Genomic DNA, 56,216 nt, shown 5'->3' with positions numbered 1-56,216 from the left:
CGAGGAGACCCTGGTCAACCCGTACGTCGCCGCCGAGCGTGGACTGATCGACGCCGTCATCCCCCCGTCGGAGACCCGCGGCCAGATCATCGAGGGTCTGCGTCTGCTCGACCGCAAGGTCGTCAACGTGCCCGCCAAGAAGCATGGGAACATTCCGCTGTGACAGACAAGACCGATTCCACCGACTCCTCCACTGACGCCGCTGAGGCAAAGCCGTTCCTCACGGTCATCAACGGCTCCCCCACACCGGAGGAGACCGCCGCACTGGCGACTCTCTTCGCCAGCATGGCTTCTGCCGCCGAAGCTGCTGCCAAGGGACCGCGCAATGAGTGGGGCCGCTTCGAGGATAAGTTCCAGAACACCTCGAGCTTCAACCCGTCGAGCTTCCAGAACGTCCGCTACTACTAGCGCACTTCTACACCGGCCCTGAACCCGCGTTTACGCAGGTTCAGGGCCTTCGCGTGCCGGGAACCGGTACCAGAATTAGGGGCATGACAGTTCGCGTTCGGCGGCAGATGATTGGCGGGATGATGTCTGCCTATCGACGGGATGTGGGTTCATGGCGTGGGGTTCTCGGACCAAGATGTTCCTGGCGATGTTCGGGGTGGCCGCGCTGCTCGCAGGCTGTTCAGTGTTCGAGTCGACCACCTCAGGTGAAGCCCTCGAACCGGAGGCCAGCGACATCCCTACTGCGCTAGTCGTCGATGGCTCAGCATCGATGAATATCGACGACGCACCAGGGCCTCGCATCGACGCCGCTAAGACCGCCGCCCGCGCCTACATCGACGCTCTGCCTGACAAGACCTCGTTCAGCCTTTGGACCTACGGCACCGGCACCGGCAATACCGATGAAGAGCAGGAGGCAGGCTGCCGGGATACCTCAAATCTGATTCCTTCGGCTGCGGTTGACCACGACGCCGCACGAGAGTCCGTCGACGGCATCACACCCAGCGGCTGGTCCCCCATCGCCGCAACCATGCAGGAGGCAGGGTCCGCACTGCCGTCAGATGAACCGGCCAACCTTGTCGTTGTCACAGACGGTGAGGACACCTGCGGTGAGCCCACCATCTGCCAGGTCGCCCAGGATCTCCACCAGTCCCATCCCCAGCTGCGTATCGACGCCGTGGGCTTTATGGTGAACGACCCCGAACTCAACTGCGCCGCTACGACTACAGGTGGCCTCTACGTCACTGCAGATAACACTGAGCAGCTCACCCGTCGCCTGGCTGTCAGCCGCGATACCGAGATGTCCAAGACCACTCTGACCGGCCGCAGTTTCCAAGGCATCGAGATCGGGGCGAGCCATGAAGCGATCTCGGAGGCCTACAAAGACTTCCCCTCGCTTAACGACGGCGAGGTAACCCAATGCACCTCCGGCGACTGCGGCTCAAACACCATCATCGTGATCCACTGGATGGACTGCGACTGGCACTTCACCGAAGGAGGCATCCTCCAACTGATTGATCCTGGCGAAGACGCCCGCACCATCGATGGCTTCAGCGTCGGAGACAGCGCCGCCGAACTCGAGACGTTCTACGGCACACCAGTAAATGAGTCACAGGGAATGATCGGCAGCGATGAGGTCAAGGTCCGTTGGTACGAGTCGGATGGCGACCTCGGTCTAGCCTGGCGCGTGGTCATCGACGCCAACGACACCATCAGGACCATCGTGCTTTGCAAGTGCCTGCCGGGTTCCACTCCGTCTCCCGGCGAGTCGTCCGGATCCTCTGGAGGTTCATCAGATCAGACAACGTCTGCCGCGCCAGCCTCACCGAGAACCACCGAAACGCAGGCATCCGGAGGAGGTGCCGCCAGCGGCACTGTCGATCACACAGAGATCGTGATTTACGACGTCTTCGAGGACGACGGATCAGTGCGCGAGCCCTTCAAGTCCATTGTTGTAGACAGCCCCGGAGGGCCGATAGAAGTCGACTGCAATCCAAACCCAGAGGTCCCTGGGACGAACCTGCGCTTGTGCGGGCAACCTGGAACAGACTGGATCATCGACGGATGTTCCGTTGACGGCACCTATGCTTACTGCCCCACTGTCGATGACACGGAAACCATTGCTATCAACAGAATTCCGTTTCGTGGGTATTCCGAAACTCCCAAGCCATCGGAAGTCAAAGAGGTAAGGCCAGCAGCAGTGGTTCTCACCGATGGGGGACTCTATGCCGTAGGCAGCGTCCCGGGATTGGGCAGCTACGCATATCTCAAATATGGCAATCGCAGTGACTCAACCGAAGGCCTTCGCGGCAGTTCCGATTCCTTCCCTTTCGACCGGTCCAACGATTTGTGGACCGCTCAGTACGCAACCGGGTACGACTCGGAACGAGACCGTAAGACGGTCCCGATCAAACGTGTCTACTTCTTCGAGTGAGTAGCAAGCGATGACGAGCGCGATAAGGCGTAGTGGTCTCGGCGCGATGCTGGCTATGGGCCTCTTCCTCACCGCCTGCTCCGGCAGTGGCGGCGGCGATCTGGTGACTACGGACCTTAGTCTGGCGAAAATCAACGGAGCGACCACAACCATCGTTGCGCCTCCTGGATGGGAAGAGCCGGCGCACGACAACGGAAGCAACGGTGGAGGCGCGAACCTAGCCGACCTCACCGTGGAGTCGGCAGGGAACTTCTGTACTAGTAGCACGTGCGATGTCGACTCCAGGGAGATCAACCACCCGTCGTGGGGGCCGGTCAAGATCTTCGCCATGAGGCAGCACCGCGGAGCTCAAATGCAGCAGTTAGCAGCAGTTGATGCGAAGGGCGTCGTGAAGTGGACGTACAACCCCGGCGCGGCATTGGACGGATGGGAGGGTTTCGTGACGGATTCCCCGGACGAGTCTGGGGCCCTATTCGTCACCTACATGCCCGGCAGGTATTTCATGACGATCGTGCTCCGGCCGGACTCGACGGGATTTGAAGGTCTGCCGAATGGAGGCGATTCCACCTCGGACGAGAGGGTGTTTCTCAATAGCGGAGTCGTCGAGGGTCTCGACAGTGATGGCAACTACGAGATCAAAGAGGTCGGTGCCACGCCGTCGGTCTTGAAATGGACGGGCTCTGGATACCAGCGGACTGGCCCTCCTCTGGCACCGCGCGATAATAGGGCTCCCCATCCGAGCCGCACGACGTCCACGACAACTCGCACCACCGGGGAAAGAACCACAACACCGCGGCCGACCCACGACACTGGCGCATGCCAGGCCGCAGGCGCCGCCTTCTACTGCTGACGGGCCGCGCCTTTGTCTCGGTCCGATCGCCGCTTCGCTACGGTCATCCCCATGAACCGTTTCGTCCTCGCCTCCAGTTCCCCGTCCCGTCTGTCCGTGCTCCGCAGCGCGGGCATCGAGCCGGAGATCATCCCGCCGGACACCGACGAGGATGCCATCATCGACCGTCTTGGCGATGCTGCGCCCGCCGAGGTCGTCGCTGCCTTGGCTGAAGCGAAGGCCGGCGACGTGGTGGTCCCGGTCTCCGAGGACCTCGCCGTGGTCGTCGCGTGCGACTCCATGTTGCTTCTCGACGGCTCCCTCTCCGGCAAACCCCACACCGTCGACGAATGCATTCGTCGCTGGGAAAAGCAGCGCGGCCGTGAGGCGCGGTTGATTACCGGGCATGCGGTGAGGGTTGTGGAAGGGGGCGTCGTAAAGCATGAAGTAACCGAAACCATCTCGACGACAGTCCATTTCGGCATGCCGTCCGACGCGGACATCCACGCGTATGCGGAAACCGGTGAACCGCTCGGCTGTGCAGGAGCGTTCACGCTGGAGGCTCTCGGCGGTTGGTTCATCGACGGAATCGACGGCGATCCGTCATCGGTGCTGGGGTTGTCTCTTCCGCTGATTCGGCGCACTCTCTCGGACTGGGGTCTGGACGTTTCGTCGTTCTGGAACCGCACCCAGAAATGAGGGCATGACCTCGGCACCTGTTCGGTAGACGATGGACATACAGTCGTCGTCTGATTCCGGGGCATGGGCATCCGCTCCCCCGGCCGAACTAGGGATGTGTGCTCATGCACCGTGGATCACTTATCCAGATGCCGCGGTCGGGCGGGGCTCTGACCGCTCTGCTTTGTGCAGCGTTCCTTGTTGGTTGTTCAGGGGACGGAGAGGTCTTGGGGTTCGACTTCGGGGGCGGATCCGACACGGTAGATACTGAGCTCGGTGCCGCTGTCATCAATGGCGCCACGACAACAGTTCTCTCCCCTCCCGGTTGGGTCGACCCGCACGCTGACGGCGCGAGTAATCCAGGTGCAGACATGGTGGCCGGCCGCTCTGCACCGCAGGTCCCAGAGAATCTGCCCGAGCCATGTGGCTCGGTAACCGAGTCGCGGGACATCGAGCACCCAGATCTGGGGACGGTCCAACTGCAGTTGAATCGGCCGGGTGGCATGCAGGAAGCGTGTCTTGCGGCTGTGGATATGACTGGCAGGACTCTCTTGACTCAGAGTGTCCCTGCCTATGGGGACTCATTCCAGTTCGCAGATCCGGTCACCGACGCTACGGGCAACAGCTTCATCTTCTACAACCCGGGACGATACGACGGTGTAATCACCCTCATTCCCACGTCGAACGGTTACCGAGACATCGGGTGGGGCGACGAACGCGAATACGAGACGACGACGAACTCCTACTACTACGCAGAACTATCCGGCCCCGGTTCCGACGGGCGATATTCGATCCTCTCGCACGCGAACGACTGCAATCCCTCGTGTGCACAGGGAACCACAACTGAACTGACCTGGGACGGGAACGGTTACTCATGAGTGTCCTACCGTCGAGGACGAGGATCGGCTCACGGATCAGAGTTCTCATTGCAATGCTCGGGATCACCGCGCTGATCGCGGGATGTGCTCCGTTTGAATCCACGATGGCCAGCGGGGCATTCGGGGCTGGTACCAGTGATATCCCCACTGCTCTCGTCCTCGACGGTTCAGGCTCGATGGAAGAAAGCGATGTCTCGGGCGGATCCCGGATCGACGCCGCCAAAACCGCTGCCAATGGCTACATTGATGCGCTGCCGGCCGGAACCGATTTCAGTCTCTGGTCGTACGGTCTGTCCGGTGGCGGCTCTGGATGCGGCAGCTCTACGAACCTCATTCCCACATCCGCGGTGGATCATGCCGCAGCAAAGAGCATCGTCGATGGCCTCGACCCGTCAGGGTCTTCTCCAATAGCGATGACGATGCAGATGGCTGGTGAATCGCTGCCAACCGACAGGCCGGCGAGTCTTGTTGTTGTCTCTGACGGCGAAGACACGTGCAGTCCACCCACCATTGGTGACGTTGCGCGTGGATTCCAACAAACCCATCCCCAGCTGCGTATCGACGCCGTCGGCTTCATGATCGACGACCCTGAGCTCAACTGCGCTGCCACCACTACCGGTGGCCTGTACGTCACTGCGGACAGCAAAGAGAAGTTGTCTCGTCGCCTGGCCGTCAGCCGTGACTCGGAGCTGGCGATGAACTCGCTGACCGGGCGTAGCTTCCAGGGCATCGAGGTGGGAGCAGTCCACGAAACCATCATCTCCTCAGTCGATAACTTCCCTGACTTGAGCAGCGGCACCAGCATCGAGTGCACTTCCTCCGACTGCGGCTCAGACACGGTCATCATCGTCCGCTGGATGAACTGCGACTGGCACTTCACCGAGGAGGGCAATCTGATCCTGATCGACCCCGGCGAGGAATCCCGGACTATTGATGGATTCGGCGTCGGCGACGATGCCGGCGAATTGTCTACCGTCTACGGCGCAGCGAAAAACGAAGCCAAAGGCGAATACGACGGTGACGTCGTCCACGTCCGGTGGTACGAGGCTGATGACGATCTAGGCCTGATGTGGCGCGTCGTCGTCGATAGCGCTGAGAGCATCCGGAACATCGTGCTGTGCAAATGTCTCCCCGGAGCATCCAAGGGATCAGTCTCCGCTACAGCCGGGGAGCCTGCGGAGGACACAGCCGGGGTAGACGGCAGTGATGTGGCCGCTGCGGAGGCTCCCGTGGTCGATGCCAATGGAGAGCGCACGGAGATCGAGATTCTCGACGTCTTCGAGGATGACGGCACAGTCCGCTCGCCGTACCAATCAGCGGTGGTGAAGGAGAACAATCCTTCGGACGTCGTGTGTACGTCCGAGCCCGAGTCGGGGACGAACCTCCATCAGTGCGGGCAATTATCCTCTGGCTGGTACCTGGGCAAGTGCTCTGTCGGTAGCGGCAGCGTGTATTGCCCTGAGGTGCTCCCGTCCGGGGATGTACGGATCTTGGAATATGACTTCGACAAGAAAATCGAAAATTCCACCTTCTATCAGTCGATCATGGATACCGAGCCACTGATGTTTAGTGAGCGTCTCCCAGCGGCCATCGTCGACATGGATGGGGCGATGTACCACCAAGGCACGCTCCCGCAGGGTTTGAGCGATGCATATCGATATTTCTCCGTGACTTTGGACGGAGACACCTTGCGCTTCTACCAGCCGCCGGCCGGGCTCTTGGCCCCGAACGGAGATTTCCCGCTCGACACCTCGGCGCCGCTGTGGACAGCCGAGTTCGCTACTGACTACAACGCCGACAAGGACCGGCGGACGATTCCGATCAACCGCGTCTACTACATCGAGTAGTCAGCACTGGCCGGTAAATGCTGCATCGGACTTCGGGTTCTGTCCGAATCATTGAGTCCCTGGAGTTGTTTGGACGGCTATCCCCGTTGATCTTGACCTCCATGATTGTGGACGTGTCCTCATCCTGAAACAGTTTGGGCCCCTACCCTCTACGATGAGGTGACGATTTCCCGGCTGACAGGAGCACGTGACCGACCATGGCCGCACCCCACGATCCGCACCCGCACTTCCAGCAGTACGCCCACCCAGAGCGGCTGGTGTCGAGCAGCTGGTTGGCTGCGCGAATCGGAAGCCCGGGTCTACGCATCGTGGAGTCCGATGAAGACGCCTTGCTCTACGACATCGGCCATATCCCCGGGGCTGTCCGTATCGACTGGCATGAGGACCTCAATGACCCTGTGATTCGCGACTACGTCGATGCAGAGGCGTTCGCAGAACTGATGCGCAAGAAGGGCATTTCTCGCGATGACACAGTGGTCATCTACGGGGACCGTTCCAATTGGTGGGCCGCGTACACGCTGTGGGTCTTCGAACTCTTTGGGCATCCCGACGTTCGCCTACTCAACGGCGGGCGCGACGCTTGGATGACCGAGGAGCGAGACACCAGCTACGAGGTTCCTGACTACCCACGTGGCGATTACCCGGTAGTAGAGCGCGATGACCGGAAGTATCGGGCATTCGCCGAGGATGTCCGAGAAACCATCGGGAGTGGAACGTTGCTGGATGTGCGGACGCCGGAGGAGTACGTCGGGAGGCGCACTCACATGGCCAATTACCCGCAGGAGGGCGTACTGCGCGGCGGCCACATTCCCACCGCCATCAATTCGCCGTGGAACAACACGGTGTATCCGAACTCGCGTTTCCGCTCGCGCGAGGAACTTGAGGCAGTGTTCGCGGGAGTCCGAGACGATGACGAGATCTTCACCTACTGCAGGATCGGAGAGCGTTCCGCGCACACCTGGTTCGTCCTGCACCACCTCTTGGGCAAGGACAACGTGCGCAATTACGACGGCTCCTGGGTCGAATGGGGGAACCTGATGCGAGCCCCGATTGCCACTGGAGACGCACCTGGAAAGCCCTGATTCCACCCCTGTGGTGAGACCCTGATTACAGTTCCCACCTGCATTGAACACTGCTCAATTGTTCATTGGCGGAACCTTCAGGGTGCATTGCATTGTCAACAAAAGTTCAGTACCGGGGGCGGTTATGTAAGAATGGAGCGGTCAGGTCCACGAAGCTGAGCCACGGCCACACCCAAAGGGCAACACCGTTACCCCGCTAGTTTGCCTGGTCACGGCAGTGGACCTCTGTCGCACAACCGAAGACACTTTAGTCTCGATAAATTTAAGGCCGGTCCAGTACCGGCGTACACGAAAACAGGAGGGTTTCGTGCCAACTCAGACCAACGAGAAGATCACGAAGGTTCTCGTCGCTAACCGCGGTGAGATTGCTGTGCGCGTCATTCGCGCCGCAAAGGACGCCGGCATCCCGTCGGTCGCCGTTTACGCGGAGCCGGACGCGAACGCACCGTTCGTGAGCATGGCTGACGAGGCATTCGCCCTCGGTGGCCAGACTTCTGCCGAGTCCTACCTGGTCTTCGACAAGATCCTCGACGCAGCAGAGAAGTCCGGCGCCAACGCGATCCACCCGGGTTATGGCTTCCTCTCAGAGAACGGCGACTTCGCCGAAGCCGTGGAAAATGCCGGCCTGATCTGGATCGGACCTTCCCCGGACTCCATCCGCTCCCTTGGTGACAAGGTCACCGCCCGCCACATCGCCCTCCAGGCCAATGCGCCGATGGCACCGGGCACCAAGGAGCCGGTCAAGGACGCCAGCGAGGTTGTCGCTTTCGCTGAAGAGCACGGTCTGCCGATCGCTATCAAGGCTGCCTTCGGTGGCGGCGGACGCGGCATGAAGGTCGCCTACGAGATGGACGAGGTCGCTGACCTCTACGAGTCCGCTACCCGTGAGGCTGTCGCTGCCTTCGGTCGCGGCGAGTGCTTCGTCGAGCGCTACCTCGACAAGGCCCGCCACGTTGAGTGCCAGGTCCTGGCTGACAAGCACGGCAACGTCATCGTCGGTTCGACCCGTGACTGCTCCCTGCAGCGTCGTTTCCAGAAGCTCGTCGAAGAGGCACCGGCCCCGTTCCTCACCGAGGAGCAGGACCGCAGCCTGCGCGAGTCTGCAAAGGCCATCTGTAAGGAAGCCGGTTACTACGGCGCCGGTACCGTCGAGTACCTGGTTGGCTCGGACGGACTGATCTCCTTCCTTGAGGTCAACACCCGCCTGCAGGTCGAGCACCCGGTCACCGAAGAGGTCACCGGCATCGACCTGGTCCGCGAGCAGTTCAAGATCGCCGAAGGCGAAGAGCTCACCTTCAAGGAGGACCCCGAGATCCGCGGCCACTCCTTCGAGTTCCGCATCAACGGCGAGGATGCCGGCGCCAACTTCATGCCGGCACCGGGCACCGTTACCCGCTACGTCGAGCCGTCCGGCCCGGGCGTCCGCATGGACTCCGGCATCAACGAGGGCGACACCATCGGTGGTCAGTTCGACTCGATGCTCGCCAAGCTCATCGTCTGGGCCCCCACCCGCGAAGAGGCACTGCGCCGCTCCGCTCGCGCCCTGGACGAGTACGTGGTTGAGGGTCTCGCGACGGTCATCCCGTTCCACCGCCACATCGTGGAGAACCCGGCATTCGTCGGTGACGGCGAGAAGTTCGACGTCTACACCAAGTGGATCGAAGAGGAGTGGGACAACCCGATCGCTCCGTACTCCGGCGATTCCGATGTCGCTGACGACGAGGACGCACTGCCGTCCCAGAAGGTCGTCGTCGAGATCAACGGCCGTCGCGTCGAGGTTGCTCTGCCGGGCGACCTGGCTCTCGGTGGCGGCGGGGCCGCTGGCGGAGCACGCAAGAAGGCCAAGAAGCGTCGCTCCGGCGGTTCGAAGAATGCCGCTTCCGGTGACGCAGTCGTGGCTCCGATGCAGGGCACCGTCATCAAGATCTCCGTCGAGGAGGGCCAGGAGGTCAACGAAGGTGACACCGTCGTCGTCCTGGAGGCCATGAAGATGGAGAACCCGGTCAAGGCTCACAAGTCCGGTACCGTCACCGGTCTGGCCACCGACGCCGGTGCAGGCGTCACCAAGGGCGATGTCCTGATGGAGATCAAGTAGTCTCCCGCTGACGTCACCGACGTCACTGTCACGTCACCCGCTCCACCACAGAAGGTGGGGCGGGTTTTGTGCATGCCGGACGCGGGGCTTCCATCAGGGGCAGGTCACCCCGTTCGGTGACTGATGTCGACGTTTCCCCAGTTCGCCACGACGGATTCTCACCAAACGGGGTCACCGGCGGTGGTGGCGATACTCTTATATGTGGCGAACATCGGACCGAAGACCTGGCACCCCGCACCTGAACAGAATCGCGCCTTGGAACGACTCCACGGCGAGGAAGGGTAGAGAATTTCCCATGCACCCAATGGAACTTAATGCTGGCCGATTCCACCTGCGCCCGCTGCGCCATGACGGCAGAGTTTCCGACCTGCCGGCTCTCGCAGCGGTTCATGGCGCCGACGTGGGCGAGGCCTACATCGCCGACGCGGCTGATGCCTGGGAGACTGACCGTGCGTACCACTGGGCTATCGCGGAGCAGACCTGCATTGATCTGGTGGCTGAGATCGTCGTGACGCCTCACGGCGAGGACGAAGCCTCCGTGGAGGTACGCCCCGCCGGACCAGCCGACACACTCATCGAAGTACAGGATGAGACGCTTGTGCCCGTGACGATTGGGGATGCGTGTGTGTCGGCTGAGGGCGTCGTGAAGCGATGGACCGAAGGCGCGCTGCGCCGCACGGTGCGGGTCTAAATTGCACCGATTCTAGGCTGCGGCCTGCGGATTAATCTCCCTTCTGCCTGGCCCGACGTAGTTGCTCAGGGGTCGGATCAGCGAGTTGTCGGCGTACTGCTCGGCGATGTGGGCGGTCCAGCCGACAGTCCGCGCGAGCACGAAAATCGGTGTGAAGAAGGGGATGTCGATCCCGAGCATGTGGTACAGCGGCCCGGCTGGGAAATCGAGGTTCGGCAAGATGCCGGTGCGCTCTTCCATGGCCTCGGCCATCGCGTCATACATCTGGACCCAGGTCTCACCGCCGTGAGAGGCTGCGATGCGACGCATCGACTCCTCCATCGTTGGTACCCGCGAATCACCAGTGCGATACACGCGGTGGCCGAAGCCCATGATCTTGTTACCGGCGTCGACTTGGGCGCGCACCCAGTCCGCAGCTCGGTCTGGGTCGCCGATCTCCAACATCGCTTCCATCACCGCTTCATTGGCACCACCGTGCAGAGGTCCCTTCAGCGCGCCGACTGCTCCGGTGATCGCAGAGTAGACGTCCGACAAAGTGGAAGAAATGACTCGTGCCGTGAATGTGGAGGCGTTGAAACTGTGCTCGGCGTACAGGGTCAGCGAGCGGTCGAAAGCCTCCACGTCATAGAAGTTCGTCGCTGGCGATTCGGGGCCGTCGCCGAAGCACATGTACAAGAAATTGGACGCGACGCCACGATCGCGTGATGGCGCAATGACATCGGCGCCACGGCGTCTACGCAGGTCATAGGCAACCACCGTCGGCAACTTCGCCAGCAGCGACAGACCGGACTGATGGACATCGTGGTTCTGGTCTCGGGCTCCCAGCCAACTGACGGCGGTGCGCAGCACGTCCATCGGATGGCAGTTCTCCGGCATGGAGAAAATGAGGTCTTGCAGCCTCGGGTCGATGCTCCTCGAGGTCCGCTCACGCTGCGAAAACAGGGACAACTCTCCGGGGTCCGGCAGTTCACCGTTCCACAGCAAGTAGGCCACCTCCTCGAAGGAGCATTCGGTAGCGAGTTCCTGCACGGGGTAGCCGCGGTAGGTCAGGGAAGTGATGGTCGGGTCAACGTCGGAGATCGACGTACTGTCGACGACGACTCCGTTGAGTCCTTTATGGATGACGGGCCGGTTGGTGTTCGGGATAGTCATGACACACCTCCTGGGTGTTGAGGATGAACGAGCCAGCGATCAGGTGAGACAGTCAGAACACCCCCTCAGGAATCGTCGGTCCGAGGTTGTCTACTCGGATGTTGAGCTCGGTCAGGTCGTCTAGGTCGGCGGCGTTCTCTGCCGCTTGTAGGAACCGCTCGTGTTCTTGCTTCTCGACGTTCCCCTCTGCCAACTCCCGGAACTTCTCCACATACTGACCTCGGGCGAAAGGTCGGGCACCCTGCGGATGAGCGTCGGCAACGGAGAGCTCGTCGGTGATGACGGAGCCGTCGTAAAGCAAGATCTCTGCATGGCACCCGAATGCCTGGTCAGATGGGTCGTGATAGCGACGCGTCCACTCTGAGTCCTCGACGGTGGAGATCTTCTGCCAGAGCTCAACAGTCTCCGGGCGTTGGGCGCGCTCTGGGGCATAACTGCGCTCGTGGTGCCAGGTGCCGTCTTCCAGGGCCACGGCGAAGATGTACATCACCGAGTGGTCGAGAGTCTCCCTGGAGGCAGTCGGGTCGAACTTTTGCGGGTCGTTGGATCCGGTGCCGATCACATGATGAGTGTGGTGGCTGGTGTGCAGAACGATCGACTCGATCTGAGTGGTGTCGGGGATGCTCTCGCGCATGCGACGGGCCAGGTCAATCGGGGCTTGGGATTGGTACTCCGCGGAATGCTCCTTGGTGTAGCTCTCCAAGATTGCGCGTTTGGGCTCGCCCGGCGCGGGAAGCGGAACGTGGTATTCGGCCTCCGGTCCACCGAGGAGCCAAGCGATTATGCCGTCTTCGCCTTCCCAGATCGGTCCCGGTGAGCCCTCCCCGCGCATCGCCCGGTCGACGGCCTCGACGGCCATCTTTCCCGCGAATGCTGGGGCAAACGCTTTCCAGGAGGAGATTGCGCCCTTGCGGGACTGGCGAGTCGCGGTTGTGGTGTGCAGCGCTTGGCCAATAGCCTGGTAAATCGTTTCTTCGTCCAGATTCAGTAGCGTGCCCAGGCCTGCAGCCGCGGCCGGCCCAAGGTGTGCGACATGGTCAATCTTGTGCTCATGCAGACAGATGCCTTTCACGAGGTCGACGTGGATCTCGTATGCGGTAGCCAGAGCCCGGATGAGCTGAGAGCCACTGAGCCCCTTGTGCTGAGCAACCGCCAGGACCGGCGGGATGTTGTCTCCCGGGTGAGAGTAATCCGCGGCCAGGAACGTGTCATGAAAGTCCAGCTCTCGCACCGCCACGCCATTGGCCCACGCCGCCCACTCTGGAGAGACACGATCCGCCACTCCGACGACTGCTGCCCCTGGTTGATACGGGTGTGCCAGTGCTTGAGAACGAGCGACGGCCACTGGTCGCCGAGCCGCCGACGCCACTGCCACTGCGGCATTGTCGATGATCCGGTTGATGATCATCTCCCCCACGTCCGGCTCCACCGGCACAGGATCAGCCGCCACCTGCGCGATCTTCCACGCCAAGTGTTCGTGCCGTTCGAACTCCTCCGCAGAGCGACGGGTTCGTACCGTGTGCATCTCCATGGCAGCTCACTCTCCTCGACTTGATGCCTGGAGCCTCGTGGGTTCTCTCCATCTTCCTCCGCAAATAGTAATTTTGCTAGCGATATTTTACGTAGTCGTGTATCCGGGGCGTAACGCGGGAAATAGAATACGAAGAATGAGAATCCCAGGGCAGCTCCAGACTGAGTTAGAGACCCAGGCGCGGGCACTCTTTACCGGCCGCGGCGCAGTGGTGGCGGCGATCGACCAGGGAACCACCTCCACTAGGTGCATCCTTTTCGACAAAGAGGGTCGAAAGGTCAGCACCAGTCAGTTGGAGCACCGACAGATCATGGAGCGGCCCGGTTGGGTTGAGCATTGCCCTCGAGAGTTGTGGGCAAACACCCGGCGCGTCATTGCCGATGCCGCTGCGGGCTCGAACTTTTCGGCAGAACAGATCGCGGCCTTGGGCATCACCAATCAGCGGGAAACCACCATTGTGTGGGATCGCCACACCGGTGAGCCGGTTTACAACGCCATCGTCTGGCAGGACACTCGGACGAAGGACATCTGCGCAGCCCTAGAGAATGAGGTCGGCGCGGAGAAGGTCAAGCGCGTAACCGGGCTACCGATCTCTACGTACTTCTCTGGGCCGAAGATTTCATGGATCTTGGACAACGTCGACGGCGCCCGCGAGCGCGCTGAGGCCGGCGACCTCATCTTCGGCACGGTCGACACCTGGCTAACGTGGAACCTCACTCGCCGTGATGGCAAGGCTCTGCACGTCACTGACGTCACCAATGCCTCCCGCACCATGCTGATGAATCTGGAGACCTTGGAATGGGACACCTCCCTCTGCGAAGCAATGGGGGTTCCGACCTCGATGCTGCCGAAAATCGTCAGTTCCTCGCAGTACTTGGGCAAAGTCCGCTGGCCGGGCCCGGTGCATGGCGTTCCGCTGGCCGGCATCCTCGGTGACCAACAGGCGGCGACCTTCGGTCAGGCCTGCCTGGAGCCTGGCGAGGCGAAGAACACCTACGGCACTGGTAACTTCCTGCTGCTAAACACCGGCACGGTGCCGCAGACCTCAGATCATGGGCTCATCACCACCGTCGCCTATCGCATCGGTGACGAGATGCCGGTGTATGCACTGGAGGGATCCATCGCTGTGACCGGGTCACTTATCCAGTGGCTTCGCGACAATATGGGATTGCTCTCCAGCGCCCCTGAGGTTGAGTCTGTCGCCGAGACTGTCGAGGACAACGGCGGCTGCTACATCGTTCCGGCTTTCTCTGGATTGTTGGCCCCGCACTGGAAGCCCGACGCCCGCGGCGTCATCGTCGGACTGACCCGATTCGTCAATCGAGGCCATATTGCCCGCGCTGCGCTAGAGGCCACGGCCTATCAGACCCGAGAGGTCGTCGAAGCCATGAACGCCGACTCCGGGGTGACCATGACTGAGCTCCGTGTCGATGGCGGCATGACAGTCAACAACCTGCTCATGCAGTTCCAGGCAGACATCCTCGGAGTGCCGGTAACTCGCCCGGTCATCACCGAAACGACGGCACTGGGCGCTGCCTACGCTGCCGGGCTGACCGTTGGGTTCTGGGAATCCACCGATCAGATCCGCGACATGTGGAAAGAAGACCGAACCTTCACCCCAAACATGAGCGAAGAGACTCGGGATGATCTCTATAGCGGCTGGAACAAGGCCGTGACACGCACTCTGGGTTGGGTCGACGAAGACTAGACTTCCACAACCGGAAGTTCTTATCCGCCCTGGGTGTGCTCCTGCAGCAGCGGGACGAGCTGCTCCAGCGCATACCGAGTCGACTGCGGCGTCCCGAGCGCAAACGCACTGGAGATCTCCCGCGGCATCACGAAGGAGTGGCCGTCGCGAGTCGCCTGCAGACGCTGCCATGCTGCGCTGTCTTCCATCTCATCAGGCTCGATGCCCACGGCGAATCCAACCACCAGGTCGGACTCTGCCATCGACAGCGTTTCCTCGGTCAGCCGCACCGAGAAGCCAGTTTCACTGGTCTCCTGCTCCGCTAGCACCGGGTTCTCCTGGAATCCGAGATCAAGAAGGGTATCGACCCGGTTCGACCCCTTGATGTACGCGCCCCAGGTCTCTGCGGTAGCCGAGACGGCCGCGACGGCCATCTCCAGCCACTCAGGGTTTTCCTCACGAATTTGAGCGACCTGCTCCCGATACTCGGCATTGACCTCGTCGCCACGCTCTTGCTGCCCCAGAGCGGTAGAGATCATGCTGACCTGCTGCTCTCGATTGGTGAGGTAACTGTCGCCGCCCGCAGGCACACCGACGGTCGTGGCGATCATCGACAACTTGTCGTATCGCTCCTGATCTCCCGAGCTCCGCACGTCCAGAATCAGATCTGGCTCCAGAGCAGCGATCTTCTCGTACTCCGGCTCATTGGTGGAGATGATCTCCGGGGACTCTGAGTACCCCTCGCCTGCGTCCTCGATCCGGGGCCCAAGGCCATCGTCGCCGAACGCGAGCTAGTCAGACGCGCCAACGGGCTGCACACCAAACTCCATCGCAGTCTCGGCATCTCCCCAACCGAGAGCAATGATTCGCTGCGGAGCCTCGTCGATAGTGACATCCCCAAACTTGGCCTCAATCGACACCGGGTACTCACCGTTTGCAGATTCGACAACCTCAGTCGTGGAGTTACCGGAGCTCTCGGCCTCACCATCAGAGGAACATCCCACCACACCGGCGAACATGCCGGCCGCAGCCAACGCCCCTACCGACGACCTGAACAGTTTCACGCGATCCATCTTCATACGGCCTCTCCCTCATCAACGTCACTCAGACCCAACGAGGAATTACCCTACGCTAACCTAACTATCTTCAATAAGGCCTAGCGATCCCTGCGTCGCAGCAGGTAGATATCCATGATCCAGCCGTGCTCCGCGCGAAGCGCCTTTTTCAGCTCGGCGATCTCTTTTCCAACCTCACCGACCGCGCCTCGACGCAGCACCTCCTTGTCCGTGCCGAGGTACGCGCCCCACAGAATTTCCTCGTCAGCGCCAGCGTGCTCTAGCCACGCGGCACCAGCATCGAGCATCACCACAGCGTCGACGCCACCGCGCTCCCCTAGCCTCCGGCCCGTCGTCACCAGCACTGGCTGGCCGATTCGATTAAGCGTCGCCCCATGCGCTGCCGTGAGCGCCTGCACCGCAGTGATTCCGGGGATCACTCGCGAATCGATCTCCTGCCCCAGGTCGCGGACGCGGTCGAGAACCCGCAGCGTTGAGTCATAAAGCATTGGATCGCCCCACACGAGAAAGGCTCCGCGGCGGTTGTGGGTGAGGTGGGTAAGGAAAGCGTCGTGAAGCGAGTTCGCTCTTTGCTGATGCCAATCCACGACCTCACCGCCGTAATCGGCCGGAGTGCGATCCCGCGGTGGGTCCGGCACCGCGACAAGTTCTGCGTGCGGCGCGTGCGTGCGGAGGATATCCCGACGAACCTCCATCAAGTCCTCGGCAGAGGCCCCTTTGTCCATCGCGAAGACCACGTCAACCTGGGCTAATACATCAATCGCTTCCAGCGTCAGGTGCCCGGGGCTACCCGCCCCAATCCCAATGACATCCACATTCAAGACCATCCGAGCACTTCCTTCTCGCTTCACGACGCCTCCATCCACACCCACAGCCGGCCCCTATGACCTCCGCTGAATCTACCTGGGCAGGGGCACATGCAGTTCTCCGACCCGATGCGGTAATCTGTCCGGGTGTTTAGGCGTTCGCGCCTGACCCCGCCCCAGTAGCTCAGGGGATAGAGCACTTCTCTCCTAAAGAAGGTGTCGCAGGTTCGAATCCTGCCTGGGGCACACAATTATCCGCCATCTGCGATTGCACAGGTGGCGGATTCTCATTTGTAGTGGAGGTTCAACGTTGCCAGGCTACGTCCACCACAAGCGTGCGGGTTGCGCGAACAAACGAGCGATCACGCAACGTCTTCTCATATGCCTCCCTGAAGGAGTAGCCCTCGGTATACCGACTGGGGTCCACTCCTACCCGGAACTCCCGTTCCGACAGCGGAATCGGACTCACATCCGCCTCTAGTCGAAGGCCGGCAGAGTACGTATCCATACTTCGTCCGGCCCTGCCTGATTTTCAGAGTCAATGACTTCAGCCAGAGCTCCGGCTACTGGACCGGCGCGAACCACTGCTTCGTGCTGGGCAGCAGGATCAGCGCGGTGCTGGCCCCCGCTGCGAAGAGCACAGCAATGCTGCCGAGGAACCCCAAAACCGAGAAACCCGTGGAAAGGCTACCGGTCATCCACAGGAAGTTGGAGACAACGTTCCACAGTGCATAAAGGGCCAAGCCGAGCGACAGAGCACCAACAAAAAGCGAAGACGTCACCCGATTAGCCCGCGACACAGCATTCAGGCAGATGCCCACGACGAGGAGGTAGAAGAACCAAGAATCAGGTCGACGCGAAACGATATCTACGCCCATCGTCTCAAGGAACAATCCGATGATGTTTCCGAAAATAGCCACGAGACTAAAGGCGCCGATGCCAAACATCGTCCAGAAGTAACCTCGGACGACACCTGGTGCGCCGACAAGGATGGCGCCGATCTTTGAAGGTCCTGCAGGTGTCTGCTGTGGAGCCTGCTGATGCTGAGGAGCCTGCTGAGTGATCGGCCCGGACGGAGGAAAGTGGGACTGCGCGGGGGCGGGCGGAGGCATCGGGCTAGCCGAAGCCGAGAGTTTCGACGGGCCTGGGCTCGCCATCGCCGGGACCTCATCAGGGAAACGACGCTCTGCTGCCAGAACCCGCAGATCGCCAGCGCCCATTGCCGGGGCATATTCATCAGCCAAGCGGTCGTCGTAGCGGCTGCGGAGTTCTTCGTCGCTGAGGATCTTCGCGGCGATGAGCAGCTGCTGAACTTCAGCGCTCGCCTCTGGAGCACCATCAGCACTCAATCGGTTGAGGCGGCCCTGAATTTCCTCATTGAGAGAATTCGACGATAGCGCTGAGTCAAGCTCCAGGCTGGAATAGAAATCAAAATGATTGGCCACGTCAGTCTCCTCGACACTCCGGCACCGGCTAGATCTACAAAATACTATCGGCATTCTCGACAAATAAGGGGCGCCATTTCGGGACGGGGTTAATTCAGACCTATGCGGAGCCCGCCAGCAATGAACGAAGAGCCTTTTACCGACTCTGACAGATCACCTGAACTGCCCTTTTAGCCGCCCGAATACTCATCAAATGTCCGTGGCACAACTAATTCCAAATATCGTGACGGGGTAACCCGAAATTCACCACCCAAACTACCCCACTAAACAAGCCCCCAAATTTCGGGACAACCCCAAACTATCCACATTCAGTTTATATTGAGGTAACCCGAAGGGGTAGTCAAGAACTTTTCCTGGAATTCGTACACTACCATTCGCGCGGTAACTAATTCGAGAGGATCGCGATAATGACCTACCCCTACGGCAATGGCGACGGGCAACAGAACGGGTGGAACCAGGGGAACAACGGCGGGTGGCAGCAGCACGGCTATGGCGGCCAACAACCCAGCTACGACGAGCAGCAGTACCAGAGCTACTACGGGGCCCAGCCGCCACACATGGGTGGGTACAACCACGGGGGCCAGATGCCTCCGAAGCCCGATACAAATCTGGTGTGGGGAATTCTCGCGACAATCCTATGTTGCAACCCCCTCGGAATTGTCTCGATCGTTTACGCAACCCAGGTCGACAAATCCTGGAACGAAGGCAACTATCCGGCCGCAGTTGACTCTTCCCGCAAAGCAAAGACCTGGGCCATTGTCGTTGCCATCTTAGGATTGCTTGTCTGGGGCCCTCTGGGAATCTTCTGGCTCTACTTCTGGATCGCGGCAGCAGGAACTGTCAGTGGGATTTACTACTAGCACCCCTTATTATGGGCCTGACCATGTGCACTGACCGCCAAACCCATTCGCCATATTCCGCAGATGACCAGAACAGCGGCCAGCCCCGGCTAGCTAGTCTCGCTGTCTCTCTTGCGGGCCCCATCGGTGTGGCGATTGTGGCAGCAATTGGCTGCCTTCTTCTCGTGGCTGCAGATCCCACCACACCTGGTGGCCCCACTCCCCCGTGCCCAACCGAGTTGATCTTCGGAATCAATTGCCCAGGCTGCGGAGCCTCGCGGATGATCTACTCCTTGCTTCATCTCGACATCGTCAGTGCGATTCAGTTCAATGCCGTGGGGGTCGTGGCCGTCGGGCTGCTGATGTGGTCGTGGTTCGCGTGGTTGATGCGAACTGTCGGGAAGCGAATGCCCGTCTGGACAGACAAATCGGGCGTGGCCAAGTGGGTTCTTGTCATCGTCATCGCATGGACGATCATCCGATTACTTCCTTTTGAACCGTTCAGATCTCTGCAGGTGTAGCACTGGCCAGACCACTCCAACCCAAGACGCTTCTAGATGCTCCGGATGAGGATGCCCGCAGATGCACGAATTATTGATTCGGCACCCCCTCGAGAGAAATACCGCTACAGGGTAACGACGGTAGCCGGTAGGCTTGGGGGTGAAAATAACAGCAATTCCCGTCGAGCGACCTGCACTCAGGCCGACAGAAGGAGATGGCCATGTCGAGGACCAGTAAACCCACTTTCACCGATGTCAACGGCGTCGAGGTCTACGCCAGCCTCATCGAACTGGACGGTCGGCTGCGCCTGCGCCTGGATGACCAGGACGGCCAGGAGATCCTGTTGCTCAACTTCTATGACGCCAAGCAGATGGAGGCATCCGTCAAGCTCTTCCTGAACCAGCGCTACGGCGAGCACCTGTCCGAGATGCGCTCGGAGCTCTCTGACCTAGAGAGGGCTCAGATGTTCGGCGACGAACTCGATGGAATTACCGACAGGCTCAAGGAAGAGGCGGCGAAAGACAAGCAGAAGCACCCGAATTCCTGGTGACAGGACCGCCTAAAGACTGAACCCGCCACCGGAATCCGGTGGCGGCTTCACCCATTTCTGGCCGCTCTAGCCGTTGAACGAATCCGGGTCAGGGCCGGTTCGGCCATCGCGCTCGAGGGCATCGATAGCGCTGATGTCAGCGGCAGTCAGCTCAAATCCGAAGAGATCGAAGTTCGAAGCGATGCGAGCGGGAGTCACCGACTTCGGGATGACGATGTTGCCCTTCTGCAGGTGCCACCGCAGGACAATCTTGGCCGGGCCAACATCGTACTTCCGTGCCAACTCCACGATCACGTCTTCGCCGAGCACCGCACCCTGTGCGAGCGGGCTCCATGCCTCGGTCTTAATTCCGAGTCGTTCGTTCGCCGCAACCGTCTCCACGTTCTGCAGGTACGGGTGGAGCTCAATCTGGTTGACCGCAGGCACAGTTCCGCCTAGATCCGCGATCCGGTCGAGGTGCTCCGGCTGGAAGTTCGACACACCGATGGAATGGGCCAACTTATCGCCCTTGAGCTCCTCCATCTCCTGCCAGGACTCCAGGTACTTGTCCGTGCCGGGTGCCGGCCAGTGGATCAGGTACAGATCGACAGAGCCGAGTCCAAGCTTTGTGAGGCTCTCCTCGAGCGCCGAGCGGGTCGAGGTGCGTCCGAGGTCGCTAATCCAGAGCTTGGTGGTGATGAAGACGTCGTCACGGGACAGACCGGAGGCTGCCAATGCCCTACCGACACCCTCTTCATTGCCATATACCGCTGCGGTGTCGATGCTTCGATAACCGACGGCCAGAGCTTCCTCCACTGCAGCCTGAGTATCTGAGTTCGGAACCTGGAACACACCGAAACCCAGTTGCGGCATTTCGACACCACTATTGAGGGTCACGTTCGGGACTGCGGAAGCCATAATTCTCCTATTTATTGAATGGTCGGTGCCCCGAACGGTACGCCCGTCGCTGATTCACCGCTACAAACCTTTGGCTGGAAAACGACCCCTCTCGAGGGCCTGGAGATATCCAGGTCCTCGGGAGGAGGAAGTGTCCGCGTTAGCGGCTAGATCTAGCGCTTCTTGCGGTTATAGAACGGGGTCGGCACGATCTTGGCGGTCTTGGAATCACCGTCGACATCGACGGAGAACTCAGTACCACGGCTGCAGTTCCAGCGATCGACGTAAGCGAAGGCGATAACCTGCTTCAACGTCGGGGAGAGCACAGCAGAAGTGATGGTGCCGGCGTAGTTGCCGGAGGCGTCGTGAAGCTCAGCGCCTTCAGCCGGAACCTTCTTGCCTGAGATGGAGAGTCCTACCAGAACCTGGGTGGGCTCGGGCTGGTTGATCAGGGCATTGCGCCCGATGAACCGGCCCTTGGCCGGGCTAATCAGCGAGTGGTAGCCGGCCTCCAGCGGGGTGCGGGAGCGAGTGAGCTCCTTGCCGTACAGCGGCATGGCTGCTTCCAGGCGGAGCGTGTCACGACAAGCGATGCCACACGGGCGGACACCGAGGTCCTCCCCCTCTTCCAGCAGTGCGTTCCACACCGGCTCTGCCTTCTCTGAAGGCACAAACAATTCGAATCCGTCTTCACCGGTATAACCGGTTCGGGCGACGATTGCCTCCACACCAGCGACCTCCAAGGAGGTGCAAGAGTAGTAGCGCAGATCCTTGACCGTCTGACGAGCCTCTTCCGGAACGAGACGGCTAATCAGCTTCTTGGCCTTGGGGCCCTGAACTGCCAGCAGCGCGGTCTCGATGGAGTGGTCAGTAATCTCGACGTCATAGCCGCCGACGCGCTCCTCAAGAACAGCGAAGACGTCGTCGAGGTTTCCAGCATTCTGCACGAGCATGTACTCATCGACGCCCAGGCGGTACGCAATCAGATCGTCGATGATGCCGCCGTCCTCCTGGACGATCATCGTGTACTTCGCCTTACCAAGGGCGATCGGCTTCATCGCAGAGATCAGCGAATGCGCCAGGAACGACGGTGCATCCGGGCCGGACACGCGGATCTCGCCCATCTGGGTGAGGTCGAAGATGCCGACGGTCGAACGAACGGCCTCGTGCTCCTCCGCCTCAGAGGAGTAGAACTCGGGCACATCCCAGCCGCCGACTGAGGCCATCGTCGCACCGAGCTCCAGGTGTCGGTCATACAGATAGCTACGGCGATTGTTCACTGCAGAGTCGGACATGTCGGGTTGCCTCCTGGATAATTCACGGACCCCGGGGTGCAGGTTTCCGCATGCGTACGCTGTTTTCTCATCTACTCTATCGCCTGACGACAAACCGCACCCCGCCAGCAGCCCGGTGTAACGGGTGTTGGCGGGGTGCGGTGCACACGAATGTCAGGCGTGTCGGGGAGCCGATCTAGTGATCGACGGCTGCCTCGGTGCCGACGCCGGAGAGGGAACGAACTTCCATCTCGGCCTGGAGGTCGTCCAGGTTGTCGGGCTTGCCCAGGAAGGTGCAGATAATACCGGCGAGAACTGCCAGCGGGATGGAGACCAAGCCCGGGTTCGCCAGCGGGAAGATCGCGAAGTCTGCGCCGGCGATCATCGAGGTCTCGCGACCGGAAACGGTCGGAGAGAACGTGATGAGCACCAGGGCGGAGATCACACCGGTGTACATGGAGCCCAGGGCACCTGCGGTGTTGAAGCGCTTCCAGAAGAGGGAGAACAGAATCGTCGGAACGTTCGCAGAGGCTGCCACGGCGAAGGCCAGGGCGACCAGGAAGGCGACGTTCTGGCTCATGGCCAGGATGCCCAAGATGATGGAGATGATGCCCAGGACAACCACGGTGATACGGGAGACGCGGACCTGCTGCTCCTCCGTCGCGGTGCCCTTCTTGATGACTGCCTGGTAGATGTCCTGGCCGACAGATGCGGAGGCCGCGATGGCCAGACCGGCAACGACGGCGAGGACGGTGGCGAATGCCACGGCGGAGATCAGTGCCATGAAGATGTTGCCACCAACCTCAAGTGCCAGCAGCGGCACTGCGGAGTTCGTTCCGCCCGGCGCTCCGGTGATGCGCTCCGGACCGACCAGCGCTGCTGCGCCATAGCCGAGAATCAGGGTCATCAGGTAGAAAGCACCGATCAGGACGATTGCCCAGGTCACGGACTTGCGCGCTTCCTGTGCGGTCGGGACCGTGTAGAAGCGCATGAGCACGTGCGGCAGGCCAGCAACACCGAGGACGATGGCGATACCGAGCGAGATGAAGTCCAGCTTGGACGTCAGGGTGGCACCGTACTGGTGGCCAGCCATACCCATGTCTTCACCAGCGTTGGCCAGACCATCCGCGAGGTGACTCTCGTTAGCGGCCTCGACGAGTCCAACGAAGGAGAGGGTGTCGAAGTCAGCCTTGAGCTTGATGAACACCAGGACGGTCATGATGATCACACCACTGACCAAGAGGACGGCCTTGATCATCTGGACGTAGGTGGTGCCCTTCATGCCGCCGACGAGGACGTAGGCGATCATGACGGCACCGACGATGGCAACGACGCCGGCCTGTGCGCCGGTGTTCGTGATGTTAAGCAGAACTGCGACCAGCGAGCCGGCACCTGCCATCTGAGCGACCAGGTAGAAGATCGTCACCGCGAGGGTGGTGATCGACGCCGCGGTACGAACCGGACGCTGCTTCAGGCGGAAAGCCAGCACGTCAGCCATGGTGAACTGACCGACGTTACGCAGCGGCTCAGCGACCAGCAGCAGGGCGATCAGCCATGCCACGAAGAAGCCGATGGAGTAAAGGAATCCATCGTAACCATTCAGCGCAATCGCGCCGACGATACCGAGGAAGGAGGCTGCCGACAGGTAGTCACCTGCGATGGCGAGGCCGTTCTGGGTTCCGGAGAAGGATGCGCCACCGGTGTAAAACTCATCCGAGGAGCTCTTGGTGCCCGAGTTGGACACACGAGTGACGACGTACATCGTGATGGCGATGAACGCCACGAAGACCACGATGTTCAGTACCGGATTTCCGGTAGCCGCCTCTTCCTGGGCGAAAGTGAGGACGTTATTCATGGGTTACTTGCCCTCCTTGAGCTTCTGAGCGATCTGCCCGGATTCCATTTCCTCGCGGATGGCGGACTGCATCGGCTCAAGCTTCTTGTTGGCGAACTGGATGTACAGCCAGGTCACCAAGAAGGTCGTAACGAACTGCAGGATTCCCATCAGGATTCCGACGTTGTAGACAACCGCAATGCGGGTCGCCATGAAGTCCGGCGCAAAGGTGGCCAGAAGGACGAACAACAGGTACCAAAGCAGTCCTGCAATCGTCAGCGGGATGGTGAAGCTTCGGAAAGTCTTACGCAGCTTCTGGAACTGTTCGGTCCCCTGCACGTAGCGATATTCAGCGCCAGTTGGTTTGTGCCGGGTTCCCGGCGGATTTTGTGCGGTCACTTGTGTTCCCCTCCAGGTTGGTTAGCGGAACCTACATTTGGTCTCACGTACCGCGCCAGCGAATGAACACGCGCCCCACTCGGAACACGTTTCACTGCGGACCTGCGGCTTATGTGTGGCTCCAAAGTTACCTGCACCACACTCACGGCTGAAACAGATAACCCCCACAGCTCTCTCTAAGGTAACCCCGTTACCCCCACTCCATCCGCTGACCTGCAAAACCTCCCCTTATCGCAGTTACCCCCAAGCGACCACTGCTACCCCCGAAAACTTCCGAATTGCCCAAAAACGTCCGACAGTGCGCGATTCGAGACCGCCAGACGCTTATAAATTCATGTAATTTCTCAGGTCCTACTCAGAAGGGACGCAAACTCGGGTCCACGCCCTCTCGCGCGAAAGTCAGGCATGGAGTGCCTCCACCGCGATCGTGCCGCCTTGCGCACCCCCGCGCACGAGACTTAGAGACCCCGAAACCTCGGCTCTCGACGCTCCGAGCGCGCAACTGCAGCCTCCACTGCGTCCTCGGATGCCCAGACTTGCTCGTACAACGCCTTCTGCTCCAACGTCGGATCAATATGCGTCTCATCGTCGTTGAGGATCATCTTGTGGAACTTCAAGCTAAGGGGCGCGTACTGCGCAATTCGGTGAGCAACCTCGTCAGCGAGAGCTGACTCCCCTACATAGGATGCGAATCCGCAAGCGACGGCGTCGACAAGCTCCATTCGCTCTGCGCCAAGCAGAATAGTGCGGGCGCGGGCGCCACCGAGCAGCACGCGCGCACGGCGCACAGTCCATGGATCCACGGCAATACCCAGCTTCACCGGCGGCACCTGGAACCAACCGTTCTGCCCGACGACTCTCAAGTCCGCGGCCATCGACAACTGCATTCCCGCACCGACCGCCGGCCCCTGCACATCGGCGATGATGATCAACGGGCAGTCCTGCATCGCCCTAAGCATCCGCTCGAGCTGACCGTGGAACTCCGCATTATGGGCACCACCTAGGTCCGCGCCCGCACAGAAGGCGCGGCCCTCACCACGGATGATGATGGTCCGCGCCTCAGCCCGCTCCGGAGCATCTTCAACGGCGGTCGCAATCGCGTCACACACGGTGGGGGTCAACGAGTTGCGCTTGTGGTCCCGGTTGATGGTGATGACGATGACCGGACCGTCAATCGCCACCAGAACCTCGGAGGTCTGCTCAGGAAAAGTCATAGCTATAAAACTACCGGCCGGAGAGCCTGACAGGGGTCATTCCTCACCGAAATGACGAGGGTCGCCCCCGATCTGCGCTGAGCCGTCAGCCAGACCGTCGATCGCTGCCATCTGAGAATCATCAAGAACAATGTCAGCCGCGCCGAGATTTTCCGCCATTCGCTCCTTTGACTCCGACTTCGGAATGACCACGAGGCCACGCTGCATCTGCCAGCGCAGCACGACCTGGGCCGGAGTGCCGCCAGCCTCTTCTGCGACCCGCTTCACGACGTCGTCCTCAAACAACTGGCCCCGACCCAACGGTGCCCACGCGGCGGTGGCAATCCCACGCGCATTGTCATCGGCGATCTGGTCATTGTTGGGGTACTGCGGATGAGACTCGATCTGATTGAGCGCAGGCAAACTGCCCGGAAGCGCATCGAGCACCTCCGGGTAAAAATTCGCCACTCCCACGGAGTTAGTCGCCCCCTCAGAGCGGAGCTCCTTCAATACCTCGAAGGTTTCCACGAACTTTCCCAGCGACGGAACCGGCCAGTGCACCAAAAACAGGTCAACGTAACCGATGTCGAGCCTCTCCAGCGATGCGGTCGCGCCGCCACGGGCGAGCTCTTCCCCGTGATAGTTGTGCCAGATTTTGGTGGTCACGTACAGGTCTTCACGCTCGACGACGCCATCCTTGATCGCTTCCTTGATCGCCTGACCGACTCCACGTTCGTTCTTATAGAACGCAGCAGTGTCGATGTGGCGGTATCCCAAGTCGATGGCTTCGCGGACACACCTACGAGCGGTGGCTTCGTCCATTTTGTACGTCCCGAGTCCAATCTGCGGGATCTCGTATCCGTCATTGAGTGTGATTTTCGGGGAATTGTTCGTCATAGCTAACAGTGTGCGTTGAATGTGATCTAGGTCGCAACAAGGTATCGAACTACTTGACATCATGTTGTGTTTTCACAACACTTGGTTTCATGAGCCCAGTAAAACGGGGGCCAGAGCGGCCCATCCACAATCGAATCAGCGTGCTGCGCGCGGAGCGTGGGCTCAGTCGCGCTCAGCTCGCGGAGCACGTGTCAGTGAACCGACAGACAATCGGGGCACTCGAACGCGGCGACCACTACCCCAGCCTCGACCTCGCTTTCCGCATCTGCGAAGTCTTCGATGTACCGGTTGAGGCAGTGTTCTCCCGTACCGAGTTCACTCCGATGTCCGCCGCGCTGTACCGGAAGGATCAGCCATGAGTACCACCGACATGCTCGACCGCTGGCAGGCCCGGCGGGAGCGCAAACACTTGAAACAGATCGAGCAGATCCAGTCCATGCTGCCTAAGTGGCGCAATCAGAGAACGCGCCGCAAGCTCGTCGTGGCTTTGGTGATTTTGTTCGCGCTTTTCCCGGTGTTCGCGGCACTCATCTTTGTCGCGCTGATCGGTGACGGAACACTGTGGCTCGGGGCCCCGTGGCTCGTCGCCACTGTCGCTCTGGTCCTGTTGTGGACCTGTCTCAACATCACCATCGATGCAGTAGACAGCGCACCTGCCTCGCTTCTCGACGAATACGAACGCGCCCGCATGGAGAGCCTGCGCAGTCTCGCGTACCGGGCTTTTACTTGGGTCGGACTCCTATCAGTCCTTGGCCTGATTTTCGGAGGGACCTGGCTCATGGCTGCCCAGCCGGACTGGGCAAGGTTTGTCCCATATAGCGTCGGCATGTTCGGCCTAGGGATCTACCTCGTGCTGATTAGTTTTCCGTCACTCGTGATCGCGTGGACGATGCCGGATGACTGACACCACTGCCTGACCACCTACTTTCCACCAGACCATCTACTACAGAACGGATACCGACATGACCGGCCACAAGTTCGTCATCGACGGCCTGGAGAAGTCCTACGGGGAACGCAGAGTCCTTCAGGACATGACGCTCACCGTGCAACCGGGCGAAATCTACGGCTTCGTCGGCGCCAATGGTGCTGGCAAGACCACCACCATGCGCATCGCGCTGGGAGTTCTCGCCTCCGATGGTGGTGAAGTCCGCCTCGGCGACAAGCCAATGGACGACGCCACTCGCCGCACCGTCGGCTACATGCCCGAAGAACGCGGGCTGTACCCAAAGGACAAGATCGGCGACCAGCTCATCTACTTCGCACGGCTGCACGGACTCGACAAAGAGACCGCGAAGGCCAACAGCGAGAAGCTCCTGGAGACTCTCGGACTGTCTGACCGCATCAATGATCCGCTGGAGGCACTCTCCCTCGGCAACCAGCAGCGCGTGCAGTTGGCTGCAGCGCTGGTGCACGATCCAGTGCTGCTGGTCCTGGATGAGCCGTTCTCCGGCCTCGACCCCGTGGCCGTCCGCGTGATGTCCGGGGTCCTCCGAGAGCGCGCCGACCAAGGCGTGCCCGTGATCTTCTCGTCCCACCAGCTTGATCTGGTGGAGCGGCTCTGCGACCGAATCGGAATCATGCGAGACGGAAAGATGCTGGTGGAAGGGACCGTCGAGAAGCTCCAGTCTGGCGGCCCTCGCTTGCTGCGAGTCGATTGTCCGGACGCGCCCGCGGGCTGGGCCAATGGCCTTCCCGGTGTGGAATCCGTTGAATCCGACCACCGCAACCGGGATGTGCTGACAATGCACAAAAACCCGGACGGATCGATCAACCTCGAGGCCGAACAGGCCATTCTGCAGCACGCGATGAACTATGGCCCAGTCCGTGAGTTCTCGCCCGTTGCGGTTCCCTTGACCGAGCTCTACCAGGAAGTGGTGCAGTCATGACCCCCATGTTTCTGATCACCCGGCGCGAGTTCCGCGCCAACCTCCTCAAGAAGTCATCCCTGCTCACGATGATCATCTCGGTGATTCTCGTCGTCGGCGGTATCTTCGTCGCGGATTACTTCATTAATCGGGACTCCGATGAATCCGCCACTCAGGTTGCCGTGGTCGAAGAAGCCACGTTCTTGGAGCCGCTCACTGCAGATTCCCCGGCCGCAGATCAGCTGCCCGAAGTCATCGAGGTCGTTAACGCCTCTACCGATGACCAGGCGCGGTCCCTCGTTGAAGAGGGAGAAGTCAGCGCGGCTCTGCTCAGCGACCAGGACGGCCAGTGGACCCTCGTTGAATCCGGCGCCCCGTCTGCAACGATTGCTCCCATGATTCAGCAGGCACTTGTCTCTGCGATGCAATCCGAGGCTTTGGCTGAACAAGGTGTCGATCCGGCGCTGATGGACCAGGTCGCCGCTGGCGCCTTGCTGAATCAGGAGTCGCTTGAGGAAGAGAACATGTTCGCGGTCGTCGTGACCATCTTCGCTGCGGCCCTTTTGATGATGGCAGTCATGATGTTCGGCGGCGCTGTCGCGTACTCGGTCATCGAGGAAAAATCCTCACGCGTTGTCGAGATCATCCTGGCGACCGCGCGTCCCCTCGACTTGTTGATTGGCAAGATACTCGGCGCCGGCGCTGCCGGTCTCATCATGTTTACCGTTGTCATCAGCGCAGGCGCAGGAGCATTCTCCTTCACTAGTCTCTCGGACGGGGTGGAAATACCGTGGAGTGCATTAGCTCTGACAGTCCCATTCTTCCTCTTCGGCTATCTGTTCTTCGCTGCTCTATACGCAGCCGCGGCATCCTTGGTCAGCAGGATGGAAGACTTCAACGCGGTACAGATGCCGGTCCTCATCATCGCTTTCGCGACTTTCTATGTGCCGATTTTCGGCTGGAGTGCACTGGATTCCACGTTCATGACCGCAGCCGGCTGGATCCCGCCGGTCTCAATCGCCACTGCCCCGATGCAGGTAGCCGCGGGCAACATGTCCGTGGGACAGTCCATGATTGCGTTGGCGCTGCTAGCTATCGCCAGTGCACTGGTGGTCTGGCTAGCCTCGGTTATCTATCCGCGCAACGTCCTGCGCACCGGCAAGCCGGTGTCGTGGAAGGAAGCATTTAAGCGATGACTTCAGCCGATGGCGACCTACGGAAGAGCCCCAGTATGTCGCCCATGACCATTGCCGTCATTGTCTTCATGTTCGCGAACGCATTTTCTAGGATGATGTCTGATGACCTGACCGTGGGTTTGACAATTTCCATCGTCGCCTCGATTGCGGCCTACAACATCGCAAACTCGACTTTGGGAAATTCAGCCAAGGCACAACCGAACGATTAACTCACCGCACCACGTTGTAGACCAGCTTCTGGACTCCGTTGGCGAATCTCTCGCTTTCGGTCAGTTCCAGGAGCTGCTTGTCTTTGTCGGTGTCGCTCCACATGCTTTTGCCCGCTCCAAGCACGACGGGGAATACGAGCAGGTGGTACCGGTCGATCAGTCCTGCATCGGAAAGGTTCCGCGCCAGCGTTGCCGAGCCATGCACGATGATCGGGCCACCATCGCCCTCCCGGAGTTCACGCACCTCATCGAGGTCTCGCAGGATGGTCGTCTCGCCCCAATTGTCGACCAGATCCGCCGCGCCAAGCGAGGAAGACACCACGAACTTCGGCATCGCGTTGTAGCCGGGGAACTCATCCGTCATGGATGGCCAGACTTGTAAGAAAGACTCGTAAGAGATCCGCCCCAGCATCAATGCGGTGGCCTCGTTCTGCTCCCGCCCCTTGATCTCGTACGCCTCGGGGACGAACTCGATGTCCTGAAACGTCCAACCAGAGTTGCGGTAGCCCGGTTCTCCGCCGGGCCCTTCCACAACACCATCAATGGACATAAACGCTGTGTACACAATGGGTCTCATCGCAGACCTCCTCTGAGTTTCCACTCAGCATAACCAGCGCATCAGTGCTGGTCTAGGAATTTTCCGATCTGTTCGGCCGAGCCGTAGGAGGCTTGCGCGCCCTCGCCTGAGGCCGCATATGCCGCCACGGCCGACGCCAACCGCGCAGCGTCCGCAAGATCAACTCCGGCGGCAATGCCTGCCAGCAATGTGCCCATGTACGAGTCACCGCATCCAGTCGAATCGACCACGTTTGTCGGCGTCGGCGCGATCCGGTCAACCTCACCATCGCGGACGATAACTGAGCCTTCCGCACCCAGCGTCACCACCGTTGCGCCAATGCCGTAGCGACGGGCCAGCTCTTCGCCACCTGGCGCCGGTTCCAGATCGCCAACGAGCGCAGCGAGCTCGTGCTCATTGACGATCAGAACATCGACGCATTCAAGCAGCTCATCGGGCACCTCCATGATCGGCGACAGGTTAAACGCCACCGGCACACCCGCGCTTTTCGCAGTCCTGGCTGCCTTCAAGATCCCGTCCATCGGGATCTCCAGGCACAGGCCGAGGACACCGGCCTCCGCTATGACAGAGCTATGCTTCCCGACGTTCCCAGCCCCCACCTCACCATTCGCCCCCGCAGAAATCACGATGACATTCTCAGCCGAATCCTCCACGAGAATGACGGCGGTGCCAGTGGGGACCTCCACCTCTGCCAGCGCAGAGATATCCACCCCAGCGTCGACCAATGCTTCCTTCAAGACCTGCCCATTCGGATCAGCGCCGACGGCGCCGATCAATGCCACATCCGATCCCAACCGGGCGGCGCTGGCGGCCTGATTGGAGGACTTACCACCGGGCAGGATCGTCAGCGGACCACCGGCAACGGTCTGACCGGGCGTTGGCAAGTCTGAGACTCGCACTGTCAGATCTGCGTTTGCAGAACCCACCACGCAGACCCGCTGTCCATCCTGCAGTGCGGTGAGGGTGGTGTGGAGGAGGGAGACGTCGGGAAGCATCGTTGTGAACTACTTCGCGGCGCGGGAGGAGATCCGACCCATGAATTCAGAGAGGAAACGCTCCACGTCCACGCCGACCGCAACCTTCATGGTCTTCACCGGATCGTTGAGCTTCGTCTCGTCCGCGATGGTGCGGCCGCGGGTAGCGCCCTCAGTGTCGACCTTCATGCTGATGTCCAGGCACGTGACCAACGACGGATCGACGGCAACAGCGACGGCGAGCGGGTCATGCAGACCGCAGCCGCCCAGGTGCGGAGCCGTGGTGTCGTATGCGCGGATGTAGTAGTCAGTCATATCCGCGAGGAAGGTGCCAGCCTCGGTGCCGAGCTCGCGCCACTTCTTAGTCTCCTCGTAGGTGAGGAGGGTCTGCAGGGTCACGTCAAGGCCAATCATCGTGACGTCTGCGCCGGAGCGGAAAAGCTTGTCCGCAGCGTCCGGGTCCTGGTTGATGTTTGCCTCAGCCCACGGCGCGACGTTGCCGGGCACGGTCAGAGCGCCACCCATGATGACGATGCGGGCATTGTCGGCGAAGGACGGATCCTTCTCGATCGCTGCGGCGAGGTTGGTCATCGGGCCGGTAGCAACGATCACCAGGTCATCGCCGTGCTCCTTCACCGAATCGATGAGGAACTGCACAGCGTCACCGCTGTCGGAGTTCTCAACAGTGCGGGAGGCCTCAGCGACCGGTGCGCCTCCGATGCCATCCTCACCGTGGATGAAAGCGGAGATCTCCAGCACCTCAAAGCCGTCCTTCGTGGATGCGTGCGGGATGCCCGAGTACACCGGAACCTCCGGCAACCCCAGCAGCTCCAGCACAGACAGCGCATTGCGAACACCGGTCTCAACCAGGACATTTCCGTAGGTTCCGGTGACTCCGATCAGATCCACTTCCGGCGAACCGGCGGCGTAGGCGATAGCCAGGGCGTCATCGATACCCGTGTCCAGGTCAAGGATCATCTTCATGCTGTGAACTCCATACTTAGCGTGTGTTGTCATCGGCGGTGAACTCGTTCCCACGATAGTCGCCGGGCACTGCCATAGGGTGATGGACATGTCAGCGACACATGATCCGAGCACCGCACCGATCACTCCGGAGAAGGTGTCCGCGCGGGACATCCTGAGATCAGTCCTCGACCGCGGTTCCTTCATCCAGTGGGACACCCCAGAGCCCACCGCTGCCCGGGACCTTGACCCGGACTATGCCGACTCCCTCGCCCGGGCCAGTGAGAAGACAGGGCTGGACGAGTCGATCGTCTCCGGAGAGGGAACCGTGGACGGTCGCCGGGTAGCGGTGATCTGCTCGGAGTTTGGTTTCCTCGGCGGCTCCGTCGGTGCCGAGACTGCTCGTCGCCTCATCATCGCCATCGAACGCGCTACCGACGAAGGTCTGCCGCTCCTGCTCTCGCCCACCTCCGGCGGTACGCGGATGCAGGAGGGCACCCCGGCGTTTGCGATGATGATTTCGATCTCCGCTGCCGTCACTCGGCACAAAGACGCGCGGCTGCCGTTCCTGGTGTACCTGCGCAACCCCACCACCGGCGGTGTCATGGCGTCCTGGGGTTCGGCTGGCCACCTCACCTTCGCCCAGCCCGGTGCGCTGCTGGGATTCCTCGGCCCGCGTGTGGTGGAGATGGTCACCGGCGTCCCGATTCCGGATGGGGTTCAGACCGCCGAAAACCTCCAGGCACGCGGCATCATCGACGGGGTTATCTCCCCCAACGCTCTGCGCGGTGCGGTCCGGCAGACCGTCGATGTGCTCATGCCCACCGTCGAGCCGCACCCAGAAACTCAGTACATAAAAGCGCTTCCCGACGCCCGCAGCGCTTGGTCCTCCATCCTTCGCACCAGGGAACCTTCCCGTCCCAGTGGCGGAGACATCATCGCCTTGCTGGAGAAAGAGTCAGTACCGCTGTCGGGCACTGGCGATGGACACCGGGACGACACCATCAAGGCACGCCTGGCCCGGATCGCCGGTCAACCAGTGGTCATCATCGCCCAGGACCGTCACGCCCAGCTACCACTGGGTGAGGAACTGATGGGCCCGGGGGCTCTGAGGTTCGCCCAGCGCGCGATCCGCCTTGCGGAGAGTTTGTCCATCCCCGTCGTCACGGTGATCGACACCCCTGGCGCCGAATTGACCGTTGCCGCCGAGGAACGTGCCATGGCCGGCGAGATCGCCCGCACACTGACCTCGCTTCTCGACGCTGATGTCCCCTCCGTCTCCCTCATACTTGGCCAGGGCTGTGGTGGTGGCGCTCTGGCGCTGCTACCGGCAGACAAGGTCCTCGCGTTCCACGATGCGTGGCTGTCGCCGTTGCCTCCCGAGGGCGCCTCCGCAATCGTCTACCGGGATACCGAGCATGCGCCCGAGATGATGGAAGACCAGGGCGTCGCAGCAGAGGCGCTGGCTGCCTCCGGAGTAGTCGGGGTGCTCCTGGAAGAGCCAGACAATGTTGCGGAGCTACCCGAACGGGCACTTGAGGCCATCGCCACGGCCTTGATCGAACTCTCGGAGAACCCGGGAACCGCTGGCAGAGAAGGCCGATTGGATAGCTACCGAGCCTTCGCATTCCTCAGCTAGCTGACGGACCAGCCCACAACACAACACCCCGCCTGATCCGATGAGAATCGGAAGGGCGGGGTGAGTTGATCCCTGAGGTGCTCAGTATTAGCTGACGCCCAGCAGGTCGATCACGAAGACCAGGGTCTTGCCGGACAGAAAGTGTCCGCCACCGGCGGGGCCGTACGCCAGGTGCGGCGGGCAGACCAGCTTGCGGCGGCCGCCGACCTTCATGCCCGGGATGCCTTCCTGCCAACCGGCGACGAGACGGTTCAGCGGGAAGTTGATGGACTCGCCACGGTCCCAGGAAGCGTCGAACTGCTCGCCGGACTCGAACTCAACTCCGACATAGTGGACGTCGACAACGCAACCCGGGGTTGCTTCAGCGCCGTCACCGACGATGATGTCTTCGATGACCAGTTCCTCGGGGGCCGGGCCGGTCTGTGCTCCGATTTCGGGCTTGTTGCTCATGTGGTCTCCTTGACTTTGATGTGTCAGGCGCGGTCACCGCGTACCTGACGAGTGGTTGCACCGCTGGCGATTCTACCGGGGTCCGCATGCCCACAGCGCAGAAGCGGCCCCACACAGTGTGTGGGGCCGCTTCACAAACTGAGCGCTAAGGGCTCAGCGTGGAAAACTGGGTTTAGCGGTTCTCGATGGCGACGAACTCGCGATCGGTCTCGCCGGTGTAAATCTGGCGCGGGCGGTTGATCTTCGACGGCTCGCTGACCTGCTCGTTGAACTGGGAGATCCAGCCCGGCAGACGGCCGATGGCGAACAGCACGGTGAAGAAGTCCGTGGAGAAGCCCATCGCGCGGTAGATCAGGCCGGTGTAGAAGTCCACGTTCGGGTAGAGCTTGCGCTCAACGAAGTAGTCGTCCGCGAGGGCGATCTCCTCGAGCTTCATAGCCAGGTCGAGGAGGTTGTCGCCGCCGAGCAGCTCCAGGACCTCGTGAGCGGTCTTCTTACCGATGACTGCACGCGGGTCGTAGGACTTGTAAACGCGGTGTCCGAAGCCCATGAGGCGGACTCCGTCTTCCTTGTTCTTGACCTTGTTCATGAACTCGGTCGCGTCACCGTCGTGGTTGTTCTGGATGTCCTCGAGCATTTCCAGAACGGCCTGGTTGGCGCCGCCGTGCAGCGGGCCGGACAGTGCGTTGATGCCGCCGGCGATGGAGGCGAAGATGTTGGCTCCGGAGGAGGCAACCATGCGCACGGTGGAGGTGGAGCAGTTCTGCTCGTGGTCAGCGTGGACCAGCAGCAGCTTGTCCAGGGCGGTGACCAGCTGCGGGTCAGCCTCCTTGCCGAACATCATGTAGAGGAAGTTCTCGCGGTCGGTGAGCTCCGGCTTCGGGTCAACGAAGTCCAAGCCCTGGACTGCGCGGTATGCGTAAGCAGCGAGCTGCGGGAGCTGGGCCATTAGGACCTTGCCTGCACGGTCGCGTGCGTCGGCGTCTTCCGGCTCCAGGTCATCGCCGTGGTAAGCGGCGAGGAGGTTGACGGCTGCGGCCAGGGTGCCCATCGGGTGAGCGCCGACCGGAACGGTCTCGAATACCTTCTTGAAGTCCTCCGGAGCGTTGCCGACATCCTTCAGATCCTGCTCGAACTGGTCGAGCTGCGCCTGAGTCGGAAGCTCTCCGTTAAGAAGGAGGTAGTTGACCTCGTTGAAGGAGGCGTTCTCAGCCAGCGGCTCGATCGCGTATCCGCGGTGACGCAGGATGCCGTTGTCGCCGTCAATGAAGGTGATCTTCGATTCGGTGGCACCGGTTGCGGTGTAGCCCGGATCAAAGGTGACCAGTCCGGTGGTCGCCAGGAGCTTGCCCAGGGCAAAACCATCGTTACCTTCGGTGGCCTTGACGATGTCCATCTCAAACTCGCCACCGGGGTAGTGGAGAACGGCCTTGTTGTTGTCAGTAGCCACAGCTTCCCTTTCACTGGTTTTTCTGTCGTTCAGACACATCCGACTAGTGCCGGACCGCCGGTGTGTTAACCGACTGGGACCACACTTTGTTCGGCAGCTCGGCGGAACTGAGCCGCATGCCGGGCAGAGGCCCGATCCGGCCGGAGTGCTGTCATCCGATCTTCACAGCCTCAACCCTCAACTCAACCAACCGAACAGAGTGGATTGGGACACAGATTAGCAAAGAATGTGAGGGCCGCAACACCCCATCCCCTTCAGCCCCCGGCACCTCCACCCCGAAATATCAGGAGCCCGCCCACGACATTCAGATACGGGAAACCATACCCCCTGTTCACAGGGCAGGCTCTCGAAGGTCCGCCAATTCGCCAGCCGCACAGGCCGTAGGCGGCACCACTAATCCCCGAGTACCCCCATGTCTCGGCGAATCTCCTAGACAACAGTGGTCCATGCACGCGCGCCAGACCCCCTAACTTTACTACGCCTTCCACTGCCAGGCGCCCGTTTCAACACCGTTAAGTGTTGAAGTGAGCCATTGTTTGCGAACTTTGCGAATAAACAATCGGCCACACAGCCTCGTGACAGCTCTTCCAGACACTCGGCGCGGCGACACTTATCCCTTATCCAGACTCGTGTGCCGAAACTGCCTTATCTGACGGACTCTTCGGGGCTAAGATCAGACGGGGAGCGCGCCGCGCTCCCACTCCTGATCCCCCGACGAAAGGTTGCGCACCGACAATGAGCGCCGATTTCCCGAACTTGCCCGCAGAGCTCATCCCCGGCGACGGCCGCTTCGGTTGTGGACCGTCCAAGGTCCGCCCGGCCCAGATTCAGGCGATCGTCGATGGCGCCACCTCTGTCATGGGCACCTCGCACCGTCAGCCGGCGGTCAAGAACGTGGTGGGCGAGGTCCGGGACGGTCTGTCCGACTTCTTCTCTCTCCCGGACGGCTACGAGATGATCATGTCTCTCGGTGGCGCTACCGCATTCTGGGATGCCGCAACCTTCGGCCTGATCGAAAACAAGTCCGCACACCTGTCCTTCGGTGAGTTCTCCTCCAAGTTCGCCAAAGCCTCGAAGCAGGCTCCGTGGCTGGAGGCTCCCCAGGTCATCGAGTCCGAGCCGGGCACCGCACCGACTCCGGTCGCCGGCGAAGAGGGCGTGGACCTCATTGGCTGGGCACACAACGAGACCTCGACCGGTGCAATGGTCCCGGTCATCCGCCCGGAAGGCTCCGAAGGCCAGTTGGTTGCCATCGACGCGACCTCCGGCGCCGGCGGACTGCCCGTCGACATCTCGCAGGCAGATGCTTACTACTTCTCCCCGCAGAAGTGCTTCGCCTCTGACGGCGGCATCTGGCTCGCCGCAATGAGCCCGGCTGCCCTGGACCGCATCGCAAAGATCAACGCCTCTGACCGCTTCATCCCGGAGTTCCTCAACCTGCAGACTGCAGTGGATAACTCGCTGAAGAACCAGACCTACAACACCCCGGCCGTCGGCACCCTGCTGATGCTGGCAGACCAGGTCAAGTGGATGAACGAGAACGGTGGCCTGGACGGCATGGTCGCACGCACGACCGCATCCTCCTCGCACCTGTACGAGTGGGCTCAGAAGCGCGACGAGGCGTCGCCGTACGTCCAGGACGAGGCAACTCGTTCCCTGGTCGTGGGGACCATCGACTTCGACGATTCCATCGATGCCACCAAGATCGCCAAGATCCTGCGCGCCAACGGCATTCTGGACACCGAGCCGTACCGCAAGCTCGGACGCAACCAGCTTCGCATTGGTATGTTCCCGGCAATCGAGACCACCGACATCGAGCGCCTGACCGGTGCCGTCGACTGGATTCTCGACAACGGCCACGCCTCCGCGTAGCCCCAGACGCTGGTCTGCGGAGAAATTCAGCATTCCCGCCGCGCAGTGTTTTCGCCGGTCCAACCGCCGGTTAGCCGACACCCCCGTACACGCCGCGTGAGAATTCGCACGGTACGGGGGTTTTGTCGCATAAGCTGGCCCACACCGCTTGTTGATTCAGTCCTGAGGAGGAGCCCACATGCGTGAACTGTCGCCGATCCGCGCGGACGTCGAAGAGGGGTTCATCGTGTTGGCGCCTGATGATGCCCAGTTCGGTGAGGAGACCTACCGTCTGCGGATCACTGATGAATTGATCGACATGCTCACCGCCCCCTCACAGCCCGATGTCGCCACTAGCGAGTCGCGTGAGGGCGAGGAGTACCGTCTGCCTGACACCGACGGTGAACTAGCCGAGGTGCTCTCGGACGACATGATCGTGAACGTTGATGAGGTCGAAGACGACGACGCACCGCAGGAGGAGCCTGAACAGTCCCGTCCAGCGCCTCCGCGCCGACTGTTTTCTGCAGGACCGCTTCCCGACGTTGACGAGCCTGTCACCGTCGACATCGAGGACTCGCCAGAACCTGTCGATACCGACAATCTTATTGACGATGATTCCCAACCTGAGGCGCCGGCAGAGCCTGCCTTCGCGGCAATCGATACTCCTGAGCCAGAGCCAGAGGTCGCTCCGGAACCGATCGTCCAGGCCGTTCCGAAGCCGAAGTACGTCCTATCTCCCAGAGAGATCCAGGACCGCATCCGCAGTGGCGCGACCACTGAGGAATTGGTCGAGGAAACCGGCATGCAGTACAAGCGTGTCGACGCCTTCGCACACCCGGTGCTGGCAGACCGCGCCCGGATCGCCGAACAGGCTCGATCCTCCCATCCCCAGCGGGCCGATGGCCCGACGAAGCTGACCTTGTGGGAAGTACTGGCCACCGCATTCGCTGCTCGAGATCTGGATCTGCATGAGGCGACGTGGGATTCGCGTCGAGATGCCACCGGACAGTGGATTATCTCGGTGACATGGGCTGAAGATGGACACCTGAATGTCGCAGAGTGGAGCTACCACCAGGAGTCTCAGACGAAGGCAAGCACCCTCGCCCGCAACTCCGCAGCCGCCGACCTGATGGACCCCAACCCGCGGGCCATCCGCGGTGGGCTCTCTGCAGTGAGCAGCGATGCCACGCTCCCGATTCCAGTCATCCCTGAGCCTGTGGAGACCGAGGAATACGAAGAAGATGAGATGGAAGGCGTCGCCTTCGATCCTGATGATGAGGGAGAGCGTCCGCGGAAGAAGACCGTGATGCCGTCATGGGAGGACGTCCTGCTTGGCGTCCGGGTTCGGCCGAACGACCGGAAGTGAGCCATGGCGCTGATCACCGCGTGGTTCGTGTCGGGGCCCCTGTCTCCCGCCGAGATATTAAAACGCGAACCGGGCTACGACAGGGGATTTGGCAGAAAGTATCTGGCCCAACTCAATCCTCGGCTGCCGGTGACCCACATCGCGGATTTTCCGCTCAATAGGTCTTCCGCTGCCGGCCCTGGCGAGTTCTACATCGGTGGCTACGACGGGCTTGCCGTGGTGCAGACGATGCTCGACGACATCACGGACCTTTCGGAGGTCCCCGACCGCATCGGCCGTGGCATCGCAGCGACTGATCTCTACGTGATCGGCGAGGACCCCTCCACTGGTTGGGCGGCTTTTGCTCACTGGTCCGATGGCACGTTGGTGCGTAATTTCGCTGCGGATCAGACGCACCCGCAGATCGATGACGGCCTGCCGCTCTCCGCCGAGCGCCCGTTCTGGTCCGGCTCCCATCCCCCAGAAAATCCCCGCCCGGGGCTGCCGCTTCCCTTCGACCCGCCGGTACTCGCCCATGCGGTGGAGGCTGGTTGGTTGGGGTTCGATCCTCGTGATTCCGCTCCGGATATCCCCGTCAGTGCCTTTGCCATCGACGGCAGGTCCGCGCCGCGGGTTCCGTCTTTGCAGTCCACTCCGGCGGCCGAGCGTGCAGTGCCTGGTGGGTACGACGACTATGAAGCCTCCGAGGACTATTCGAAGTACGACGCTGAGCTCAGCGACCTCCCGCTACTGTCCGCACGCAATCGGATTCGTGCGGTTACCAGGGGCGCAATGTCCAATGCCCGGCAGGCGAACCGAAGGGTCCGCGCTGCCGGGCACCGGGCGTGGTCACGGGTCAATCGCCGTAACCGCTGACCCGCAGTTCACTCCGTCTGGGTTAGATCAGCTACCCAACTGACGCTGGCGCTCGTAGAAGCCCACCGCCGCTGAGGTGGCGACATTGAGACTGTCGGTTCCCTCGGCCATGGGGATCCGGGCCCGCACGTCGCAGGCACGCATTGCGTGTTCGGTCATCCCAGGGCCTTCTGCCCCAACGACGATCGCAATCTTCTCCACCGGAGCACCGGACTCATCGGACATTGCCTCCCACAGGGGAACCGAGCCCTCACCGGGGGTCATCGCGACAATCCGGAAGCCCTTCTCCTTCAACCCATCCAGGGAGCGCTGCCACGTGGTGGTGGTCCCCGGAAGGTGCGCGAACGGCAATCGCAATACATGGCCCATCGAGACTCGTACCGACCGCCGGTACAACGGATCAGCGCAGGCAGCACCAAAGAGCACGCCATCAATATCCATGCCCGCAGCATTGCGGAACAGCGAACCGATGTTCTCGTGATCTCCGACGCCCTCGAGGATCAGCAAGGTCTTCGCTCCGTCGACAACTTCATCGACGGTCTTCTCCGAGGCCCGATCAGCCACAGCAAGAAGTCCTCGGTGCATATCGAAACCAACGGCTGCGGCCATAGTGTCGCGGGTGACGGTGTAGAGGGGGACGTCGGGAAGCAGTTCTGGGTGTTTGTCTTTGAGCACCAACAGGCGCGACTCGGTTCCGACCACGCACCGCGTGGGGAACCTGGACTCCAGCAAGCGCGGGACGATCAGCATGCCCTCAGCGATAACCAGCCCCTTACCTCCAGGCAGGTCAGGGCGGTTATCAGAGCGGTTGAGGTCCCGAATGTCATCCAGCCGCGGGTCGGCCGGATCATCGATGCGGATCGGCTCGCTCATCACAGGCCAGTGAGGAAGTCGGTGACCGGATCCACCGCGAAATACACGAGGAACAGCGCGGCGATCACGTAGATCAGCGGGTGGACCGTGCGGCCCTTTCCGCTGAGCAGTGCCATCAGAGCGAAGGCGACGAAGCCTGCGCCGATACCGTTGGCGATGGAGTAGGTGAACGGCATGATCACGATCGTGAGGAACGCAGGCAGGGCGATCGTCATGTTCGAGAAGTCGATGTCACGGACCTGGCCCATCATCATGGCGCCGACGATGACCAGCACCGGGGCGGCGGCCTCGATCGGCACCATCTCGTAGAGCGGGGTGAAGAACATCGCCAGCAGGAACAGCACACCAGTGATGACGTTGGCCAGACCCGTGCGAGCACCGTCAACAATGCCGGCAGCGGAATCGACGAACACAGTGTTCGAGGAAGCCGAGGAAGCACCACCGACGACGGCGCCAGCGCCCTCAACAACCAGTGCACGCTTCATGTCCGGCAGGTTGCCGTCCTTATCTGCCATTCCGGCCTGCTTGGCCAGGCCGGTCATCGTGCCCATCGCGTCGAAGAAATTCGCGAGGACCAGGGTGAAGACCAGCATCGTGGCTGCGATGACACCGATGCGAGTGAACGCGCCGACCAGGTCGATGGCGCCGAGCAGGTGCAGGTCCGGCAGTCCACCGAAGGAGTCCGGGGTCTGCGGCACGGCGAGCGACCAACCGCTGGGGTTGGCTTCGCCGTCTTCGAAGGATGCACCGGAATCGGTGACCGCCTCCACGACCAGGGCGATGATCGTGTTAATCACGATGCCGATGAACAGGCCACCGCGGACGTTCTTCGCGACCAAGGCACCACAGATGAAGATGCCGAGGATGAAGACGAGCGTCGGCCATGAAGCGATCTGACCATCGATACCGAGCTGCACTGGGACGGTCGTGCCAGCCTCATCAGGCATCCGGCGGACCAGGCCACCGTCGACGAAACCGATCATTGCAATGAACAGGCCAATGCCCACGGCGATCGCGGCCTTCATCGAGGAAGGAATGGCATTGAACACGGCAGAGCGGAAACCCGTGACCGCGAGGATCACGATGATGATGCCGTTGAGCACCACCAAGCCCATGGCTTCTGGCCAGGTCAGGCCCTTGGTAGCGACGAATGTCACCGCGACCAGGGTGTTGATGCCGAGTCCGGCAGCCATACCGAAGGGATACTTGGCGAAAATACCGAACGCCAAAGTCATGACACCGGCGGCGAAGGCGGTCACTGCGGCAACCGGGGCGATGCCCAGGGTGTCACCGTTGATATCGGCGACAGTGCCGATAATCAGCGGGTTCAGCAGGATGATGTACGCCATCGCGAAGAACGTGACGACGCCGGCGCGGATCTCCGTGCCCGGGGTCGAACCGCGCTCAGTGATGTGGAAGTACCGATCCACCCATGACCGGTTCTCCGGGGCTGTCGGTGCAGCCACCGTCTTGTCGGCCGCGGCGTTGTCTCCCCCGGCGCTGTTGTTCTCGCTCACTTCGGCGATGCTCCCTACTCGATGCGGTCTTATGCCGTGTCGAGCCTGAACATCCTCAAGGCTGACACAGCTTACAGAAAGACAGAGTCGCACCCTGGAAGCAACCGAGCAAATAAGTTCAGCGCCGTTTACATACTGGCAACTAGGCAGGGCAATTGCGCCGGCTGCCCCTCATGACCATGACACCTATATCTGCCAGGTCGCGTTGGCTATTAGCGGGTAGCGCCGGGTCCCATTGACTGGACGTCTTCCCACACCTCTCGGTCGCTGATGCCTTCGCCGATGACCTCCGGTGTGGCCGAATGAGCGCCGCAGCCGTGACCGTGGTGGACCACGCTGCCGTCGAACGCCCACTCGTTAGTGCAGGCACCGTATTCCTCTCCAAGTGCGCCGGTCAACGGCACCATGAACGCGCAGGTCCCGCAGCATCGGATGGCCTCTCGGGCGAAGTCGCTGGAGGGCCCGGTCTCGGCCTCCGGGGCGCTCCAGCGGGTGGCGGCCTCGGACAAACCGACGTCGGACAGCTCTCGATCTTCCGGCGGCCCTGGCGTCAGCCGCGGGTCATCAGAGGACGGCGGCAGCAGGTCGCGAGGCCCGAGGTCCCCTGGAAGCAGGCGATCCTCATAGGGAACCCATTCGGGGGCCTTCAGTGCGCGGTCGCCGGGAACGAGCGCAACTTCGCTGACGGTGACATGGTCGCTGTCCTTCGCGCAGGCGACGACAACGTGCCACTCCCATCCGCGGTAGCCAGGGCGGTCCGCCTGGAACCGATGGACGGCGACACCTGGTTCGATGAGGTTTACGCCACTGTGGTCTCCAGCATCGCCCTCCCCCATGTCGTCAATGGCCTCGCGGGCGATGTCGATCGCTGGGCCACCAAGGACAGGACCATTCCCACCGCGGCCCCGTCGACGTCGGCGGCGGTTGGGTCGGTTCCGGGATTCACTCACGGCTCCCATTCTAGAATGTCTGCATGTCCGGCATTCGACCGCTCACCGCTCGCCCTCTTATCCCCGTCGTCATTGCGGGTGCGCTTTTGGTCTCCTGTGCAGACCAGCGGGCGTCACCGGATGTCGGGGACTCTGTTCCCCGCCTGAATATCGAGGTTCTCAGCGAGCAGCCGTTCGACGAGACGTCCTTTACTCAGGGCCTGGAGGTCGACGAGGACGGGTCATTGTTGGTTGGCACTGGTTTGGAGGGCGAGTCACGGATCTACCGAGTCGAAGAAGACGGACAGGTGACCGATTCGCATGGCCTCGACCCGGACCATTTCGGCGAAGGCATCACTCGCCACGGTGATTCGGTATGGCAGTTGACGTGGCAGAGCGGAGTCGCACTGGAGCGTGACGCGGTCACGCTCGAGGAGAAAAACCGCGTGCTTTACCACGGCGAGGGCTGGGGCATCTGTTCCTTCGACAACACCCTCGTCCATTCGGACGGCACTGACACCCTTCAGTTCAGAGATCCCGAGACTTTTGAAGTGACTGGCACCCGCTCAGTAACCTCCGCCGGCACACCGATCACACAAATCAATGAACTGGAGTGCGTGGAGACCCCGGAATCCGGCCGCGAGGTCTGGGCCAACATCTGGTACTCCGACGAGATCGTCCGAATCGACCCCGAAACGGGGGAAGTCACGGCAATCGCTGATGCGTCCGCACTGCGGGAAATGCTGCCGGACGGCGCCGAATCGACCGCTGACGTCCTCAATGGAATCGCACATATACCCGGCACAGACAGGTACTTCTTGACCGGCAAGCTGTGGCCGACGCTGTTCGAAGTGCGCTTCACTTCGGAAAATTCCCAAGGAAACACTCAGCCACCCCAATAATTTCACTCAGGCGCCGCCACTACACTGCAATCCGGTTGACTGACTTGCCGCAACGATGGGAGCCATTGATGGCGAAAGCCAAATCCAGAAAGCCGCTGATCCTCCTGGGGTTGATCGTCGGCATCGGAGTGCTCATCACTGGCGTGGCGTACTACACCTCACAGCTGCAGGAGCGGCCGATGGCCGACCCGTACGCAGAAACGATGACCGTCTCAATTGGTGACGAGCAGGTGGAGATCCTCCCGTACCGCGTGTGCGACATGTTCGAGAGCGACGGCTGCACCACCGACGAGGACAACATCGAGACGGTAACCCTCGAAAACGACCAGTACGCCGACGTCCAGGTGACCACGGAGGTTGCCTCCAACACGTGGACCCTCCAGCGGTTCTACGACGATGACTCCCGGAACCTCTCGACCACGCACCGTCCCGGTAGCACCGAGACCGAGAGCGTCCCCGGTTCGACTGAGGTCGCCGGTGAGCAGTCCCCGCTGGCGGTTGTAGAGGTATCTACCACTGTTGTTGGCCTCAATGAGGCTGGCGAGGAAACCACGTACGGAATCACGTGGTCCCTGGCCAATAGCAACGCAGCGCAGAACTCCGCCGGCGCTGAGACCTCGGACGAGTCGCAGAACGCCGCCAGCGAATAACTGGCGGCCAACGGGCTAGCGGTCGAGTTCCTTAGCTACCGCGCGGAGCACGTCCGCGGTTTGCCTTCCGATCTTCCGGTCCGGGAACCGACCGGCACGAAGGTCCTGCTGGACCCCAGCCTCGAGCATGGAAATCATGTCCGAGATCATCCCGTTGAGTTCTTCCGCATTGTGCTTTCGCGGAGCAGAACTTCCAGAGGATCCACCGGTGCCACCACCGCGCCGCGGAGTTGAGTCCTCCAAAATATCGATACGAAGTGCCTGCGGGCCGGGTCGCCCGTCCGCGAAGTCGTATTCGATTCGCTGCCCCTTGCGGAGTTCCTCCACACCGTCCGGAAGTACAGAACTTCCCACGTACACATCCTCGGCACCGGGGTTGGACACGAAGCCGAAACCGCGGTCCTTGTCGTACCACCTGATCTTGCCGATGGGCACCGTCATCACACCTTTCAACGGACTGAATTCGTCGGCGCCCACGGGTTATGGGCCAACCGAACCTGAACCGGATAGTTTAGCCGATCTGAGCGCAGCACCTCCGCGCCATACTGGCCTGGCGATTTGCCGAGAAGCCTTTGATAACGATCTGGAGTCGTTAACGGGGTAGAGGTCGAAGAATTCTCAGGATATACCCGATTATGGCTATGAACAGGCATTTCTGCGCAGGATCCGCAGCCAAAACGAGACTAAACCGAGATTCTCAGCAAGTTTTCATCGGGACAGCGTGACTATTCCGTTACAAACCGTTACGGTGGGTTTCGAAGCGCGGGACACCTCATCCTTTCGCCCAACCCCGTCCAGGGATGTGCACTGAGCCCGAGCAACGCAAAACTTCACAGGAACACCTGAACCGTGGACGGGGTCGGGGAAACCACCGGAGAGAGAAGCATCTGCCGAACTCCCCGGACTGGCCCCTCCGGGGGCCTCGGGGTGAAGATGGACCGTTCGCGGTCTGCCGGGCACCCCTTCCCGCCCGAACCCGACAGCTAACCCCGACGGCGAACTCCAAGAAATCAACGAGAAGGAAACCTCAGCACATGGCTCGTCACGCCAAGAAGAACCGCACCGTGTCCACCTCCGCCAAGGTCGCAGCCGCAGGCATCGCTCTCGGCGCCGGCGCCGCAATCCTGGCACCGACCGCCGGTGCAGCCCCGTACTCCGACTGGGACCGCCTCGCAGAGTGCGAGTCCGGTGGAAACTGGAGCATCAACACCGGTAACGGCTTCCACGGTGGACTTCAGTTCCACCCGCAGACCTGGACCGGTCACGGTGGCGGCGAGTTCGCCCCGACCGCAGACCAGGCATCCCGTGAGCAGCAGATCTGGGTTGCAGAGAAGGTCCTGGCTTCCCAGGGCTGGGGCGCATGGCCCTCCTGCTCCGCTCAGCTCGGCCTGAGCTCCGGCGTCACCGAGCGCCCGAAGCCGGGCACCGCTGAGGCTGCCACCTTCTCCGAGGCTGGCGACAACTCTGCTGCCGGCACCGAGCCCCTCGACATCCAGGGCCTGCTCTCCGGCGCTGACCTCGGCTCCGTCTCCGCTCTCCTGGATGCCACCAGCATCAAGGACCTGGACGGCACCTTCCAGAGCATCGCCGACGCTGCCAAGAGCGCAGGCCTGCCGGTTCCGGCTGAGGCCACCGACCTCTACAACCAGCTGCGCGCACAGTTCTAAGTCGCCGCGCATCGAGCGCATCGCAGTGAACGACAGCCCCCGAGCTTTTGCTCGGGGGCTGTTGCCTTTCTGCTGAAGGCCATCAATCTCTGATCCCAATCTCTATCCCTGAATACAAAACCGCCCCGACTCCGCAGTGGTGGAATCGGGGCGGTATTTACCAGGTTGACCGGAATGTCACCCCGGCCAGCTAAGAAACCTGGACCGGACGACTATTTGTTGATGACGGTGACCGGCTGCACGTACGACAGCGTGGCCGGGTCAACCGGGAATTCGATCTCACCGAACGGTGAGTCTGCGGCGGCGTAGCGCGCGAGGATTTCGGTGACTGCGTGGTCGCCGGGCTCAACTGCAGGCCAGCCCTGGGAAACGAAGGAATTCTTAGCTGATTTCGACATGGGTCCATCATCGCAGATCATCGTGTGAAAAGTCACCTCCCGGGGCGATTTCGGTGCGTCGGGGGCACTAACCTGGATCTCAACTATGGACTCCTCTTCTTCTTTCCCCCCATTTCGGACGTGGCTCACCTCCCGGGATGATGCGTATCTGACCGAATTGATGCGACATCGCCCCGATGTGGTGTCGCCACCTCCGAAGTCCACGGACGTCTTGGCTGCGCGTCTGCAGCTGCGGGTGTCAGTCCAGCGTGCACTGCCGAAATTGTCGGCGACTGCCCTGGCTGCATTGGAAGCCGCCGTCCGGCTCGGCGGAGACGACACTGCCGTGGCCGCAGAGTCGGTGGCCTCGATGGTGCGGGAGTCCTTGGCCGACGCAGCCGTCCCGTTGAAGGAACGACCGACCGTCGCGCACATTCGCGGGGCCATGGACGAACTTCGGCAGATGGGCCTCGTTTATGGCGATGGGCCCGGCGCGAGTGGTGCCTTCTCCGGTCGTGCCAGAAAGTCTGCGGCAACAGCCGAGAATGTTGACCACCTGATGGTTGCCGCGGGTGTGTGGGAGTCACTGCCTCCGGGGTGGCGGATTCTTCCGGATGCGAGTCAGCGGTCGCCGGAGGAGGTACGCGATGCGCTCGAGGGCACCGATGCGAAGCAGCGTCGGCTGTTGGGGACTCTCGTCGAATCTGGTGGACTGGGTACGACCAAGGACGCAGACCCGGCAGCGGATCCTTCCCTCCCAGTCCCCCGGTTGATCTCGTTGGGACTGCTGGACCGCGTGGACGATTCGACCGTGCGCCTTCCCTCCGTCGTCGCCGCGGTTTTGCGGGGTATTCCGCTGCCGTCGCTTCCGGTGCCCTTGCGCCCTCGTGAGCCCGAGACGGTTCCGGCTGACCGCGTTGATGAGAGGGCGGTCGGCAACGTCTTGGACCACATCCGTGGTGTGCGGGAGCTGCTGAGCGCTCTGGGTGACCGTCCCGCCGGCACAGTGAAGGACGGTTCTCTTGGTGTCCGGGAGCAACGCCGCTTGACCGAGGAGATGGGGCCGGAGCTGCCTCGGTATCTCGCCTCAGCATTGTCCGCAGGGTTGGTCGCGGTCGGCACTCCGAAGCCACTGCCGAAGAATGACACTGGTGGAGATTATCTCGCGCCCACTGAGGCTGCAGATACCTTCTTATCCGGCACCTCGGCACAGCAGTGGGCGATGCTCGTCAACGGTGTGTGGACCTCTGAGGAGTATCCAGCGGCGGTCCACGACGGCACGCATTTGCTGTCCCCAGAGTCGCGGCTGTCGGGATTGCCAGCGCTTCGAACCATGCTTTCCGACGTCCTGATCCCCACCGGCGACAACGCACTATCGGACCTTCGAGGGGAACTGGCCTTGCGTCGTCCCTTGTTGTCGATCCGGACTGGTGATGACCTACTGCAGGAGGTGCTCACGGAGCTGACTTCATTAGGCCTGGTCGTTACGTTGTCGTCGGGAGCGGTTGCTGCGACGACGGCGTGGCGGGCGGCTGTGGAGTTGGGGGATGAGGAGTACGTCGGGAAGCTAGGCACGTTGCTCCCCCAGCCTGCGACTTATCTGATTCCGCAGGCGGACCAAACGATTCTTGTGCCAGGCCCGGCGGAACCGGCGATGGGTGCGATGCTTGCGCGGTTTGCCGTGCTGGAGTCCCCGGGCATGGCAAGTGTTTATCGAGTGACGGAGGCTTCTGTGCGCGGCGCCCTCGATGCGGGTTCGTCCGCCGCGGAGATCCGCGATTTCCTGACCGAGCGGTCGATGGGCCCGGTGCCACAGTCGCTGACGTACTTGGTCGACGATGTTGCCCGCCGGCACGGGCTGCTGCGCGGCGGCCCCGCGATCAGCTACCTGAGATGTGACGACGCTGCGGCGCTGGCCGCAGTGATGGCCTCCCCGGACGCCGAGCATCTAGGGCTGCGCCGACTCGCCGATACCGTGGTCATTTCCCAGGTGCCATTAGCGCAGGTTATTGAGACCCTGCGCTCTGCCGGGCATCCGATCGTTGCCGAAGACGCCTCCGGGGCGACGCTTGATCTCTCCGATGCACCGAGCCGTGTTCCCGCGCCCCGACGCAGCCCAGCGCCCACCGGGCCGACTGTCGATGAGGCGCTGATCGCAAAGGCCGTCGACACGCTAACCCAAGGCGACCGGGCCTCCCAGCGCGAGGCCGAACCTAATTCCGATTCCCGGGCCTCTGGAGAGCAGGCGCAGGCATTGCTCCAACGAGCAGTGCGCTCCGGCTTGGATGTCACCGTCAGTTTCGTCGATCGCAATGGCACTGCCGGGGTCCGCCGGGTACGGCCGGTGACCGTTGGCGGTGGACAGGTCGACGCGATTGACCCTGCTAGCGGAAAAGTCCATCGATTCTTGTTGCACCGCATCACGGAGGTCGTACTGGAGCGGTAGCCGGTGCATAATGGTGGTTTCCCCTGAACGCACCTGGAAGGTGGATCTCCGTGGCATTCGGCGATGGCCCACTGATCGTCCAATCAGACAAGACCGTACTGCTGGAGACGGCACACGCGGACGCTGACGCCGCCCGTGCGGCTCTGGCCCCGTTCGCGGAACTCGAGCGTGCGCCTGAGCACGTGCACACCTACCGCATCACTCCCTTGGCTCTGTGGAACGCCCGCGCCGCGGGCCATGATGCCGAGCAGGTCGTCGATGTCTTGGAGCGGTTCTCCCGGTTCCCGGTCCCGCAACCGTTGCTTATCGACGTCGCCGACACCATGGACCGCTACGGCCGCTTGACCCTGGCCAAGCACCCGGCACACGGCTTGACGCTGGAGTCCTCGGACAAAGCTGTGCTTGCAGAGATCGTCCGGCACAAGAAGATCCGGCCGATGCTCGGCGAACAGATCGACCCCGACACCTGGACGGTGCATCCCTCCGAGCGTGGCCGCCTCAAACAAGAACTGCTGAAGGTCGGATGGCCTGCTCAGGACACCGCTGGCTATGTCGACGGCGAGGCTCACGCGATCGAATGGGTCAATGAGGAGCAGTGGGAACTGCGCCCCTATCAGCGCGAAGCTGCCGATACGTTCCGTGAAGGCGGCTCCGGAGTCGTGGTGCTCCCCTGTGGTGCCGGCAAGACCCTCGTGGGTGCAACGGCCATGGTCGACGCGGGACGTACCACCTTGATCCTCGTGACAAACACCGTCGCTGGTCGACAGTGGCGCGATGAACTCCTGCGATTCACCAGCCTCACCGAGGACGAGATCGGCGAGTACTCCGGCGAGAAGAAGGAGATCCGTCCTGTCACCATTGCCACCTACCAAGTGGTCACCCGCAAAACCAAGGGTGAATACCGTGCGCTGGAGCTGTTCGACTCCCGCGACTGGGGTCTGATCATTTACGACGAGGTTCACTTGCTGCCGGCTCCGGTGTTCCGCATGAGTGCCGACCTCCAGTCCCGTCGTCGCCTGGGATTGACGGCGACGCTGGTTCGCGAGGACGGACAGGAGGGTGATGTCTTCAGTCTCATCGGACCGAAGCGTTACGACGCCCCTTGGAAGGACATCGAGTCCCAAGGCTGGATCGCCCCCGCCGAGTGCATCGAGGTACGCTCGATGATGACCGACTCCGAGCGCATGGTCTACGCCACTGCTGAGCAGTCCGACAAGTACCGATTGGCTGCATGCGCTGCCACGAAGGTGCCGATCATCAAAGCTCTCGTCGAGAAGCACGCGGGTGAACAAACTCTGGTGATCGGTGCGTATCTCGATCAGCTGGAGGAATTGGGCAATGCTCTGGAGGTTCCGGTGATCGACGGATCCACCTCCAATAAAAAGCGCGAGGAGCTCTTCGCGCGGTTCCGCACCGGCGATTTAACGACCCTGGTGGTGTCCAAGGTGGCGAACTTCTCCATCGACCTCCCGGAGGCATCCGTCGCGATCCAGGTCTCGGGAACGTTCGGTTCTCGGCAAGAGGAAGCACAGCGTTTGGGTCGGCTGCTGCGCCCCAAGAGTGATGGTGGAGGTGCGGTGTTCTACTCAGTGGTCAGCCGCGACACACTAGATACTGAGTACGCCGCGCACCGTCAGCGCTTCCTCGCTGAGCAGGGCTACGCCTACCGGATCGCGGACGCAGACGAACTCCTCGGCCCGCCTCTGCCCGGCGATACCCCTTAGGAATAGAATCTGACCATGGCTGATTACCCAATTCCCGTTGACGACGCTCATGTCAAGGAATACAACGAGTACTTCCGACAGAAGAAGCAGCTGATGATCTCAGCAGTGCTCCTGGGTATCATTTCCGCAGGTGCTGGCGCCGCGACGCTGTACTTCGGTGGTGTCAGCCTGTGGCCGATCATCATCGCAGCGGTCCTGTTCCTCATTACCTTGTGCTGCATCGTCGCACTGATCAGCGTCCCGAAACAGATTGGTTCTGCAGAGAAGCTATATGCAGAGTGGCCGCTGGCTGCGACGATGGTCGCCCACGCAACTGACCGATCCCTGGTCATCATGTCCCTGGTGGAGACCGCCGCAGAACCCAACGTTGATTCCCGCCTGGCTTTGTCTATCCGGCCGGTAACGAAGCTCTACGGCACCAAGCGAGTGGTGGGCACGAGGGTGCCGTCCGTAGCTGTCGCCGGAAAGCACAAGGCCTCATCGATCCACTGGGACGAGATCACGCCGGTGCCGGTGTGCTGGGCAACCCCGGACAAGAAGGTCGTTGCCGAGATCGCGAAGGAGATTCCCGAGGGACGCTGGCAGGAACTTTCCCGCTACCTCAGCCGATGGGAAGAAGTAGGCCGCGCGCCCAACCGCCTGCTGCCGCTGGACAAGTTAAGTTAAGACCCTCGCTGCGTGGCAGTAAGTTCCCCGCTCAGTGGCATTTATGCCGGATTTTCGCTCCAAAGTGCAACTTTCCGAGGCACTCAATGCCACGCAGCGAGGGTCTTATCGACCTTATGATCTGCACATTTTCGTCACGTGACGAAATTCAGTGCAGGTCGGAGCCTCCCTCAAAGACGTCAACGCACCAAGGAACCAGAGGAAACTGAGTCCACCGAAGTGTTTACCGCTGACGTTCTCCGATAATCCCCGATCACTTCAGGTGGTCGGGGATTTCCGGCATGATGCCGGCCCCGGACTCGCGCAATTCTTCGTTGTCGCGGTCGATAGCGTCTTTGTCATAGTCACCGACCGGATCGGCAGCCAGTTCACGGGAGGTACCGGTTGACTCCAGGATTCTCCTGGCCAATTCGGTGAGCCTCCGGCGACGCTCGGCCGGCGGAATGACCTCATGGGTAGAAAGGAATGACTCCGCAGATGCCGGAATCGCCTTCTCTTCTGCGGCAGCCACTAGTTCGGTTCCTCCCGAGGTGACCGAATCATGAGTGCCAGTCTGAACATGAAAAGCGCCGATGCGGGAGAGGCGGTCGGCGGTCACGTCCGCACCAGGAAGTACTGGGTTTGTCACCGCGAACAGAGCTACCTCTGGGTCGGCGGCAAGGGCGGGCTGTGCAGAGGCATCATTGGCCCACAGCACGATCTTGTCCGAGTCGATCCCCTGGTGAGACTTCGCCCAGGTAAGTGCCTCCAGAATGTCGATGACGGCGGCGTCGGTGGAATGCTCCGGTCCCAATCGGTAGTCGAGGTCCACCACAATCGCACCGGAGCGCTCCGCGAGGGCAGCACAGTCCGGGGAAAAGATGTTCTCGCGGGCAACTCCGTCGCCTGCCCACCATGGACCGCCGTGCAGTGCGATCACGCAGGCGCCGGTCGGCTCCGATGGGGTAAAGACGGTAGCGGTGGTGATGTGGCCACCGGCCTGCAGTGCGATGTCCTCCCAGGAGGTCTCCGGCCGGAGGTATGCCACCATCGGCAGCATGTGATTGACACCGGCACCAAGTACGAGCATCGCAGCGTGGACGACGCTGTCATCGCGACGAGCCAGGACATCATTGACCCGGTCCCGCGCAGCCTGGATCTCCTCCTCCGGCGGTTCCATCGACGGTGCCTCGGAGAATGCCGTCACATGCTCCTCTAGATAATCGACGAGCTGGCGCAGCCGTCCCTCATCCGTGGTGACTGGGATGAAATCCCCCGAATGCTCGATGTTCGTCTCGTCCATGGTGATCAATTGTAGGGGGCAGCCCAGGCCGTAGTGTTGTCCCCATGGACAGCCCGCGCACCGATCGGAAAGACCGAACCGTCACCCGCCTCCGCCCCCTTGGCGAAACTGTGTTTTCCACGGTTGGAGCACTGGTCGTCAAGCACGGAGCCGCGAACCTCGGCCAGGGCAAACCTGACTATCCGGCCCCTCCGGTGGTCCTGGACGAGGCTCAGCGACAAATCGCCTCCGGTAACAACCAGTACGCCCCGCCTCGTGGTCTGCTCGCGCTGCGCGAAGCAGTGTGTTCCGACCGCAACGCCCGTCTTGGAGAAAACTGGAATGCCACCGATGAGTGCATCATCACTGTAGGTGCCACCGAAGCAATCGCCGCAACCATCCTGGGTCTCGTTGAACCCGGTGACAACGTCATCCTCATTGAGCCGTTCTACGACTCCTATCGCGCCGCAGTCGCCATGGCCGGCGCGACGTACACTTCCGTCCCGTTGCTTTGCGACGGCTCCAACTGGCACCTCGACCCAGTCGCCATCCGCGCAGCCATCACCGATGACACGACGATGATCATCTTGAACTCGCCCCACAATCCCACTGGAGCGGTATTCCCGGAAGAGGAGATACGGGAGGTGGCGGTGGACGTCGTGAAGCATGATCTTCTAGTTCTTTCTGACGAGGTGTACGAGCACCTGAACTTTGGCGCGGAGCACGAACACACCTCCATCGCGTCGCTGCCGGGGATGCGCGAGCGGACCGTGATCGCCTCCAGTGCCGGCAAAACGTTCAACCTCACTGGTTGGAAGGTCGGGTGGGCGCTCGGTGCTCCGGAGCTCATCGAGGCGGTCAGTGCCGCGAAGCAGTTCCTCTCGTTCGGCGGCGCGGCCCCGCTTGAGCCTGCCGTGATTAAGGGCTTCACTGAAAGCCCCGGCTGGCACGAGGAACTGCGGCAGATCCTGCGGGACAATCATTCGATGCTGATCACTCGGCTGCAGCAAATGGGTCTGACGGTGTATCCGGCCGATGCTGGGTATTTCGTTCTCATCGACGGCTCCCCAATCATCGATGCCGTCTCTTCGCTGCCGGCGGTCCAAGCTGCTGGGGTTCCGGTGACAAACGCTTTCGAGCTCTGCATGTGCATGCCGGAATTCACCGGAATTGGGGCAATCCCGGTGTCGTCGTTCGTCCATGACGACACTGACCCGCACTGGGCGAATCTACTGCGGATCAGTTTTTGTCAGAAACCTGAGTCGATTAACCGGGCGCTAGATGTGCTGGAAGAACTGCTGGAGTGATGGGATTCGTCACCTGTCCCGATCACGCCACTGGCTGAACCATTGAATAGTCCACACCAATGAGTACGCAAAAATAGCCACCGGGGAGATCAGCAGTGCGGCGACCGTTGGACCAATGCCCTGCTCTAAAGGGAAATCTTCCTCGATGTCTATACGCTTCACTCCATCAGCCTCAAACGCCTCGCCGAGAGCCTTCATCAACATCCGAGAATCCGAGCGGTGTCGGCGAACTCCAACAGCACGCATATGGAGTTTCAGGACCATGCAGTCTTTGGAGATGAAGACACGGCAATGCCGCACAAAGTCGAAGACCGCTATTGTCGCAGGGTCGTGCAGCCCCGGAGTCAGGTTCTGCATGTCCCCGGAGCGCTCAGAGAACAATTGTTCCCACGGAACCTTCCGACCTGCAAGTGCGGTCAATGCTCCATAGAGCTCCCTGGCACGATTCTCAATATGGTTACTTACCGGGACTTCCAATTGATGGACGGTAAGGCGTATTCCTACTTCACCATGATGAAAAAACTCCACATGCAGATGGGCATCTCGGTCATGCTCGACAACGTGGGTCGAAACTCCTCGTAGACTGCTGTGCATCCGGAACGCACTCCTGAGAACGTCCGGAGCGTGGTCCTTCAGTGCCGGAGAATCGCCACTGTAGAACATGGGCTGTGTCAAGGATTGTGGACAGGTCCTCGGTGATTTCTGGTGTGTCAGGCCGCCTCGGTTAGGTCCTCGGCGGCGGGATTGTGGGCGTCGGCCCATGCCTGGGCCGGGGTGCGGTAGCCCAGGCTGGAGTGCGGTCTTTGACGGTTGTAGAACACCTCGATGTACTCGGCGACGGCGAACCGTGCTCGGGCGCGGGTATGGAACACCTGCTGGTGGTACATCTCGTTTTTCAGGGTGGCGAAGAACGTCTCGGCGGCGGCGTTGTCCCAGCACACCCCGGTGCGGCCCATCGACTGCACGAACCCGTGCTGGGTGCAGTAGGTGACGAATTCGTCGGAGGTGTACTGAGACCCGTGGTCGGAGTGAAGTATTGCCCCTTCGGCGGCTTGGCCCTGCGTACGGGCCATTTCCAGGGCGTCGACGACCAGGCTGGCGCGCATGTGCTCAGCGGTCTGCCACCCGATCACCTTGCGCGTGGCCAGGTCGATCACGGTGGCCAGGTACAGCCACCCCTGGCCGGTGCGTAGGTAGGTGATGTCGCCGACCAGCGCCTCTCCCGGGCGGTGACTCTCGGGGGCGAAGTCGCGGCCCAGCTTGTCGGCGAAGACTTGGGCTTTCTCGTCCGGGACGGTGGTGCGTTTGTAGGCCTTGCGCTGGATCGCCGCCAGGCCGAGCTCGCGCATCAGGTCGGCCACGAGCCCCACCGAGGCCGGGTGCCCCTCGTCATTGAGAATGGCAGCGATGCGCCGGCACCCGGCAGTGCCGCGCTGCTTATGGAAAACGCGCTCGACCTCCATCTTCAGCGCTTCGCGGCGCGCCTGGGTGGCTGTAACCTGCCCGGCGCGGGCGCGCCACGCGTAGAACGACGAGCGGGCCACGCCGAGCTGGGCGCACATCCAGTCGATCGGAAAGTTCGCCTTCTCCGCCTCGATCAGGGCTGACTTCTCGTTCAGTCCTGCTCCCGGGCGAAGAAGGCCGCGGCTTTTTTTAGGAACTCATTTTCCATCTTCAGCTTGCGGTTCTGCTCCTCGAGCTCGGCCAGCCTGCCGTGGTCGGCCGGACTCATCGACGTGTCCGGCTCCGGATTGGCCTGCCGGTGCTTCTGAACCCAGTTGCCCAGGGTGCCCGGGTTGATCGCCAACTCCCCGGCCACCTCGGCAATCGAGCGGTCACTCTGCAGGACCAGCTGCACCGCCTCGGCCTTGAACTGCGGACTGAACTTCCGCCTCGAACTCGCTGCCATGATCTCGATCCTCTCGCCTCAAGAGGTTGTCCAAGATCTTTGATACACCCCAA

General features: G+C 61.4%; 56 protein-coding genes, 1 tRNA gene and 1 riboswitch (1 of these 58 running past the window's edge). Of the genes, 32 read left to right on the top strand and 25 right to left on the bottom strand.

All coding sequences use genetic code 11. From position 1 onward, the window contains the following. From YWU_RS0107155 to YWU_RS0107110, 10 genes are all read left to right on the top strand, one after another. Positions 1 to 163 carry the end of an acyl-CoA carboxylase subunit beta gene (locus tag YWU_RS0107155; RefSeq protein WP_027019939.1) on the top strand. It extends 1,463 nt beyond the left edge of the window, so the window shows 163 of its 1,626 coding nt (coding positions 1,464-1,626); its start codon lies off the left edge, out of view; it ends in the stop codon at positions 161 to 163. After that, the gene (locus YWU_RS0107150; RefSeq protein WP_027019938.1) at positions 160 to 408 is read left to right on the top strand and encodes an acyl-CoA carboxylase subunit epsilon; all 249 of its coding nucleotides are present in this window, start codon (positions 160 to 162) and stop codon (positions 406 to 408) included. Before YWU_RS0107155 ends, YWU_RS0107150 begins: the two co-directional genes overlap by 4 nt. A gap of 151 nt (positions 409 to 559) precedes the next feature. Further along, positions 560 to 2,380 (top strand): vWA domain-containing protein, encoded by a 1,821-nt coding sequence (locus YWU_RS17525; RefSeq protein ID WP_027019937.1) that lies wholly within the window; start codon positions 560 to 562, stop codon positions 2,378 to 2,380. A 10-nt stretch (positions 2,381 to 2,390) separates the two neighbouring features. Beyond that, positions 2,391 to 3,230 carry a hypothetical protein gene (locus tag YWU_RS0107140; protein ID WP_034647395.1) on the top strand — a complete coding sequence of 280 codons (840 nt, stop codon included), beginning with the start codon at positions 2,391 to 2,393 and terminating at the stop codon, positions 3,228 to 3,230. Between the two features lie 51 nt (positions 3,231 to 3,281). Continuing rightward, entirely contained in the window at positions 3,282 to 3,908 is a 627-nt protein-coding gene (locus tag YWU_RS0107135) for a nucleoside triphosphate pyrophosphatase (RefSeq protein ID WP_027019935.1), read from the top strand. 206 nt (positions 3,909 to 4,114) lie between these two features. Continuing rightward, a complete protein-coding gene (locus YWU_RS0107130; RefSeq protein WP_027019934.1) occupies positions 4,115 to 4,765 on the top strand; it encodes a hypothetical protein in 651 nt (216 codons plus the stop codon). A gap of 53 nt (positions 4,766 to 4,818) precedes the next feature. After that, complete coding sequence (locus tag YWU_RS0107125) at positions 4,819 to 6,612, top strand: VWA domain-containing protein (protein WP_027019933.1); 1,794 nt, start codon at positions 4,819 to 4,821, stop codon at positions 6,610 to 6,612. A gap of 197 nt (positions 6,613 to 6,809) precedes the next feature. Beyond that, positions 6,810 to 7,694, top strand: coding sequence for a sulfurtransferase (locus tag YWU_RS0107120; protein WP_027019932.1), 885 nt, complete (start codon positions 6,810 to 6,812; stop codon positions 7,692 to 7,694). A gap of 307 nt (positions 7,695 to 8,001) precedes the next feature. Then, entirely contained in the window at positions 8,002 to 9,789 is a 1,788-nt protein-coding gene (locus YWU_RS0107115; protein WP_027019931.1) for an acetyl/propionyl/methylcrotonyl-CoA carboxylase subunit alpha, read from the top strand. 304 nt (positions 9,790 to 10,093) lie between these two features. Then, the gene (locus YWU_RS0107110) at positions 10,094 to 10,480 is read left to right on the top strand and encodes a hypothetical protein (protein ID WP_051260145.1); all 387 of its coding nucleotides are present in this window, start codon (positions 10,094 to 10,096) and stop codon (positions 10,478 to 10,480) included. Positions 10,481 to 10,492: 12 nt separating this feature from the next. Here YWU_RS0107110 and YWU_RS0107105 read toward each other — a convergent pair whose 3' ends face one another. Together YWU_RS0107105 and prpD are read right to left on the bottom strand one after the other, a co-directional pair. After that, complete coding sequence (locus YWU_RS0107105) at positions 10,493 to 11,632, bottom strand: bifunctional 2-methylcitrate synthase/citrate synthase (protein ID WP_027019929.1); 1,140 nt, start codon at positions 11,630 to 11,632, stop codon at positions 10,493 to 10,495. 52 nt (positions 11,633 to 11,684) lie between these two features. After that, complete coding sequence (gene prpD, locus YWU_RS0107100; RefSeq protein WP_027019928.1) at positions 11,685 to 13,163, bottom strand: 2-methylcitrate dehydratase PrpD; 1,479 nt, start codon at positions 13,161 to 13,163, stop codon at positions 11,685 to 11,687. 136 nt (positions 13,164 to 13,299) lie between these two features. Here prpD and glpK point away from each other — a divergent pair, with 136 nt between their 5' ends. Further along, positions 13,300 to 14,871 carry a glycerol kinase GlpK gene (gene glpK / locus YWU_RS0107095; protein WP_084141921.1) on the top strand — a complete coding sequence of 524 codons (1,572 nt, stop codon included), beginning with the start codon at positions 13,300 to 13,302 and terminating at the stop codon, positions 14,869 to 14,871. A gap of 20 nt (positions 14,872 to 14,891) precedes the next feature. Here the strand turns inward: glpK and YWU_RS18605 are convergent, their stop codons facing one another. The 3 genes from YWU_RS18605 to cobF form a co-directional block, all read right to left on the bottom strand. Continuing rightward, positions 14,892 to 15,569, bottom strand: a complete 678-nt coding sequence (locus YWU_RS18605; protein WP_276201922.1) for an ABC transporter substrate-binding protein — start codon at positions 15,567 to 15,569, stop codon at positions 14,892 to 14,894. A gap of 72 nt (positions 15,570 to 15,641) precedes the next feature. Next, on the bottom strand, positions 15,642 to 15,914 hold the full coding sequence (locus YWU_RS18600; RefSeq protein WP_240484076.1) for an ABC transporter substrate-binding protein: 273 nt from the start codon (positions 15,912 to 15,914) through the stop codon (positions 15,642 to 15,644). A gap of 92 nt (positions 15,915 to 16,006) precedes the next feature. Beyond that, complete coding sequence (gene cobF, locus YWU_RS0107085) at positions 16,007 to 16,753, bottom strand: precorrin-6A synthase (deacetylating) (protein ID WP_027019926.1); 747 nt, start codon at positions 16,751 to 16,753, stop codon at positions 16,007 to 16,009. 152 nt (positions 16,754 to 16,905) lie between these two features. Between cobF and YWU_RS0107080 the strand changes: the two genes are divergently transcribed. After that, positions 16,906 to 16,978: transfer RNA gene (locus YWU_RS0107080), tRNA-Arg, on the top strand. A gap of 317 nt (positions 16,979 to 17,295) precedes the next feature. Here the strand turns inward: YWU_RS0107080 and YWU_RS0107075 are convergent. Next, positions 17,296 to 18,177: a J domain-containing protein gene (locus YWU_RS0107075; protein WP_027019925.1), complete on the bottom strand. Its 882-nt coding sequence runs from the start codon at positions 18,175 to 18,177 to the stop codon at positions 17,296 to 17,298. Positions 18,178 to 18,584: 407 nt separating this feature from the next. On the opposite strand from YWU_RS0107075, the gene YWU_RS15670 reads away from it, so the two are divergent. The 3 genes from YWU_RS15670 to YWU_RS15665 all read left to right on the top strand — a co-directional run bounded on the left by YWU_RS15670 (position 18,585) and on the right by YWU_RS15665 (position 20,067). Beyond that, the gene (locus YWU_RS15670; RefSeq protein ID WP_051260144.1) at positions 18,585 to 19,037 is read left to right on the top strand and encodes a CD225/dispanin family protein; all 453 of its coding nucleotides are present in this window, start codon (positions 18,585 to 18,587) and stop codon (positions 19,035 to 19,037) included. 23 nt (positions 19,038 to 19,060) lie between these two features. Beyond that, complete coding sequence (locus YWU_RS0107065; RefSeq protein WP_084141942.1) at positions 19,061 to 19,537, top strand: DUF2752 domain-containing protein; 477 nt, start codon at positions 19,061 to 19,063, stop codon at positions 19,535 to 19,537. Between the two features lie 200 nt (positions 19,538 to 19,737). After that, positions 19,738 to 20,067, top strand: coding sequence for a hypothetical protein (locus tag YWU_RS15665; protein WP_034647392.1), 330 nt, complete (start codon positions 19,738 to 19,740; stop codon positions 20,065 to 20,067). 66 nt (positions 20,068 to 20,133) lie between these two features. Here the strand turns inward: YWU_RS15665 and YWU_RS0107055 are convergent, their stop codons facing one another. The 6 genes from YWU_RS0107055 to YWU_RS0107030 all read right to left on the bottom strand — a co-directional run bounded on the left by YWU_RS0107055 (position 20,134) and on the right by YWU_RS0107030 (position 26,540). Further along, complete coding sequence (locus tag YWU_RS0107055; protein ID WP_027019923.1) at positions 20,134 to 20,964, bottom strand: aldo/keto reductase; 831 nt, start codon at positions 20,962 to 20,964, stop codon at positions 20,134 to 20,136. 152 nt (positions 20,965 to 21,116) lie between these two features. Continuing rightward, a complete protein-coding gene (gene gcvT / locus YWU_RS0107050) occupies positions 21,117 to 22,238 on the bottom strand; it encodes a glycine cleavage system aminomethyltransferase GcvT (RefSeq protein ID WP_027019922.1) in 1,122 nt (373 codons plus the stop codon). 175 nt (positions 22,239 to 22,413) lie between these two features. Further along, complete coding sequence (locus YWU_RS0107045; protein ID WP_027019921.1) at positions 22,414 to 24,072, bottom strand: solute symporter family protein; 1,659 nt, start codon at positions 24,070 to 24,072, stop codon at positions 22,414 to 22,416. A 3-nt stretch (positions 24,073 to 24,075) separates the two neighbouring features. After that, entirely contained in the window at positions 24,076 to 24,450 is a 375-nt protein-coding gene (locus YWU_RS0107040) for a DUF485 domain-containing protein (protein ID WP_027019920.1), read from the bottom strand. Positions 24,451 to 24,908: 458 nt separating this feature from the next. Then, on the bottom strand, positions 24,909 to 25,664 hold the full coding sequence (locus YWU_RS0107035) for an enoyl-CoA hydratase (protein WP_027019919.1): 756 nt from the start codon (positions 25,662 to 25,664) through the stop codon (positions 24,909 to 24,911). Positions 25,665 to 25,700: 36 nt separating this feature from the next. Further along, the gene (locus YWU_RS0107030; protein ID WP_027019918.1) at positions 25,701 to 26,540 is read right to left on the bottom strand and encodes an aldo/keto reductase; all 840 of its coding nucleotides are present in this window, start codon (positions 26,538 to 26,540) and stop codon (positions 25,701 to 25,703) included. Between the two features lie 89 nt (positions 26,541 to 26,629). Here YWU_RS0107030 and YWU_RS0107025 point away from each other — a divergent pair, with 89 nt between their 5' ends. The 5 genes from YWU_RS0107025 to YWU_RS18160 are packed head-to-tail and all read left to right on the top strand — an operon-like array spanning position 26,630 to position 29,810. Then, positions 26,630 to 26,899, top strand: coding sequence for a helix-turn-helix transcriptional regulator (locus YWU_RS0107025; protein ID WP_027019917.1), 270 nt, complete (start codon positions 26,630 to 26,632; stop codon positions 26,897 to 26,899). Further along, positions 26,896 to 27,444, top strand: a complete 549-nt coding sequence (locus YWU_RS0107020) for a hypothetical protein (protein ID WP_027019916.1) — start codon at positions 26,896 to 26,898, stop codon at positions 27,442 to 27,444. Before YWU_RS0107025 ends, YWU_RS0107020 begins: the two co-directional genes overlap by 4 nt. A gap of 58 nt (positions 27,445 to 27,502) precedes the next feature. After that, positions 27,503 to 28,426 (top strand): ABC transporter ATP-binding protein, encoded by a 924-nt coding sequence (locus tag YWU_RS0107015; RefSeq protein ID WP_027019915.1) that lies wholly within the window; start codon positions 27,503 to 27,505, stop codon positions 28,424 to 28,426. Continuing rightward, positions 28,423 to 29,601, top strand: coding sequence for an ABC transporter permease (locus tag YWU_RS0107010; RefSeq protein WP_027019914.1), 1,179 nt, complete (start codon positions 28,423 to 28,425; stop codon positions 29,599 to 29,601). The genes YWU_RS0107015 and YWU_RS0107010 overlap by 4 nt, the downstream gene beginning before the upstream one ends. 44 nt (positions 29,602 to 29,645) lie before the next feature. After that, positions 29,646 to 29,810 (top strand): hypothetical protein, encoded by a 165-nt coding sequence (locus YWU_RS18160; RefSeq protein WP_156892753.1) that lies wholly within the window; start codon positions 29,646 to 29,648, stop codon positions 29,808 to 29,810. Position 29,811: 1 nt separating this feature from the next. Here the strand turns inward: YWU_RS18160 and YWU_RS0107000 are convergent, their stop codons facing one another. Genes YWU_RS0107000 through YWU_RS0106990 form a run of 3 tightly spaced genes read right to left on the bottom strand, consistent with a single transcriptional unit; the run spans position 29,812 to position 32,345 of the window. Then, complete coding sequence (locus tag YWU_RS0107000) at positions 29,812 to 30,387, bottom strand: dihydrofolate reductase family protein (RefSeq protein WP_027019913.1); 576 nt, start codon at positions 30,385 to 30,387, stop codon at positions 29,812 to 29,814. Between the two features lie 41 nt (positions 30,388 to 30,428). Continuing rightward, the gene (locus YWU_RS0106995) at positions 30,429 to 31,382 is read right to left on the bottom strand and encodes a ribokinase (protein ID WP_034647389.1); all 954 of its coding nucleotides are present in this window, start codon (positions 31,380 to 31,382) and stop codon (positions 30,429 to 30,431) included. A 9-nt stretch (positions 31,383 to 31,391) separates the two neighbouring features. Beyond that, entirely contained in the window at positions 31,392 to 32,345 is a 954-nt protein-coding gene (locus YWU_RS0106990) for a nucleoside hydrolase (RefSeq protein ID WP_027019911.1), read from the bottom strand. 88 nt (positions 32,346 to 32,433) lie between these two features. Here YWU_RS0106990 and YWU_RS0106985 point away from each other — a divergent pair, with 88 nt between their 5' ends. Further along, on the top strand, positions 32,434 to 33,963 hold the full coding sequence (locus YWU_RS0106985) for a carboxyl transferase domain-containing protein (RefSeq protein WP_051260143.1): 1,530 nt from the start codon (positions 32,434 to 32,436) through the stop codon (positions 33,961 to 33,963). Between the two features lie 87 nt (positions 33,964 to 34,050). On the opposite strand, the gene YWU_RS0106980 is transcribed toward YWU_RS0106985, so the two are convergent. Both YWU_RS0106980 and YWU_RS0106975 read right to left on the bottom strand, forming a co-directional pair. Then, on the bottom strand, positions 34,051 to 34,413 hold the full coding sequence (locus tag YWU_RS0106980) for an FKBP-type peptidyl-prolyl cis-trans isomerase (protein WP_027019909.1): 363 nt from the start codon (positions 34,411 to 34,413) through the stop codon (positions 34,051 to 34,053). Between the two features lie 172 nt (positions 34,414 to 34,585). After that, on the bottom strand, positions 34,586 to 35,902 hold the full coding sequence (locus YWU_RS0106975; RefSeq protein ID WP_051260142.1) for a citrate synthase: 1,317 nt from the start codon (positions 35,900 to 35,902) through the stop codon (positions 34,586 to 34,588). A 696-nt stretch (positions 35,903 to 36,598) separates the two neighbouring features. Here YWU_RS0106975 and serC point away from each other — a divergent pair. The 3 genes from serC to YWU_RS15655 all read left to right on the top strand — a co-directional run bounded on the left by serC (position 36,599) and on the right by YWU_RS15655 (position 39,935). Further along, a complete protein-coding gene (serC, locus tag YWU_RS0106970; RefSeq protein ID WP_027019907.1) occupies positions 36,599 to 37,735 on the top strand; it encodes a phosphoserine transaminase in 1,137 nt (378 codons plus the stop codon). A gap of 178 nt (positions 37,736 to 37,913) precedes the next feature. Beyond that, a complete protein-coding gene (sepH, locus tag YWU_RS17520; RefSeq protein ID WP_051260141.1) occupies positions 37,914 to 39,080 on the top strand; it encodes a septation protein SepH in 1,167 nt (388 codons plus the stop codon). Between the two features lie 3 nt (positions 39,081 to 39,083). Beyond that, on the top strand, positions 39,084 to 39,935 hold the full coding sequence (locus YWU_RS15655; RefSeq protein WP_051260140.1) for a DUF6928 family protein: 852 nt from the start codon (positions 39,084 to 39,086) through the stop codon (positions 39,933 to 39,935). A 27-nt stretch (positions 39,936 to 39,962) separates the two neighbouring features. Here YWU_RS15655 and YWU_RS0106955 read toward each other — a convergent pair whose 3' ends face one another. From YWU_RS0106955 to YWU_RS0106945, 3 genes are all read right to left on the bottom strand, one after another. Further along, positions 39,963 to 40,808 carry a TrmH family RNA methyltransferase gene (locus YWU_RS0106955; protein ID WP_027019906.1) on the bottom strand — a complete coding sequence of 282 codons (846 nt, stop codon included), beginning with the start codon at positions 40,806 to 40,808 and terminating at the stop codon, positions 39,963 to 39,965. Beyond that, complete coding sequence (locus tag YWU_RS0106950; RefSeq protein ID WP_027019905.1) at positions 40,808 to 42,274, bottom strand: NCS2 family permease; 1,467 nt, start codon at positions 42,272 to 42,274, stop codon at positions 40,808 to 40,810. The genes YWU_RS0106955 and YWU_RS0106950 overlap by 1 nt, the downstream gene beginning before the upstream one ends. 263 nt (positions 42,275 to 42,537) lie before the next feature. Beyond that, positions 42,538 to 43,284, bottom strand: a complete 747-nt coding sequence (locus tag YWU_RS0106945) for a DUF3027 domain-containing protein (protein ID WP_027019904.1) — start codon at positions 43,282 to 43,284, stop codon at positions 42,538 to 42,540. 14 nt (positions 43,285 to 43,298) lie between these two features. Between YWU_RS0106945 and YWU_RS15650 the strand changes: the two genes are divergently transcribed. Beyond that, entirely contained in the window at positions 43,299 to 44,156 is an 858-nt protein-coding gene (locus tag YWU_RS15650) for a glutaminyl-peptide cyclotransferase (RefSeq protein WP_051260139.1), read from the top strand. A gap of 68 nt (positions 44,157 to 44,224) precedes the next feature. Further along, positions 44,225 to 44,806: a DUF2771 family protein gene (locus YWU_RS15645; protein WP_051260138.1), complete on the top strand. Its 582-nt coding sequence runs from the start codon at positions 44,225 to 44,227 to the stop codon at positions 44,804 to 44,806. A gap of 15 nt (positions 44,807 to 44,821) precedes the next feature. On the opposite strand, the gene YWU_RS0106930 is transcribed toward YWU_RS15645, so the two are convergent. Then, the gene (locus YWU_RS0106930; protein ID WP_027019903.1) at positions 44,822 to 45,241 is read right to left on the bottom strand and encodes a cold-shock protein; all 420 of its coding nucleotides are present in this window, start codon (positions 45,239 to 45,241) and stop codon (positions 44,822 to 44,824) included. Between the two features lie 394 nt (positions 45,242 to 45,635). Then, positions 45,636 to 45,820, top strand: a riboswitch (cyclic di-AMP (ydaO/yuaA leader). A gap of 20 nt (positions 45,821 to 45,840) precedes the next feature. Between YWU_RS0106930 and YWU_RS15640 the strand changes: the two genes are divergently transcribed. After that, on the top strand, positions 45,841 to 46,473 hold the full coding sequence (locus tag YWU_RS15640) for a transglycosylase family protein (RefSeq protein ID WP_084141919.1): 633 nt from the start codon (positions 45,841 to 45,843) through the stop codon (positions 46,471 to 46,473). A gap of 212 nt (positions 46,474 to 46,685) precedes the next feature. Here YWU_RS15640 and YWU_RS0106920 read toward each other — a convergent pair whose 3' ends face one another. Beyond that, positions 46,686 to 46,871 (bottom strand): hypothetical protein, encoded by a 186-nt coding sequence (locus YWU_RS0106920; RefSeq protein WP_027019902.1) that lies wholly within the window; start codon positions 46,869 to 46,871, stop codon positions 46,686 to 46,688. 160 nt (positions 46,872 to 47,031) lie between these two features. On the opposite strand from YWU_RS0106920, the gene YWU_RS0106915 reads away from it, so the two are divergent. The 3 genes from YWU_RS0106915 to YWU_RS0106905 are packed head-to-tail and all read left to right on the top strand — an operon-like array spanning position 47,032 to position 51,686. Next, positions 47,032 to 49,296 carry a helicase-associated domain-containing protein gene (locus YWU_RS0106915; RefSeq protein ID WP_240484075.1) on the top strand — a complete coding sequence of 755 codons (2,265 nt, stop codon included), beginning with the start codon at positions 47,032 to 47,034 and terminating at the stop codon, positions 49,294 to 49,296. 50 nt (positions 49,297 to 49,346) lie between these two features. Continuing rightward, positions 49,347 to 51,020, top strand: coding sequence for a DNA repair helicase XPB (locus YWU_RS0106910; protein WP_027019900.1), 1,674 nt, complete (start codon positions 49,347 to 49,349; stop codon positions 51,018 to 51,020). A gap of 15 nt (positions 51,021 to 51,035) precedes the next feature. Further along, positions 51,036 to 51,686 (top strand): DUF3239 domain-containing protein, encoded by a 651-nt coding sequence (locus YWU_RS0106905; RefSeq protein ID WP_027019899.1) that lies wholly within the window; start codon positions 51,036 to 51,038, stop codon positions 51,684 to 51,686. Between the two features lie 253 nt (positions 51,687 to 51,939). Here the strand turns inward: YWU_RS0106905 and YWU_RS17515 are convergent, their stop codons facing one another. After that, the gene (locus YWU_RS17515) at positions 51,940 to 52,968 is read right to left on the bottom strand and encodes an alpha/beta hydrolase (protein WP_051260137.1); all 1,029 of its coding nucleotides are present in this window, start codon (positions 52,966 to 52,968) and stop codon (positions 51,940 to 51,942) included. 44 nt (positions 52,969 to 53,012) lie between these two features. On the opposite strand from YWU_RS17515, the gene YWU_RS0106895 reads away from it, so the two are divergent. After that, positions 53,013 to 54,254, top strand: a complete 1,242-nt coding sequence (locus YWU_RS0106895; RefSeq protein WP_027019898.1) for an aminotransferase class I/II-fold pyridoxal phosphate-dependent enzyme — start codon at positions 53,013 to 53,015, stop codon at positions 54,252 to 54,254. 9 nt (positions 54,255 to 54,263) lie between these two features. On the opposite strand, the gene YWU_RS18155 is transcribed toward YWU_RS0106895, so the two are convergent. After that, positions 54,264 to 54,674 (bottom strand): hypothetical protein, encoded by a 411-nt coding sequence (locus tag YWU_RS18155; protein ID WP_156892752.1) that lies wholly within the window; start codon positions 54,672 to 54,674, stop codon positions 54,264 to 54,266. A gap of 33 nt (positions 54,675 to 54,707) precedes the next feature. Here YWU_RS18155 and YWU_RS18790 point away from each other — a divergent pair, with 33 nt between their 5' ends. Further along, positions 54,708 to 54,836: a hypothetical protein gene (locus YWU_RS18790; RefSeq protein ID WP_276201921.1), complete on the top strand. Its 129-nt coding sequence runs from the start codon at positions 54,708 to 54,710 to the stop codon at positions 54,834 to 54,836. A 128-nt stretch (positions 54,837 to 54,964) separates the two neighbouring features. Here YWU_RS18790 and YWU_RS0106880 read toward each other — a convergent pair. Then, positions 54,965 to 56,163, bottom strand: a protein-coding gene (locus YWU_RS0106880; RefSeq protein WP_156892751.1) for an IS3 family transposase whose coding sequence is annotated in 2 segments (ribosomal slippage) — positions 54,965 to 55,908 and positions 55,908 to 56,163 — 1,200 coding nt in all. Because the reading frame shifts where the segments join, the coding sequence is not laid out codon by codon here. Positions 56,164 to 56,216: the final 53 nt, after the last annotated feature.

The organism is Corynebacterium sputi DSM 45148 (assembly GCF_000427865.1).
Lineage (GTDB): Bacteria > Actinomycetota > Actinomycetes > Mycobacteriales > Mycobacteriaceae > Corynebacterium > Corynebacterium sputi.
Note: the sequence above shows the minus strand (reverse complement) of the source record. Positions and strands in the feature narration are given on the sequence as shown.

What these genes read in the sequence shown, in the direction of transcription:
- YWU_RS0106915 (WP_240484075.1), top strand. Translation starts at nt 47,032, where the DNA reads ATGCGACATCGCCCCGATGTGGTGTCGCCACCTCCGAAGTCCACGGAC.
- YWU_RS0107140 (WP_034647395.1), top strand. Translation starts at nt 2,391, where the DNA reads ATGACGAGCGCGATAAGGCGTAGTGGTCTCGGCGCGATGCTGGCTATG.
- YWU_RS0107125 (WP_027019933.1), top strand. Translation starts at nt 4,819, where the DNA reads ATGCTCGGGATCACCGCGCTGATCGCGGGATGTGCTCCGTTTGAATCC.
- YWU_RS15665 (WP_034647392.1), top strand. Translation starts at nt 19,738, where the DNA reads ATGTCGAGGACCAGTAAACCCACTTTCACCGATGTCAACGGCGTCGAG.
- YWU_RS18790 (WP_276201921.1), top strand. Translation starts at nt 54,708, where the DNA reads ATGGTTACTTACCGGGACTTCCAATTGATGGACGGTAAGGCGTATTCC.
- YWU_RS0107010 (WP_027019914.1), top strand. Translation starts at nt 28,423, where the DNA reads ATGACCCCCATGTTTCTGATCACCCGGCGCGAGTTCCGCGCCAACCTC.
- YWU_RS15670 (WP_051260144.1), top strand. Translation starts at nt 18,585, where the DNA reads ATGACCTACCCCTACGGCAATGGCGACGGGCAACAGAACGGGTGGAAC.
- YWU_RS0107035 (WP_027019919.1), bottom strand. Translation starts at nt 25,664, where the DNA reads ATGACTTTTCCTGAGCAGACCTCCGAGGTTCTGGTGGCGATTGACGGT.
- YWU_RS0107000 (WP_027019913.1), bottom strand. Translation starts at nt 30,387, where the DNA reads ATGAGACCCATTGTGTACACAGCGTTTATGTCCATTGATGGTGTTGTG.
- sepH (WP_051260141.1), top strand. Translation starts at nt 37,914, where the DNA reads ATGCGTGAACTGTCGCCGATCCGCGCGGACGTCGAAGAGGGGTTCATC.
- prpD (WP_027019928.1), bottom strand. Translation starts at nt 13,163, where the DNA reads ATGGAGATGCACACGGTACGAACCCGTCGCTCTGCGGAGGAGTTCGAA.
- cobF (WP_027019926.1), bottom strand. Translation starts at nt 16,753, where the DNA reads ATGGTCTTGAATGTGGATGTCATTGGGATTGGGGCGGGTAGCCCCGGG.
- YWU_RS18160 (WP_156892753.1), top strand. Translation starts at nt 29,646, where the DNA reads ATGACCATTGCCGTCATTGTCTTCATGTTCGCGAACGCATTTTCTAGG.
- YWU_RS17515 (WP_051260137.1), bottom strand. Translation starts at nt 52,968, where the DNA reads ATGGACGAGACGAACATCGAGCATTCGGGGGATTTCATCCCAGTCACC.
- YWU_RS15655 (WP_051260140.1), top strand. Translation starts at nt 39,084, where the DNA reads ATGGCGCTGATCACCGCGTGGTTCGTGTCGGGGCCCCTGTCTCCCGCC.
- YWU_RS0106975 (WP_051260142.1), bottom strand. Translation starts at nt 35,902, where the DNA reads ATGTGTCTGAACGACAGAAAAACCAGTGAAAGGGAAGCTGTGGCTACT.
- YWU_RS0106980 (WP_027019909.1), bottom strand. Translation starts at nt 34,413, where the DNA reads ATGAGCAACAAGCCCGAAATCGGAGCACAGACCGGCCCGGCCCCCGAG.
- YWU_RS0107110 (WP_051260145.1), top strand. Translation starts at nt 10,094, where the DNA reads ATGGAACTTAATGCTGGCCGATTCCACCTGCGCCCGCTGCGCCATGAC.
- YWU_RS15645 (WP_051260138.1), top strand. Translation starts at nt 44,225, where the DNA reads ATGGCGAAAGCCAAATCCAGAAAGCCGCTGATCCTCCTGGGGTTGATC.
- YWU_RS0107065 (WP_084141942.1), top strand. Translation starts at nt 19,061, where the DNA reads ATGTGCACTGACCGCCAAACCCATTCGCCATATTCCGCAGATGACCAG.
- YWU_RS0107055 (WP_027019923.1), bottom strand. Translation starts at nt 20,964, where the DNA reads ATGGCTTCCGCAGTCCCGAACGTGACCCTCAATAGTGGTGTCGAAATG.
- YWU_RS0106990 (WP_027019911.1), bottom strand. Translation starts at nt 32,345, where the DNA reads ATGAAGATGATCCTTGACCTGGACACGGGTATCGATGACGCCCTGGCT.
- YWU_RS17525 (WP_027019937.1), top strand. Translation starts at nt 560, where the DNA reads ATGGCGTGGGGTTCTCGGACCAAGATGTTCCTGGCGATGTTCGGGGTG.
- YWU_RS0107020 (WP_027019916.1), top strand. Translation starts at nt 26,896, where the DNA reads ATGAGTACCACCGACATGCTCGACCGCTGGCAGGCCCGGCGGGAGCGC.
- YWU_RS0107045 (WP_027019921.1), bottom strand. Translation starts at nt 24,072, where the DNA reads ATGAATAACGTCCTCACTTTCGCCCAGGAAGAGGCGGCTACCGGAAAT.
- YWU_RS0106995 (WP_034647389.1), bottom strand. Translation starts at nt 31,382, where the DNA reads ATGCTTCCCGACGTCTCCCTCCTCCACACCACCCTCACCGCACTGCAG.
- glpK (WP_084141921.1), top strand. Translation starts at nt 13,300, where the DNA reads ATGAGAATCCCAGGGCAGCTCCAGACTGAGTTAGAGACCCAGGCGCGG.
- YWU_RS0107120 (WP_027019932.1), top strand. Translation starts at nt 6,810, where the DNA reads ATGGCCGCACCCCACGATCCGCACCCGCACTTCCAGCAGTACGCCCAC.
- YWU_RS0106920 (WP_027019902.1), bottom strand. Translation starts at nt 46,871, where the DNA reads ATGTCGAAATCAGCTAAGAATTCCTTCGTTTCCCAGGGCTGGCCTGCA.
- YWU_RS0106895 (WP_027019898.1), top strand. Translation starts at nt 53,013, where the DNA reads ATGGACAGCCCGCGCACCGATCGGAAAGACCGAACCGTCACCCGCCTC.
- gcvT (WP_027019922.1), bottom strand. Translation starts at nt 22,238, where the DNA reads ATGTCCGACTCTGCAGTGAACAATCGCCGTAGCTATCTGTATGACCGA.
- YWU_RS15650 (WP_051260139.1), top strand. Translation starts at nt 43,299, where the DNA reads ATGTCCGGCATTCGACCGCTCACCGCTCGCCCTCTTATCCCCGTCGTC.
- YWU_RS0107015 (WP_027019915.1), top strand. Translation starts at nt 27,503, where the DNA reads ATGACCGGCCACAAGTTCGTCATCGACGGCCTGGAGAAGTCCTACGGG.
- YWU_RS0106955 (WP_027019906.1), bottom strand. Translation starts at nt 40,808, where the DNA reads ATGAGCGAGCCGATCCGCATCGATGATCCGGCCGACCCGCGGCTGGAT.
- serC (WP_027019907.1), top strand. Translation starts at nt 36,599, where the DNA reads ATGAGCGCCGATTTCCCGAACTTGCCCGCAGAGCTCATCCCCGGCGAC.
- YWU_RS0107025 (WP_027019917.1), top strand. Translation starts at nt 26,630, where the DNA reads ATGAGCCCAGTAAAACGGGGGCCAGAGCGGCCCATCCACAATCGAATC.
- YWU_RS15640 (WP_084141919.1), top strand. Translation starts at nt 45,841, where the DNA reads ATGGCTCGTCACGCCAAGAAGAACCGCACCGTGTCCACCTCCGCCAAG.
- YWU_RS0107105 (WP_027019929.1), bottom strand. Translation starts at nt 11,632, where the DNA reads ATGACTATCCCGAACACCAACCGGCCCGTCATCCATAAAGGACTCAAC.
- YWU_RS0107030 (WP_027019918.1), bottom strand. Translation starts at nt 26,540, where the DNA reads ATGACGAACAATTCCCCGAAAATCACACTCAATGACGGATACGAGATC.
- YWU_RS0106985 (WP_051260143.1), top strand. Translation starts at nt 32,434, where the DNA reads ATGTCAGCGACACATGATCCGAGCACCGCACCGATCACTCCGGAGAAG.
- YWU_RS0107135 (WP_027019935.1), top strand. Translation starts at nt 3,282, where the DNA reads ATGAACCGTTTCGTCCTCGCCTCCAGTTCCCCGTCCCGTCTGTCCGTG.
- YWU_RS0106945 (WP_027019904.1), bottom strand. Translation starts at nt 43,284, where the DNA reads ATGGGAGCCGTGAGTGAATCCCGGAACCGACCCAACCGCCGCCGACGT.
- YWU_RS0106905 (WP_027019899.1), top strand. Translation starts at nt 51,036, where the DNA reads ATGGCTGATTACCCAATTCCCGTTGACGACGCTCATGTCAAGGAATAC.